The following is a 57671-nucleotide window of genomic DNA, read 5'->3' on the forward strand; positions in this document are numbered from 1 at the left end:
CACGCTGCAACCCCTCTCGGTGACGCATGCCGGGCCGACCGTGCGCCACGACGGCCGCTCAGTAATCCGGCTCGGCTTCTCGCTCGGCGGGTCGGCCCGCCGGATGGAAACGGATCTGTCCCGGTTGCGCCTGTACCTGAATGCGGATCTGCCGACGGCGTTCACGATGCATCTCGCGCTCACGCGCCAGGTCGACACGATCCAGTTGCGCATTCCGGAGATCCGCGACGGCGAGGCGATGCCGCTCGCCGGCGTCACGATCGAACCGGCCGGCTTCTCGGCCGAGGAACGACTGTGGCCGAAGGCCGATGCGGCTTTCTCCGGCTATCAGTTGCTGCTCGAATACTTCTCGTTCCGCGAGAAATTCCTGTTCGTGGATCTTTGCGGACTGGACGTCACGACGCTGCCCGAGCGTACCACCCGGTTCGAGCTGGAGATCGTACTGACGCAGGCCTATCCGTCGGACCAGCGCTTCAGTGCGGAAAACGTGCGGCTATTCTGCTCGCCCGTGATCAACCTGTTCGAGCTGGATGCCGAGCCGATCGAGATCGATCATCACGAAACCGAATATCGCGTGGTGCCGGCGGGGCATCAAGGCGAGCATGTCGAAACGTATTCCGTCGACGCGATCGAGGCGTTCGACCACGAAACGGCCGAGCGATATGAATACGTGCCCTTTGCGACGTTCCGCCATCGTGGCGGCATGCTGCGCCACGAGGCACCGGAACGATATTTCCATTCGCGCGTGCGCTCGGGCGTGGCGGGGCTGCACGAAACGTGGGTGGTGCTCGGTGGTCACGCATGGGAAACCATGGAGGTGCTGCCCGAGGAAAGCCTGTCGTTGCGCGTGACGGGCACGAACGGGTTGCTGCCGCGCAAGGGGCTGCGGGAAGCGAGTCTCGACGAACTCGCGACCAGTTCACAGAACGTCACCGGCGTGCGCAATCTCGTCTCGCCGACACTACCGCTGTATCCGCCGACGGAAGACCGGTTCCAGTGGCGGGTGCTGTCGCACCTGGCGCCGAACTTCCTGTCGATGATGAACGCGGAAGTGCTGCGCGGGGCGCTCGCGCTCTATGACTGGACGGACGACGAACTGAACCGTCGACGGCTCGCGGGCATCCTGTGGGTGTCACAGGCGCTGCTCGAGGAGGTGTCGGGCGGCGCGGTCGAGCGGGGCGTGCTGATCGAGGTCACGCTCGACAGCCATGCGTTCGCCGGGGACGGTGACGTGATGCTGTTCGGCGAACTGCTGCATCGGTTCTTCGCGCTCTACGCGGACATCAACCTGTTCACGAAGCTGGCGATCGTCAGCCTGCCGTCTCAGGCCCGGATCGAATGGCCACGCAGCAAGGCCGAGCGGGCGCCGTTATGAAACTGCACGACTTCCCGAATCTCGATCCGCTGGTCGCCTCGCTCCTGGCACGTGCACCGCGAATGAACTTCATGCAGCTTTGCCGGTTGCTCGAGGTGCGTTTTCCCGATCAGCCCGGGTTCGGTACACAGGACATGCTCGAGCATGAGCCGGTGCGCTTCCGGCCGCGGCCGCGGATGGGTTTTCCGGCGAGCGAAGTTGCATCAGTCGAATTTGACGATGGATCGGATACCTTCGGGCCGGGTTCACGGCCGACCGTGCGCACGACTTTCATGGGGCTGTACGGCGTCGATGCGGTGATGCCGTCGCACCTGATCGACGCGATCGTGCTGCGCGAGGAAGGACACGAGGCGGTCGAGGCGTTTCTCGACCAGTTCAATCACCGGTATGTCACGTTGCTGTATCGCGCGTGGCGGAAGTATCGCTATCCCGAGCATTTCAGGCCTGGCGGCATCGACGCGCATTCGCGCAACCTGTTGTGTCTGGCCGGGTTCGGCTGGGGCGACAAGCCGCAGCGCGCCGGCCTGCCCGATTCGCGGATGCTGGCACTGCTGGGGCTCCTGATTCAGCGCACGCGCACGCCGGAGGGGCTGGCAGGCGCCATTGCACTGGCTATTCCGCGCGTCGAGGTTCGGGTCGACGAATTCTGGCCGGTCGTCACGTCGACGGGGCGGCCGCGGCCGCTGACTGGAGCCGGGCGTGCTGCCGGGAAATCGGGAACCAGTCAACGTAACGGGCTGGGCGGAGGTTACGTATTGGGAAAGCGGATGGCGTATCGAAGCCGGGCGGTACGGGTGACGTTGCGCCCGGCCGATGCTCGGCAGGCGCAGGACCTCTTGCCGGGTGAGAGGCTGCATCGCGATTTGATGGCCTTCGTGCAGTTATATGTCGGTGTCAAGGCAGACGTACACCTGCGTATGGAGGTGTCATCGCGATATACGCCGGAGCCGGCGATCGGGCCGGGAAATGCCGGGCCGGTACCCCGGCTCGGCTGGACTATCGTGCTGCCCGCGGACGAGGAGCGAATCGTCAATATTGCGCTCGGCGTCTACGAAGCGTTTCCCGCGACGGCGCCGAATCCATACCTGACCGCATCGCATGCTTGATCAGGAATGACGCACGATCTTCAGATTTTCCACGTCAGCCGTTGCATCCGTTTTGATGCTATCGGCTTGCGTTTTCCGTCTGGCCGACAACGCTTGATCCCAATACGCTCATGATCCGCACCATGCATTGCCGAGGAAGACCAATGTCCATCCGTTTCGCTGTTTCAACCGTCTTGTCCGTTCTGCTGTTGTCTGCATGCGGCGCCTGGCAGTCCGTCTCGGACGCCTCGTCGAGCGCGTATCGCGCGGTGTTCTTCAAGCAGGTCAAGGTGCTCAACGTCGATCTGTCCGCCCGGGAGGCACTGAACCCCGATGACGCCGGCCGCGCGACATCGGTCGCGGTGCGTGTGTATCAGTTGAAGGACCGCAAGATGTTCGATGGTGCGTCCTACGAGGATTTGCTGAAGAATGACCGGACGGTGCTTGCACAGGACCTGCAGGCCAACCTTGCCGCGGTGTTGAATCCGGGGGCGTCGGCAAGTCTTACGCAGCCGATGCAGGTCGATACGAAGTACGTTGCGGTGGTGGCGTTCTATCGCAACCCGGGCAACGGCGACGGGTGGAAGTACGTGATCGAAAAGAAGCAGCTCGACGCGGACAAGCCGTTGAAACTCGAGCTTGTCGACCAGCTTCTATTGGGCAGCGGCGCTATTCGCAACACATCGAGGTAGTGCCTGACTGGCGGGGCTTCATGACGATCCTTGAGATGCAAAGGACGTTACCTGACCCGACCCGCGCATTCGATGAACCGAATCGCGAGGGCCGACGAACCCGTGGCCGGGAAGGCATTGCACCGAGTGTTCGAGGACGGCGTCATGCACGCGCTCAATCCCCCCGACGCCCCCGCACCCTGTTCAACACCCCATACGCCACCGACCCGATCACGATCCCCCAGAACGCCGACCCGAGCCCGAGCCACGTCATTCCCGACGCGGTCGCAAGAAACGTGATCATCGATGCTTCGCGATGGTTCTCGTCCTCGAAGATCCCGTGCACGTTCGCGCTGATCGCGCCGATCAGCGCGAGCCCCGCCAGGATCGCGACGAACGCCTTCGGCAGCGCGAAGAACACCGTGACGATCGTCCCCGCGAACAGCCCGCCGATCAGGTAGAACACACCGTTCGCGAGCCCGGCGACGTAGCGCCGGTCCGGATCCTCGTGCGCGTCCTTGCCGGTGCAGAGCGCCGCGGTGATCGCCGCGACGACGATCGTGATTCCGCCGAAGCAGGCGACCACCAGCGACATCACGCTGGTCGCGGTAATGATCGGGCGCGCCGGCGTGTGATAGCCGGACACGCGCAGGATCGTCATCCCCGGCAGGAACTGCCCGGTGAGGCTGACGACGACGAGCGGCAGCGCGAGGCTGAGCGTCGTGCCGACCGTCCATTCGGGCGCGATGAAGATCGGCCGCGCGAGGCTCGGCGACACGTTGCCGAGATGCGTCATCCCGAGCAGCGTCGCGAGCGCGGCGCCCGTCAGCAGCACGAGCACGATGCTGTAGCGCGGCAGCAGGCGCCGGAAGATCACGTACGCCGCGATCATCCCGAAACCGAGCACCGGCTGCGCGGTCGCGGCGGAGAACGCATGCATGCCGAACGGCAGCAGGATGCCGGCCATCATGCCGCAGGCGATGCCGCGTGGAATGTGGCGCACGAGGCGGTCGAAATAGCCGGACACGCCGATCGCCAGGATGATCAGCCCAGCCGTGAGGTACGCGCCGACGGCCTGGTTGAGCGTCAGTTGCGGAAACAGGCCGACGAGTAGCGCGGTGCCGGGCGCCGACCACGCGGTGACGACGGGCACCTTCAGCTTCCAGCTGGCGAACAGGCCCGAGACACCCGCGCCGATCGAGATCGCCCAGACCCACGACGACACCATGTCGTTGGACGCATGCGCGGCCTGCGAAGCCTGGAAGAAGATCGCGAGCGGGCCCGCATACGAAATCAGGACCGCGAGAAAACCTGCGGTGATCGCGGAAACGGACCAGTCGTTGCCGATCGTGCGGATCGCGCCGGGTGGGGTGTTCGGTTGCATCGTCGTCGGGGAATGCGGCGCGCGGCCGTGCGGCGGAGCCGGGGCGAATGATGATCGGAAACCCCGGAGGAGCGGCCATTCTGGGCATTGCCGACGCAATTGGCAATTCGCGGGCGACGATCGGCGTCGTCGGCTTTTCGTAAGGATCGGTGCCGAAACGCGGAAACTTCTGACGTCAGGTACTGATCTGCAACACCCTGTCGACCACCGCCACCTTGATCCCGCTGCCCGTCGACAGTGACGCCGTGCCCTCGTCGAACGGATGCACGGGCGGATCGGTCGGCGTCCACGCATGGCGCGCGAGCAGTTCGCGATATCCGCCACGGATCACGAAGCCGCCGCATTTTTGCGCATACGCGTCGCGCCGCATCCGGTATGCGTGCGGCAGGTCGTACCACGGCAGCTTCGGCAGGTCGTGATGGACGAGGTGATAGTTGTTGTTCAGGTACAGCAGCCGCATCGCGAAGCCGGCTTCGTTGATCGTGATGCGCGCCTTCGGATGCGGCGCGGCGCGATGCTCGTACAGCGAGCGGATCATCGCGAGCGACAGTGCGGGCCACGTGACGGCCAGCAGGTAGTACCACCACGGCACGCCGATCGCCCATTGCAGCCACGCGAGCAGCGCGGCCACGCTGGCAACGTGAGTCAACCACATCGGCAGATAGCGGAAGTCGCCGCGGCGGAACGCGACGAACGCATCGCGGAACGTGGCGGCGACGGCGAGCGGCGGCCCGACGACGATGCGTCCGAGGAAAGTCTTGCGCGCGACCGTCAGCGCCCGGCGCCAGCGCGGCAGCCGGGCCCAGCGTTCACGTGTCACGTAGTTCGTTTCGGGGTCGACGCCCGGCACGGTCAGGTCTTCGTCGCGGTGATGCTCGAGGTGCGTGTCGCGATACAGCGTGTACGGATACCAGACCGTCAGCGGCGGATAGCCGAGCAGCTTGTTCACGAACGCGGAACGCGTCGGATGGCCATGCAGCAGTTCATGCTGCAGCGACAGGTGCCACGCGCCGAGCAGGATCAGCGGCGGCGTCGCGGCGGCGAGGGACAGATGCCCTTCGCGCACGAGCAGCAGCACGGCGAGCCAGCCGCCGTAGATGACGACGACCAGCAGCCAGGTCGGCCACTCGGTGCGGGCGGTGAAGCGGGCGTCGAGCGCGGCAATCGCACGTGCGTGGTCGACGTCGAAGTATTCGGCCATGGCGTTGAGGCGGATGGATCGGGCAGTGCGGGGAACGAGCGATGGAACCGGGGCGCTCGGCCCGGGTACGCTGGTGTCTCGCGGATCACGGTCGGCTTGCCTGGCATCGCGCACGGTGGCGGCGCCGGCAGGCCTTCGAACGGTACCGGGGCGGGGCGGCTACGCCAACCAATCGATTCGCATTTGCTTATCGTCTGGCGGCCGATAAGCATCCGGGCGGCCGTCGATGCGTAGAATGCCCGCATGAACCCCTGGATCGCAGTCCTGCCGATGTACAACGTGACGCCGCGCCACGCCGCCCTGTGGCGCGCGCTGCTGCGTGATGCACTCGATGCGTTCGCGAACGCGGGCGGGCCGGCCGACGTCGCGCTGCCCGACGCGCCGTTCGACGATCTGCAGGCGCTGTGGCGGCGCGACGACCTGCTGCTGTCGCAGACCTGCGGCTACCCGTACCGGATGCTCGGCTTGCGCGACGTCGTGCGATTGATTGCGACCCCGATTTTCGACGCGGAGGGCTGCGACGGGGCGCGCTACAGCAGCGTGCTGGTCGTATCGGCGCGGGTGCATGCGGGCGGGGCGACGACGCTCGCCGCCTGCCGCGGGTTGCGGGCCGCCTTCAACGGCGAGGATTCGCACAGCGGGATGAACGCATTCCGGCACGCGGTCGCGCCGCATGCGCACGACGGACGGTTCTTCGGCTCGGTCACGCCGTTCGGTTCGCACCTGAACGTGCTGCGTGCGCTGGCCTCGGGAGAGGCCGATTGCGCGGCGATCGACTGCGTGACGTTCGCGTATGTGCGCGACGCGCTGCCCGACCTGCTGAAGGACATCCGCGTGATCGGCATGACGGCATCCGCGCCGGGCTTGCCGTTCGTCGCATCGCGGGCGGCGCTGGCGGATACGCAGGTCGGCGCGTTGCAGGAGGCGCTCGAGCGCGCGGCTGCCGTCGATGTGGAACGGGCGCGCGTGCTGAGGCTGAAGGGATTCGACCGCCTGTCGCCGGCCGATTACGAAACGATTGCGCGGTTCGAGCAGGCAGCCGCGGCGCACGGCTATCCCGAACTCAGGTGACGCACGGGGCGGCGCCCGGCGGTGCCGCGACCGCCCGCGCCGCGGCCCGTTTACTCCTCGTCCATCAACCGGACCTTGACCCGCTTGCCCTTGATCTTCCCCGCATTGAGCTTGCGCAGCGCGTCGCGCGCGACGCCGCGCTCGATCGCGACATAGGCCGAGAACTCGGTCACGTTGATCTTGCCGATCTGCTTGCCGTCGAATCCGGCGTCGCCGGTCAGTGCGCCGAGCACGTCGCCCGGGCGTATCTTGTCCTTGCGCCCGCCGAGGATCTGCAGCGTTTCCATCGGCGGCAGCAGCACGCTGTCGTCCGCCGGCTTCAGCTCGGCGAGCGGATGCCATTCGACCTCGCGCTTCTGCGCCTGTTCGATCGCGCCGACGCGGCCCATCTCGTCCATGCTCGCGAGGCTCAGCGCCCAGCCGTCCTGATCCGCGCGGCCGGTGCGGCCGATGCGGTGCACGTGCACTTCCGGGTCGGGCGTCACGTCGACGTTGATCACCGCCTCGAGCTGCGCGATGTCGAGCCCGCGCGCGGCGACGTCGGTCGCCACCAGCACCGAGCAGCTGCGGTTCGCGAACTGGATCAGCACCTGGTCGCGCTCGCGCTGGTCGAGCTCGCCGTGCAGCGCGAGCGCGTGGAAGCCCTGCGCGTGCAGCACGTCGAGCAGGTCGCGGCACTGCTGCTTGGTGTTGCAGAACGCGATCGTGCTCACCGGGCGGTAGTGGTTCAGCAACTGGCCGACCGCATGCAGCCGCTCGTCCTCGGTCACTTCATAGAAGCGCTGGCGGATCTTGCTGTCGTCGTGGCGTTCCGCGAGCTTGATTTCCTTCGGATTGCGCAGGAACTGCTGGCTCAGCTTCGCGATGCCGTCCGGATAGGTCGCGGAGAACAGCAGCGTCTGGCGCGTCGTCGGGCACATCCGGGCGACCTTCGCGATGTCGTCGAAGAAGCCCATGTCGAGCATCCGGTCGGCTTCGTCGAGCACCAGCGTGTTCAGCGCGTCGAGCTTCAGGTTGCCGCGATCGAGGTGATCCATGATGCGGCCCGGCGTGCCGACGACGATGTGCGCGCCGTGCTCGAGGCTCTGCGCCTGCGGACGCATCGGCGTGCCGCCGCACAGCGTCAGCACCTTCACGTTTTCCTCGGCGCGCGCGAGGCGGCGCACTTCCTGCGCGACCTGGTCGGCGAGCTCGCGCGTCGGGCACAGGATCATCGCCTGCACGTCGAAGCTGCGCGCATCGAGGCGCGCGAGCAGCGCGAGCGAAAACGCGGCGGTCTTGCCGCTGCCCGTCTTCGCCTGCGCGATCAGGTCCTGGCCGGCCAGCGCGACCGGCAGGCTCGCGGCCTGGATCGGCGTCATGTCGACATAGCCGAGCTGCGCGAGGTTCGCGAGCGTGGCGGGCGTCAGCGGCAGCGCGCTGAACGGCGTGGCGGTCGGTTGGGTCAAGACAGGTCTCCGAGGTAGGGGCGGCCTTCCATCTGTTCGTAGACGACGTTGCCTTCGTCGTCCTCGAAGCGTTCGAGATAGTTGCGGGCGCCGCACAGCGGGCAGCGGAACAGCAGCCCCTGGCCTTCGTCCTTGATGACGACGTCGGACTGTTCCCACTGCGTGCCGCAGCTCTGGTTTCGGCAGGTAAACACGGTCTTTCTCCAGCTGAATTCGGTTGATGGCGCGCCCGGGCGGGCGCGGCCACGGCGGGCGGCGCTCGCGCGGCTCGGGCGCGGGCCGCACCGGCGGTGGCTCGGGTTGGGTCGATGCGGATGATGGATCGGGCGGCGACGGCGTCGCGCGTGCCGCAATTCTAGCGGAAGCCGGTGCTTCCGCCCGGCGCGCACCAGGAAAAACGGCCGCCCCGGAGGGCGGCCGTGTCGGGCGGCATAACGGTGCCGCATGGGTGCCGCGCGGGTGTTGCGCGGCGTCGGGCGCGTTACAGCGCCATATCGGCCGACGCCTTCGCCGGGCGGGCCGGCGCGTTGCCGGTGGCCTGCGACGGCGCGCCGAGGTCGATCTTCGGCGGCGGCGACAGCTGCAGCACGTCGCTCGTGTAGGTCCATTCCTCGACGACCTTCGCCGGGCTGTCGTTCAGCTTGGTGCCGTAGCTCGGCACGATCTGGCGGATCTTCTGCTGCCACTCGGGCGTCGCGACCTTGTCCTTGAACACCTTCTTCATCAGGTTCAGCATGATCGGCGCGGCGGTCGATGCGCCCGGCGATGCGCCGAGCAGCCCCGCGATGCTGCCGTCCTGCGACGCGACGATCTCGGTGCCGAGCTTCAGCACGCCGCCCTTGACCGGATCGCGCTTGATGATCTGCACGCGCTGGCCGGCCTGCCACAGGCGCCAGTCTTCCTTCTTCGCGTTCGGGAAGTATTCCTTCAGCGCGTTGAAGCGGTCGTCGTCGGTCAGCATCAGCTGGCCGGCGAGGTACTGCACCAGCGGGAATTCGTCGACGCCCACGCGCATCATCGGCGCGACGTTGTGCAGGTTGGTGCTCTTCGCGAGGTCGAAGTACGAGCCGTTCTTCAGGAACTTGGTCGAGAACGTCGCGAACGGCCCGAACAGGATGATCTTCTTGCCGTCGATGATCCGCGTGTCGAGGTGCGGCACCGACATCGGCGGCGAGCCGACCGACGCCTTGCCGTACGCCTTCGCGAGGTGCTGCTTCACGACTTCGGGGTTGTCGGTCACGAGGAACGAGCCGCCGACCGGGAATGCGCCGTAGTCCTTCGCCTCGGGGATGCCCGACGCCTGCAGCAGGTGCAGCGCGCCGCCGCCCGCGCCGATGAACACGAACTTCGCGTCGACCGATTGCGGCGGCTCATCCGAATGCAGCTTGACCCACGACACGTGCCACGTGCCGTCGGCGTTGCGCGAGATCTCGCGCACTTCGCTCGACAGCGACAGCGTGAAGTTCGGCTGCGTCTTCAGGTAGCCGACGAACTGGCGCGTGATCTCGCCGAAGTTCACGTCGGTGCCGATCGGCGTCCACGTCGCGGCCACCTTCTGGTTGCGATCGCGGCCTTCCATCATCAGCGGCACCCACTGCTTGATCTGGTCGTAGTCTTCCGAATACTGCATCCCGCGGAACAGCGGGCTCGCCTGCAGCGCTTCGTAGCGCTTCTTCAGGAAGCGGACGTTGTCGTCGCCCCAGACGAAGCTCATGTGCGGCGTCGAGTTGATGAACGAGTGCGGGTTCTTCAGCACGCCCTGCTTGACCTGCCACGCCCAGAACTGGCGCGAGATCTGGAACGACTCGTTGATCTCGATCGCCTTCGAGATGTCGACCTTGCCGTCCGCCTTCTCCGGCGTGTAGTTCAGCTCGGCGAGCGCCGAGTGGCCGGTGCCGGCGTTGTTCCAGCCGTTCGAGCTTTCCAGCGCGACGCCGTCGAGGCGCTCGACCATCGTCATCGACCAGTCGGGCTGGAGTTCGTGCAGCCAGACGCCCAGCGTCGAGCTCATGATGCCGCCGCCCACCAGCAGGACGTCGACCTTCTTCGTGTCGGCGGCGTGCGCCGACGATGTCGCGACGCACAGCGCGAGCGCCGACAGTATTACCCGTAACGTTTTGATCACAGCAGATCCCTTTTTCAACTTGGATGCATCGGTTTGCCATGCCGCCCGGCGCGCGGTTCCGTGGCGCCGGAACACGGGTCCGGAGATCCGGACCGTGAATCCGGAATTCCGGATCGGCGTGGCGCGCCGTTGCATTTGCGCACGCGAAGCGATTCGGAAGGACACCTTCGGATCGGCTTCCCGCGGGCAGGCAAGCGCCTGCGTCGCGAGGGTGCGCCACGCGCCCGGGCCCGGGTTGCAAGCCTGAGCGGACGGCGCTTCAGGCTGCGTTGAAAGAGGCCGCGTGCGACGCGTTTTGCGGGGGCGGGGTGGCAAGGGGCGCGTAATATAACCGAACTCGGACAACGTGTCGCAGGCGGCGAATATCCCTGTTTTCGTGGGGTTTTTTGTGCGTCCGGGTTTCCGGAATGCCGGTGCGCGACGCGGGAAAATCGATGGGGATCGGCGGGGGCGAATGCGTGCGATGGCGGGCCATGCACCAGACCGGAACATCATCGGATCGCGGCGTTGCACCGCGACCCGTTCACGCGCATCACATCACTTCGCTCCGCCGTTCCGGCAGAACTGCTCGTAAGCCTGAGCCGAATTCGCGAAACCGCGCGCCTTCGCGAGTTCCCACGGACGCTCGCACTGCTGCGTCCGCTCGCACCACGCGTAGCCGGCCGAGCCGATGCAGCCGTGCGCGTCGCGATCGCCGCCGACCAGCGGCGGGGCCACTGGCGCGGCGGTGTCGGGCGGCGCCGACGCAGTGGCCGGCGCGGACGATTGCGTCGCACAGGCGCTCAACGCGAATGCGCAGGCGATCGCGGCGGCAAACGATGCGGCGGGAGAGTAACGTTTCATCGGGTAGCGCTCCATGGGATGACGATCGACGGTGGATGCCCGTGTGCGGGCGCCTGAAAGGCATGAACGGTCACGCGTCAGGCACCGGCACGCGTGACGAGAACTTCACCTCGAGCAATGCGAGGCTCGACTGAATTAACGATACGTCGGCCTACTTCCTCGGCACGCGCCCGAGGCACCCGGCGAAGGGGCTGGCCGCGATGCCGGTCACAGTCTATCGCGGCGTGATCGGCGAGACGAGCTTCACGCCGCAGGGCGACCTGAAGCACGGCGCGATCTCGGTGTTCACCTGCAAGAGCGGCAGGAAGGCGCTGCTCGACATCGTCCGGATGGATGTAACGCCGCAGCGGGGCGCGCCCCGCCCCGCGGCCTTACGAAACCCGCACACGCGCATCGGCTGCTTGGCGCTCCGCGTCGTGCACGATGTGCAGCTCCCGCGTGCGGATCGGCAGCGCGCAGTCCGCGTCGGCGAGCGTCTTGCGCACCTGGCGCGCGAGGCGCCAGCGCATCGCCCAGAACTTGTCGGTATGCGTCCACACGCGCATGTTCGCGACGGCCGTGCTGTCGTCGAAGCGCATCACCATCACGTCCGGCGCGGGGTCCTGCAGCACGTCGGGATCGGCCACGGCCAGCGCATGCAGCGCAGCGAGCGCGCGATCGATATCGTCGTGCACGGACACTTCCACTTCGAGATCGAGGCGGCGCGTCGGGTTGCGCGTGTAGTTGCGGATCGCGCTGCCCCACAGCGCGCTGTTCGGTACGTACTCGCAGATGCCGTCCGGTTTCGTGAGGCGCGTCATGAAGAGCCCGACTTCGTCGACGGTGCCCGCGACGCCCGTGCCGCCGTCGATGTAGTCGCCGACCTTGAACGGCCGCAACAGCAGAAGCATGATGCCGGCCGCGATGTTCTGCATCGTGCCCTGCAGCGCGAGCCCGATGGCGAGGCCGGCCGCGCCGAGCACCGCGACGATGCTCGCGGTTTCGATGCCGAGCTGCGACAGCGCGCCGACGATCGCGACGATGCGGATGCCCCATACCGCGACGTCGCAGAGGATCGGCCGCAGCGTGTCGTCGACGCGCTCCTTGTTCGAGAGCAGCCGGTTCAGCCAGTTGCCGATGCGTTTCGACAGCCACCAGCCGGCGACGAGCAGCGCCAGGCCGGCGGACAGCTTGAGGGAGAGGGTGGACAACGCGTTCCACAGGAACGTCCAGCGTTCCGGATGAAGATGATCGAGAAACATGACGGGATTCCGGTGTTGAAGACACAGTGCGCGGCGCGTGTCGTGCGCCGCGCAGCCCTCGACTGTACACGGCGCGGCGGGTTTCGCGCGAATGCATGGCGTCCCGGCCGCATGGTTTTAGTACGAGTATTAAGCTACATTCTTAACAAATAAGACGAGTCCTATTTAGCCGTTTCGACCACGCCGATACACTCGCTGTCGAGTAGCCGGATCGCGACGATCGTTCCTCCGCGATGTCCGGTTTTTTCCCGATTTTTCATCGAATAGCGAGTGACGACGTCATGCGGTCAGACCTGCGTTTCCGTGTCGCACGCGAGCAAGGTCAACCCGCGTCATGCGGCGTTCACCGTTTTCCGATTGGTCGCGCATTCCTGCGCGGCATCGTCGCGGCGGCCTGCGTGGCCGGCGCACAGGGCGTGGCAGCGCAGGCGTTTCACGACGCCGCGCCGGCCGCGTCCGCGGCGGCGGAAAACACCGACCTTGACGACGTGCCTTTCTTCAATTCCGCGCGCACCACGTGGGGCAGCCTGCATGCACCGTCCGTGCCGCTCGACGTCGCTTATGCGTCGCATGCGTTGAACGTGTCGGCGGGCATCGAGCGCGACGATCCGGTGGCGCGCTTCGGCGCCTGCGTCGCGTATCGCGTGCTGTGCGATACCGCGCGCGGGGCGGTCGAACGCGGCTATGCGTCGCGGTTCGATTACGGGCTGGCGTCGGCATTGCCCGCGACGGGTGCACGGCCGGCGTTTGCGCCAGGTCCGGTCGATCTGGCCTCCGCCGAGCCGTTCACGCTCGCGCAACCGGATCGCGGCACGCGCGCCGGCGCGATCGTCGGCAGCCTGCACGCGTCGTTGGCACGCGCCGATCTGCCGGCCGGCGTAGCCGCGCAGATCGTCCGCATGCTGGCCGGGCGCGTCGATCCGAAGCAGCGCGGCGCGCACGGCGATACTTTCCGCGTGGCGTTCGAGCCCGACCACGACGCAACGCGGCCGGGCCGCGTACGCGTGACGGCGCTGGACGTCCGCTTTCGCGGGCAGCAGGTCGCGGCGGTGTGGTTCGCCGCGCAGGCCGGTTCGCGTGGCGCCTATTACGACCTCGATGGCATGCCGCTCGCCGGTGCACGCTTCGCGATGCCGGTCGCCGCGACGCGCATCAGCTCGAAATTCGGCGCGCGTGTGCATCCGGTGAGCGGCGCGCGTCACGTGCATTCGGGCGTCGATCTCGCGGCGCCGGCCGGCCGCGCGGTGCATGCGTCGGAGCGCGGCGTCGTGACGTTCATCGGCACCGAGCCGCGCGGCTACGGCAAGTACGTGGTGATTCGGCATGACGGCGGCTACGCGTCGTACTACGCGCATCTGTCGGCGTTCGAGCCGACGCTGCGAACCGGCGCGCGCGTGATGCGCGGTCAACGCGTCGGCGCGGTCGGCAGCACGGGCACCGCAACCGGCCCGCATCTGCACTTCGAGGTGCGCCGGCATGCCCGCCTCGTCGATCCGATCGAACTCGTGCACGCAGCCAGAGCAGCGAAACTGAAGGGCGCGCAGCGCGTGGCGTTCAACCGCGTGGCGCGTGATGCGCGCGTGCAACTGGCGTCGGCAGCGTTCGCGCAGCCGGTGGCGCTGTCGAAGGTTGTCGGGCGGGAAGCGGGCTGATCGGCGCGGGGCTCGTCGCACAGCCGACGAAGCGCGGCGGCGTGTATGCGATCGTCAGTACCCGGCGAATCTCGGCGGCGAGTACCAGCACGCGATGACCGGCAATGCGGGTGCGGGGTGGAGGGATGACGGAGACGGCACAACGAGCGATCGGCCTTGGCGCATATCGTCGCGGCCGATCGCATCATTGCGGCGCGGGCCGGGGCTCGCAGATGACGGACGCACACTGGCCCATCGCCACGCCGCGTGGCGATGCGCGTCAGGCTGCCGCGCGTCAACCCAGCGGCCAGTTCAGGATCGCGATGCCGTCGTTGTAGTCGCCGTCGCCGCCATCTTCCGATCCGACCAGCCCGAAGTAGGTCTTCTTGAAGATGTCGACCTGGCGCGAGCCGATCTTCGACGGCTTGCCGTTCGCCGTCACGACCACCCGCACCTTCCCCTTGCCCGAGTTCACGATCTGCGTGTTCAGGTTCGCGTCCTGCGTGCCGGCGCCCTGGAACGTCGCGGCCGGTTTCGGGTTGTCGTCGACGAACACCTCGATCGTCTGCGGTGCGGACGAATTGACCAACGCGGTCACGCCGAACGCGATGTTCGGCGGCAGGTTGAAGACGCCGTCGCGTTCGCCGCCGCCGGTCGGCACGGGCGTCGGCTGCACCGGTTGCGGTGTCGCTTTCGAGAAGTAGTTGACCACCGCGCCGACGCCGAACTTCGCCGCGGCGCCGGGCAACACACCCGGCGCGCCGGCCCACGTCACCGTGCAGGCGACGACCTCGCCTGCCGCATCGGCTTTCACCTTGTTCTGCCAGCTGCCGACGTCGAAGCTGTACGGGATCGTCGCGATATCGACGAACACGTCGTATTGCGGAAGTTTCTCGACGAGCTGCGCGGTCATGAACTGGCGCATCCGGTCGAGCACGGCCTGATCGCCGTTGGCCTGCACGGCAGTGGCGTCGTTGCCCGCGAGTTGCAGCAGCGCGTACAGGTCGTCGTGGGTAAAGGGTTGTGACATGTCGTCCTCGTCTGAATGGAAGGTTCCGCATCGCATGACCGGCGAACGGATTTCACCGGACCGCGCGCGGTGTACAGCAGTGGGACTGCAAATGATTTATCGAGCGACGCGCAATGCGTGGCTGGCCCCGTCGCCATTGCGATGTTTCGTGATGGCCGTCGATCAACCCAGCGGCCAGTTCAGAAACACGATGCCGTCGTTGTAATCGTCGTCGGCGCCGTCTTCCGAGCCGACGATCCCGAAGTACGACTTCTTGAAAATGTCGACCTGTCGCGAACCGAGCCGCGACGGCTTGCCGTTCGCCATCACGATCACGCGCACGCGTCCGTTGCCGGAATCGAGCACCTTCGTGCCGAGGTTCTGGTCCTGTGCGCCGGCGCCCTTGAACGTCGCGGCCGGTTTCGGGTCGTCGTCGATGTAGATGTCGATCGTCTGGTCGTTCGCCGCGTTGGTGAGCGCGGTCACGCCGAACTTGATGTGCGGCGGGAGATTGAACGTACCGTCGCGTTCGCCGCCGATGTTGCCGGCCCCGACGCCACCGGCTTCGGCGCCCTGATTCCCGCCGCCTTGCGACGACGACGGCGCGGCCGTTTCCCCGCTCGCGGACAGGCTCGCGTACGAATCGATATGCATCGCGCTGCCGCGCACGCTTTTCCACTGGCCCTTTACGTACGTGACGCCGCTGCCGACGTCGATCGTCGCGACGAGCGTGAACGGCATGCGGCCGGTGCTTTCGGGCACCTTCGACGAATAGGTGAAGCAGCCGTCCGCGACGACGCCCTGATTCGTCGCGATCGCGAAATAGATGCCGGGGAAGTTGTTGCCGGTCGCGTAAGGCGTCGGCACGTTGAGGATGACCTGCAGTTTCCCGTCGCGAATCCCGGCCTTCGCGATGTCGATGTAGAGGCCGGGAATGTCGACGTAAGCCTCCGACGTCGCGACGGGCGCGCTGACGATCGAAGCCGAAAGGAGCGGCATGGAAGTCTCCGGTAATGAGGCGGTTCTGGATCGGGTGAGATCCCGCTGAACGCGGCGCAAACCCGCCAGCCGCCATTGAGGCGGCCGGCGGCGATTGGTGGTCGATCCGCGTCAGGTCAGCCGATCGGCCACTGGAGCACGACGATGCCGTCGTTGTAGTCGCTGTCGTGGCCGTCTTCCGACACGACGATCCCGAAGTTGACCGTGAACGGCGAGCCGTCGGACTTCTTGCCGTTGATCGGCGCGAGGCGCGCGTCGGTCGCCGACGGCTTGCCGTTCACCGACACTTCGAAACGGATCTTGCCGTTGCCGGAATTGAGCGTGGCTTCGCGCGGGCCGTCGCGCGTCGTCAGCTTGTGATACGCGGCGGGTTCCTGGCTGTCGCCGATAAACAACTTGATGTGCTGTTGCTCGGCTGCATTCGCGAAGAAAATCGCGCGGAAATCGGTATTCGGCGGAATTGAAAACTCGCCGGCGCGGTTGGATGACGTTTGAAAGTCGGCCATGCTGTTCTCCTGTGGCTTGTTAGGTAAGGCCAAGGGCCTTGTCGCGCAAACGTTTGCCGTTTGAAATGCGACATGACGAGCATGACGAAAAATAAATAAAAAAATATTCGGATGAGAATGGGTATTGTTCAGTGATTCGAAAAGCAGCGCTAATCGATTTAATGAAACATGTTTAATGAAGCGGATTTGGATATATTCAGGAAACTATATCGATGCGTGTATCGCTTTCCTGAATGATGCGCGAGCGCAACGCGAAGGTGGGGCGGGAGAGGCGGGGGCAATCGGACTTCGGAGCAGACGCTCGGCGTTCGCATATGGCAGCGTTTCGTTTCAACATCAGCATCTCTGTCGTGGCCGCGCCCACCGGCCACCGTCGAACGCCCACACCGAAGCCCGATTGCAAGGAGGGGTGTGCGGCGCCGGCGAAGAGGATGGACCGACTCACTCCGAACATGAATAGGACCTCACCGGCGCCGCACCCGTGAAGCATATCGACGGGGCAAGCCGCCGCCTATCAGACGGGACTGATTCCGCGCAAACGCGCGCATCGGGGGACGGAGCGGGATGGATGCGTATCGGGTTGACAGCCGTGGCCACCCTGTGATTTGATGCCGGTCATGCACGCCGCCCAGTTCCTCCTCTCGCTACGACTACTAGCCCGCTTCTCCGGGCTGGGTCTGCGGCTGCGCGCTTTCCATCTGCTTCTTTCCTGAAGCGCCAGATTTTCCCCGCATCACCGACCTGGCCCCGGTTGTCGACCGGCGCCTGAGTTCGTCTTTCTTCCGTCACCACTCCGCTCCGTCCCGGTCGCTCAACCGCCAAGGCCGTCGTTTGCCGTACCGCTTTGCCGTTGTGCCGCTTTTTTGCCGTTTTCACCGCTGCGCACGTAGCCGGCTCCTGACGCCGATGGCTGCCGCGCCGCGCTTCACCGACAAACAGACCGAGGACCGACATCATGATGCTGAAGAACCCCGCGACGAAATACCGACCGTTCACGCCCGTCAACCTGCCCGACCGTACGTGGCCGTCGCGCACGATCACGCAGGCGCCGATCTGGATGAGCACCGACCTGCGCGACGGCAACCAGGCACTGTTCGAACCGATGGACGCCACGCGCAAGATGCGGATGTTCAAGACGCTGGTGGCGATCGGCTTCAAGCAGATCGAGGTCGCGTTCCCGTCCGCGTCCGAAACCGATTTCAATTTCGTCCGCGAACTGATCGAGGGCGGCCACATTCCCGACGACGTGACGATCGAAGTGCTGACGCAGGCGCGCGACGACCTGATCGAGCGCACCTTCGCATCGCTGCGCGGCGCGAAGCGCGCGATCGTGCACCTGTACAACGCGACCGCGCCGGAGTTCCGCAAGATCGTGTTCAACCTCGATCGCGACGGCGTGAAGCAACTGGCGGTGAACGCGGCGCGCACGATCAAGCGGTGCGCCGATGCGGCGACGGACACGCAATTCACGCTGCAGTACAGCCCGGAAACGTTTACCGCGACCGAACTCGATTTCGCGAAGGAAGTGTGCGACGCGGTGTTCGACGTTTGGCAGCCGACGCCCGAGCGCAAGTCGATCGTGAACCTGCCGGCCACGGTGGAAATCGGCACGCCGAATTACTACGCCGACCAGATCGAATGGATGCACCGCAACCTCGCGCGCCGCGATTCGCTGATCCTGTCGGTGCACCCGCACAACGACCGCGGCACCGCGGTCGCGGCGGCCGAGCTCGCGGTGATGGCCGGCGCCGACCGGATCGAGGGCTGCCTGTTCGGCAACGGCGAACGCACCGGTAACGTCGATCTCGTGACGCTCGCGCTGAACCTGTACACGCAGGGTGTCGATCCGGGCCTCGATTTCTCGCAGATCAACGAAGTCGCGCGCACGTCCGAGGAATGCACGCAGTTGCCGGTCCACCCGCGTCATCCGTATGTCGGAGACCTCGTGTTCACCGCGTTCTCCGGCTCGCACCAGGACGCGATCAAGAAGGGCTTCGCGGTACAGCGCGCCGACACCGTATGGGAAGTGCCGTACCTGCCGATCGATCCGAACGATCTCGGCCGCACGTACGATTCGATCATTCGGGTGAACAGCCAGTCGGGCAAGGGCGGGATCGCGTACCTGCTCGAACAGGGCTACGGCGTCGCGCTGCCGCGCCGCATGCAGGTCGATTTCAGCGCGGCCGTACAGCGCCTGACCGACGAGAGCGGGCACGAGGTGACGAGCGCGCAGATCTGGGCGCTGTTCCAGCAGGAATACGTCGAAAGCGACACGCCGCTGCGCTATGTCAGCCATGAGCTGACCGAGCGCGACGGCCGCGAGTCGATCGTGCTGACCGCCGACGTGCATGGCGAGCGCCGCGTGCTGCGCGGCGAAGGCAACGGTCCGCTCGACGCGCTGATGCATGCATTGCACACGCCGCTGCGGATTCAGCATTACGAGGAACGCGCGCTGTCGCAGGGCGCCGATGCGAAAGCGATCGCGATCGCCGAGCTGGCCGGTACGGGCGTGCGCGGCAGCGCGTTCGGTGTCGGCGTCGATGCGAACCTGACGACGGCGTCGATTCGTGCGGTGATCAGCGGCGTGAACCGCGCGTATGCCCGTGCAGATGAAGTTGTGCAGGCAACCTTCTTTGCCTGGCAGCCGGCGGTGCAGGCCGTCGCATAAGCGGGTCGAAACCCGGGCGGCGGGGCCGGCCCGGGTTTTCCTTTCAGGTCACGGCGTGCGCCTGCGCGCCGTCAGGGCAGCAGCCCGAGCATCGCGGCCTTGGTGGCCGCATGCGTCTTGTTCATCGCGTCGAGCTTCACGACGGCGTTCTGCAGGTGGAACTTCACCGTTCGCTCCGCGATCCCGAAGATCATCCCGATTTCGTAGGCCGTCTTGCCGTCGGCCGTCCACGCGAGTACCTCGCGCTCGCGCAGCGTCAGCCCGGTGCCGACCGGCGCGATCGGATCGGCGAGGCGCGGCATCAGGTATGCGTGCGCCGCATGCGCGAGGCTCGCGCAGGGTGCGCGCAATCGCGAGATTTCGTCCGCGTCGAGCGGCGTCGTGTCGCGCACGAGCGTCAGCACGCCGAGATTGCCGGCCCGGTCGTAGCCGCCGTGCGACCAGCCGTAACGCATCCCGAAGCACGCCGCGTCGTGCCAGAACGCGGTGTCGCCCGGTTCGTCGAACGCGTTCCAGACGACCGGCCGCGGCTGGCTTGCGACCCGCTTGATGATCGGATCGATCGTCACGTAGCCGAATTTCACATAACGGTGTTCCCATTCGCGTGGATGATTGCCGACGATCTGCAGGTCGGGCCGGGCGAGCGGCAGCGTGCGGCGCAAGCCGTACACGCAATACCGGAACCCGAGCGCGGCCGCGGCGGCGGCGATCGGCGGGAATGCGGCTTCCGCGGTGGGCGCGCGTTGTAATGCGTCGAAACAGTCGTGCAGTATTGTCAGGTCCATCGGTGATCCTCGTCGGTGTGGGCGGGCCGTGCATTGCGGCCCGCGCGTATCCTGTTCAAAAGGACAGTTTTGAGGCGAAGCCGACGCCGGTTTAATGGCGACTGTTCGCACGACGGGCCCGCTTGTGCGGGCACCTGTCCCCCCGTCGTTTCACGTGTTGCGGTACCCCTCCGGTTTCGTATCAGGACTGATCGACCATGACCAGCGTTCAAGACGTGCCTCTCCTCGCGCGCGCCGGTGCGCGCGCGTTCGCCTTCGGCGGGATCCGCGCGATCGAACCGCCCTGCGCGTCGGCCCCCGCCCGCGCGCTTGCTCACGAGTATGCCCCGCACGCGCATCAGGCCGGGCAACTATTGTTTACGACGCGCGGCGTATTGGTACTCGACGTCGAAGGCCAGCGCTGGATCACCCCGCCGCTGCGCGCGATCTGGATTCCGGCGCGCACCGTCCATGCGATGCGCGTGGCCGACGACGTCCAGCTCTGCTCGCTCTATCTCGGCGACGCGCTCGGCGCGCGGCTGCCGGCCACGCTGTGCGCGATGACGGTATCGCCGCTGCTGCGCGAACTCGCCACGCGCGTGTCGCATCCGTTCGATTGCAGCGTCGACCACGATCCGCTCGCGCGCCTGTTCGCCGACGAACTGAGCGAACTCGCGCAGACGCCGCTCACGCTGCCGCTGCCGCGTGACCGGCGCTTGCTGAAGCTGTGCGAGCGGCTGCAGCGCGAGCCGCACTGCGAGTTGCCGCTCGACACGCTCGCACGCGACGCCGCGCTGAGCGCGCGCCATCTGGCGCGCCTGTTTCGCAGCGAGACCGGCATGAGCGTGGCCGCGTGGCGTCAGCAACTGCGGCTGTCGATGTCGCTCGCGCTGCTCGCGAGCGGCATGCCCGTCACGCAGGCCGCGCATCAGGTCGGCTATCGCAGCCCGACCACCTATGCGGCCACCTTCAAGCGCGCGTTCGGCGTCACGCCGAGCCAGTACCTCGCGGCCGCGGAAGCGGCGGCGCGCTGACCGCCGCCGCCGCGCTCAGCGGGCGGTCCAGCGCGGCACCGTTTCGAACGCGTGCTCGACCGCGTGCACGATCCGGTCGACGTCCTCGCGACCGATCACGAGCGGCGGCGCGATCGCGAGCCGGTTGCCGAGCGAGCGGATCAGCACGCCTGCATCCCGCGCCGCGTCGGCGAGCGCGGCCGCATAGCCGTCCGACGGCTCGATCGATTCGCGCGTCGCCTTGTCCTTCACGAGGTCGATGCCGACCAGCAGGCCCTTGCCGCGCACGTCGCCGACGACCGGATAGCGGTCGACGAGCGGCTGCAGCCGTTCCAGCAGGTACGCGCCTTCGCGCGCCGCGTTGCCGGCGAGATCCTCGTCGACGATGATCTGCAGGTTCGCGAGCGCGGCCGCGCAGACGATCGGGTGGCCCGAATAGGTGTAGCCGTGCATCAGCGTGCCGATGCCGCCCGGGTTGGACGCGAACGCATTCTCGATGCGGCGGTTGACGATGGTCGCGCCGAGCGGCAGATATCCCGACGACACGCCCTTCGCCAGGCACATGATGTCCGGCGCGACGCCCCAGCCGCGGCTGCCGAACGCGGCGCCGGTCCGGCCGAAGCCCGTCACCACTTCGTCGGCGATCAGCAGCACGCCGTGGCGGTCGCACACTTCGCGCACCAGCGGCCAGTAGTTCGCGGGCGGCACGATGATGCCGCCGGTCGCCTGCACCGGTTCGGCGATGAAGGCGGCCACGGTGTCGGGCCCCTGGAACAGGATCTCGCGCTCGACGAGCGACGCGCACAGCCGGCCGAGTTCCTCGGGGTCATGCGTGAACGGGTTGCGATAGATCCACGGCGTCTCGACGTGGAAGCAGCCGGCGAGCGTCGGCTCGTAGTTGCGCCGGTAGACGGTGTTGCCGGTGACGGAGCTGCCGCCGAAGTGCGAGCCGTGATAGGCCTGGCGCAGCGCGATGAACTTGGTGCGCTCGGGCTGCCCGGCCACCTTCCAGTACTGCCGCGCGATCATCAGCGCGGCCTCGACGGCGTCCGAGCCGCCGGAGCCGAAGATCACGCGGCTCATGTCTTCCGGCTGGAGCATGTCGATCAGCCGCGCCGACAGTTCCTCCGCGCGCGGATGGCTGAACCCGGCGAACACCGGGTGATATTCGAGTTCGTCGAGCTGCCGGACGATCGCTTCCTTGATCTCCCGCCGGCCGTGGCCGACATACACGTTGAACAGCGACGCGACCGCGTCGAGATACGGCCGGCCGGTGTCGTCGTACAGGTAGCAGCCTTCGCCGCGCGTAATGCGGATCGGCGAGCGCGACGCGGCGAGCGGATGTTGCCGGGGATGCCAGAAGCGCGATTCCGAATAGGACATGACAGGACTCCGTAGTGATTCGGTTGGATGGGGCAACACGGTGACGCAGGCGATTTTCAGCCGGCGAGCGCCGCCGGTTGAAAGTCGAGCCGGCTTTCGAGGGCGCCGAGCGTCGCGAACGGTTCGTCGAGCGCCACGCGCATGAATGTCAGGAACTGGCCGACGTGGGCGTTCAGCGCGTTGCGGCTGTAGTACTGCGGGCTCGCGTCGAAGTCGAAGCGCAGCGGTTCGCCGTTGCGGCGGTCGGTCAGGTTCGCCATCAGGTCGTCGGTGGTGCCGACCGACAGGTTGTGCGACGTCGTCACGCAGTCGCCGAACCGCAGGTCGTAGTCGAACGCCATGATGTTGATCTCGGGGCCGAACACGCCCTGGCCGTTGTCGAGCGACGTCAGTTCGCGGTGGAGGTCGCCCATCCGGTAGCGCTGGTGCTGGCGCAGCGCGGTCATCTCGCGGTTTGCCTGGCGGCACAGGTCGTCGAGCGTGTGGCCCGGCTCGACGTGCAGGCGCAGCGGCAGCATGTTCGCGCACTGCGTCGGCGTGCGGCGCTCCCGTGCCGACGTGCGCGCCATCGCGGCGACCGACAGCACGATGTCGTGCGCGCCGGTGTTCAGGTACAGGTAGGCGGCGGTCAGCGCGGTGACGAGCCGCGGCACCGTCGACGTGAACAGCCCCTTGGCGACCGCCTCGATGCGCGCGCTCTCGTTCGCGCTCGCGATGCGCGTCTCGCGCAGGTCGGGCCCGTCGTCGCGCTGGGGAAAGCGCGCGGGGCCGGCGAGCGTGACCGTGCGCGGCTGGTCCGCGAAGCGTTCGAGCCAGTAGCGGCGATCGTGCGCGAACTGTTCGGACGCGCGGTACGCGTCTTCGTCGAGTTGCAGCTCGGCGAGCGACGCGAAGCGCGCGGGCGGCGCCTTGACGCCTGCCGCGAACGCGCTGTACAGCTCGGCGGCGCGGGTGGCGATCAGGCTGCCCGAATAGCCGTCGACCAGGATGTGCGCGTAGCCGTGATACCAGTAGTAGTGATCCGGTGCGATGCGATACAGCGTGTGACGGAAGAACGGCCCGCGCGCCAGATCGATCGCGCCCGTGCAGTGCGCGCGCATGCCGGCGAGCGCGACGGCGTGTGCGTCTTTCGTGCCGGCGAGGTCCACGCGTTCGAGCGCCCAGTCGTCGGCGAGCGTGGCGTCGAGCACGCGCACGGGCGTGTCGCCATCCAGCACGATCCGCGTCGTATGCAGCGTCTGCGCCTCGCGAATCACCTGCCGCAGCGCGCGTTCGAATGCGTCGGTGTCGAGTGCGCCGCGAATCTCGAAATACTCGGCCGCGTAGATATGCGTCGACGGGACGGGATACGCGAGGGCCGCCTCCCAGAAATCCCGCTGCGGCGCGGACAGCGGCAATTGAAGCGTCGAATCGATCACGTCGTTTCTCCTGGAAAACTTATTCCGGTGGATGAATTAAATGCGTGTATTTGTTTAATGAAAAATGCATATTCGCATCGTGTATTTCATTTTTTGATGAATCGCAATTCTTATCCTAGACAGTCCAATTTGCAGCTGTCAATTCCGTGCGGTTTTGTTGGTAATTCGTAAAGTCCTTGCCAGTAAAGGCTTTGAGGGGTGAGTGAATAGTCTGGTCCGGAAAGAATATGAGAATGTCCGTTTTGAATAGGCGGCAAATTGGCAGCTTATTTAGCATCGACGCCTGAAATTGCTGCGCAAGCCGAAAACGGCCTGCGGGCAATTCGCCGGAAACGGTTTCCGGCGCCGGAAGCCGGCGCAGTGGGCTGGCGCGAGCGGACATTACTAGGAGAGTCCCGTGAATCAACTGGAAGGGCTGGAGCGAAAAATCGGCGAGCAGCACGAGCGGCTCGCGCATCATCCGGTGTTCGGATCGATCCGTACCATCGACGAGCTGCGCGTGTTCATGGAATGGCACGTATTCGCCGTGTGGGATTTCATGTCGCTCGTGAAGCGGCTGCAGCAGGACCTGACGACCGTCGCGGTGCCGTGGGTCGCGCCGCGCAACGCGAACGCGTCGCGCCTCATCAACGAGATCGTGCTCGGCGAGGAATCGGACGAAACGCCGAACGGCCACATGAGCCACTACGACCTGTACCTGCACGCGATGCGCGATGTCGGCGCGTCGACCTCGCGCATCGAGGAAATGGTGTCGCTGGTGCGCTCGGGCTTCTCGGTGTCGGCCGCGCTGAAGGCCGTCGATGCGCCGGAGCCGGTGATCCGCTTCGTCGAGGCGACGATGGCCGCGTGCACGTCGGGCGCGACGCACCAGGTGCTCGGCAACTTCTTCTACGGCCGCGAGAACGTGATTCCCGACATGTTCCGCACGCTGCTCGACGAATGGAAGATCGAGCGCTCGTCGATCCCGCTGCTCGTGTATTACCTCGACCGCCACATCGAAGTGGATTCGGGCGAGCACGGGCCGGCGGCGCGCGCGATGATCCGCGAGGCGGCCGACGGCGACGCGGCGAAGCTCGAGGAAGCGCTGCAGGCCGGGCTCGATGCGATCGACGAGCGCATGCGCCTGTGGGACGGGCTGCTCGCGCATCTCGGCCAGACCCGCAACGTGGTGCCGGCATGAACGCGCGCGGGCTGTCGGAGCGCATCGTCGATTTCGCGGCGCTCGAGTGGGAGCACCCGGCGGCGTTCGACGACGGCATCGACCAGGTGGTGCTCGTCGACACGCTGGACGAGCACGCGAAGCGCGGCATCCGGACCCGGATCGTGCGGTTCGATCCCGGCGCGGGCACGAGCGTGCCGTTCCTGCACGACTACCACGAGGAAGTGCACCTGATCGACGGCGACCAGAGCCTGGTCGACGTCGCGACGCGCGAGTATCGCGCGACGTATCGGGAAGGCAGCTACTTCGTGCGCCCGGCCGGCACGCCGCATGGCCCGTTCCGCAGCGACGCGGGCTGCCTGCTGCTTGAAATCCATTACTACGGTTCCCCGGAGGACACGCGATGACGACCGCCGTCACCTACGTGAGCCACGTCGATCGCTGGGAGGCGCGCGCGACCGTGCGATCGCGCCCGCGGCGGATCGTCGAGGACGACGAACTGCGCTATTACCCGCTCGAACGCCAGCCGCTGTGCGCGCACCCGGCGATCGTCGATGCGGGCGATGCGGTGCGCGATTTCGTCTTGCTGCAGAGCTTCTACAAGTACATCCAGGACGTGATCATCTTCGAGACGGAGATCGTCAACGCCACCGCGCTGCGGATCGCGCGCGGCCGCTTCGCGCATCCGTTTCCGTTCGCGTGCCGGCAGGATGCGATGACGGTCGTGATCGACGAGGACTACCACGCGTACGTCGCGATGGACTACCTGCGGCAGGTAGAGGAGGCCACCGGCATCGCGCCGCTGCCGCCGAACAGCGAGATCGAGCTGTCGCGGGCGATTCCGCGCGCGGTCGAGCGGGTCGGCGCGCAGTACCGCGACGGCATGGAGCTGCTGTGCGTCGCGATCTCGGAGAACACGGTCACGGCGGAAGTCGCGGCGTTCTCGCGCGACGCGACGCTCAAGCGCTCGGTGAAGGGCGTGATGGCCGATCACCTCGCTGACGAAGGCCGTCACTCGGCGTTCTGGATCAATCTCGTGAAGCTGTACTGGTCGGAGATCGACGAACCCGCGCGGCTCGCGCTCGGCGAGGGGCTGCCGTGCTTCCTGCGCGAATACCTGAGTGCCGACCTGCAACTGCAGTTCGATCGCCGCCTGATCGATGCGCTCGACCTGCCGGCCGCCGAGCGCGCGCGGATCGCGGACGACATGGTCGGTGCCTATCCGATCACGAGCCAGCATCCGATGATCGTCAACATCCGGCAGTTCTTCCGGATGAGCGGCCTGCTCGATCACGCGCCGACCCGCGCGGCCTTGTCCGACTACCTGTGAGTCACGTCGATGAAAGCGATCATCATTGCGATCGGCGGGCAGACCCGTCTCGCCGCACGGCTGGCGGCTGAACTCGAGGCGACCGGTCATACCGTCTGTATCGCCGACGGACGCGACGGCCCGCTGCGCGACGCGGCCGATGCGCTGCTGTTGCCGGCGCCGGCGCCCGAACCGTTGCGCAACGCGGCCGAGTGGTCGATCGTCTGCGGGGCGCCGGACCCTGCCGTGCACTGCGCGCACGCACGGCCGCTGCATTGCGAGATCGTCGCCGATGCGTTTCCGCCGCGCGAGGTGCGCGTCGCGTGGCTCACGGACGCGGCGCCGGGCGACACGCGCGTGCTGGCCGACGCGACGCTCGCGTTCGGCGCGACGCTCAACGGCGCCGACCTCGCGGACGAGATCGCCGCATGCGCGGTCGATCTGATGCACGAAGTCGCGAGCGGGATCGCGCGCGAGCTGAGCGATCCGAACGACGCGCCGCGCGCCACGCCGCCGGGGCCGGCCGATATCGTGCTCGATCTCGAACGGCTGGCCGGCTGGCATGCGTCGAACGACACCGCCGCCGCGTGGCCGTGCGAGCCGTCGCTGCCGGAGCTCGTGTCGCGTGCGGCGGCCGCTGCGCCGGATGCGTGCGCGCTCGTCGCGGCCGACGGCCAACTGACCTATCGCGAGCTGGTCGCGCGGGCCCGCCAGGTTGCCGCGCGTATTGCCGCTCGGCCGGCCGCGCCGCGGGTGGTCGCGGTGCGGCTCGACAAGGGCGTCGCGCTGTACCCGGCGATCGTCGGCGTGCTGGGCGCCGGCGCGACCTGCGTGCCGCTCGATCCGGCGTTTCCGCCCGAGCGGGCCCGGACGATCCTGCGTGAATCGGGGGCGCAGGCGCTCGTCGTCGGCGGTGCGGTCGAGCCGGCGCTGCTCGACGGATTCGACCTTGACGTGATCGACTGCGGCGCGCACGCGGAAGCGGACGCGCACGCCTCGCCCGATGCACTGGCCGGCCAGTGGCCGCTCGAACGGGATGCGGACCGCGCTGCGCGCTGCGCGGTCGCGATCTACACGTCGGGTTCGACCGGCGTGCCGAAGGGTGTGATGCTGTCGCACCGGAACATCGTGCAGTTCTGCCACTGGTATCGCGCGCACGTGTCGCTCGATGCGTCGTCGCGCGTGCTGCAGTTCTCGACGGTCGCGTTCGATGCGTCGCTGCTCGACATGTTCCCGACCTGGCTCGCCGGCGCGACGCTGGTCGCGCCGAGCGAAGCGCAGCGCCGCGAACTCGACGCGCTCGCGGCGCTCGTCGCCGACGCGCGCATCACGCACGCATTCCTGCCGCCCGCGCTGCTCGCGGCGCTGCCGGATTGCGACTGGCCCGCGCTCGCGCATCTCGTCACGGGCGGCGACGTGTGCGACCCCGACACGATCGCGCGCTGGAGCGCGAACCGGCGGCTGCACAACATCTACGGGCCGACCGAATGCACGGTGCTCGCGACGACGGGCGAATTGCGCGCCGGCGACAGCAACCGGCGCATTGGCCGGCCGATCGCGAACGCGCGCTGCCATGTGCTCGCGGCCGGCGGCCGTCCGGCGCTCACCGGCGAGGAGGGCGAGCTGTGCATCGCCGGCGCGGGCGTCGGGCTCGGCTATCTCGGCCGGCCCGACCTGAGCGCCGAGCGTTTCGTCGCTGACCCGTACGGCACGCCGGGCGCGACGATGTACCGGACCGGCGACATCGCGAGCTGGGAGCCGGACGGCACGCTGCGCTACGTGGGTCGCCGCGACACGCAACTGAAGATTCGCGGTTTCCGCGTCGAGCCGGGCGAGATCGAGACGGCCGCGCTGGCGGCGGGGCTGTACCGCCAGTGCGCGGTGGTGCCCGACGAGCGCAAGCGCATCCGCCTGTTCGCCGCGAAGCCGGTCGATGCGGCGGCGACGCCCGACGCGCTGCGCGCCGTGCTGGCCGCCACGCTGCCCGACTACATGGTGCCGTACGACATCACGACGCTCGACGTGCTGCCCGCGACGCCGAACGGCAAGATCGACCGCGCCGCACTCGCGCGCCTGCCGGTGTCGCGTGCGGGAAGCGACACGCGCGACGCACCGCGCGGCGCGCTGGAGATGCGTCTCGCCGAGATGTGGGCCACGCTGCTCGAACTCGCGCCGGACGAGATCGGCCGCGATGCGTCGTTCTTCGAACTGGGCGGCCATTCGTTGCTGGTGTCGCGGCTGATGCTGGCGGTGAAGCGTGAGCTGGGCGGCAATGCGGCGCTCGCGCGTTTCATGGAGCGGCCGACCATCGCCGCGCTCGCGGCGCTGCTGACCGACGAGTCGGGCGAACGCGGCGCGAACGTGCCGGCGCGCGTGCACGACGATCGCCGCCTGCCCGACGACGTGCGATTGCCGGCCGACCAGCCGGCGGGCGACGGCCCCGGCGCGGTGCTGTTGACCGGCGCGAACGGCTTCCTGGGCAGCTTCATCCTCAGCGAACTGATCAGCCGCACCAACCAGATCGTCTACTGCGTCGTGCGCGGCGACGACGATGCGAGCGCGCGCCGGCGGCTCGACGAAGCGGCGTTCGTCAACGGGCTCGGCCATCTGTGCGGGCATCCGCGCGTGAGGGTGCTGCGCGGCGATCTCGGCGCGCCGCGCCTCGGGCTGTCGGATGCGGTGTGGCAGACGCTCGCGGACGAGGTCGGCGCGATTCATCACAACGGCGCACACGTGAACCACGTGTACGACTACCCGTATCTGCACGCGGAGAACGTCGGCTCGACGCTCGAACTGCTCCGCCTGTGCTGCAGCGGCCGCCGCAAGGCGCTGCATTTCGTATCGACGCTATCCGCGGCGAGCGCGACGGGCCCGACGGGCCGCCTGATCGAGGCGGCCCCGTCGGAGGCCGGCCCTGCCTTCGTCAACAACGGCTACAACCTGACGAAGTGGGTGTCCGAGCATCTCGTTGCCGAAGCGGCTGCGCGCGGGATCGACACGACGATCCTGCGGCCCGGCAACATCACGGGCCATTCGCGCACGGGGCTGTGCCAGCCGGGACGCAACCGCATCCTGCTGCTGCTCAAGGGCGCGGTGCAGTTGGGTTGCGCCCCGCTCGCGAGCGAGGGCGGGCTGTTCGACCTGAGCCCGGTCGACTATCTGGCGCGAGCGATCGTCGCGTGCACGCTCGACGGTGCGCGCACCGAGCGCGTGTTCCATCTGCACAACCCGCGCCCGCTCGACTGGGCCGGCTATCTGCGCGCACTCGCGCGGCGCGGCTATCCGCTGCGTTTCGAGGCGCCCGAGGTCTGGCGCGAGCGGTTGTTGTCGATCGACGAATCGAATGCGCTGTTCGACGTCGTCGCGTTCTATCTCGACGACCGGCAGGACGATATCGGCGACATGGCCGTGATCGACCACGCGCGCACCGAGGCGACGCTGCGCCGGCTCGGCGTCACGTATCCGGACAAGGACGACGCGCTGCTCGATGCGCATTTCGGCTATCTCGCCGAATGCGGCTTCATGCCGCCGCCGCCCGAGCCGGCGCCGCGCGCGAACGACGCCCGCCGCGACGCCGAACCCGAACCCGCGTGGTGAAGACGTACCCCGTTTGATCAATCGCTGTCATCGCATCATTCATCAAGGAGGCATCATGCTGCAACGTACTGCAACGCAACCCCGTCCGTCCACGCTCGTCTATGCGCCGCAAACGCCGATCCTGTCCGGCTCGGCCGATCTCGACGTGCCGGCGCGCGATGCGTGGCGCGTGGTCGGCGATTTCGCCGGCTTCTCGCGCTTCATCACGGGGCTCGACCATACCGACATGATCGGTGAAGGCGTGCGCTCGCTGCGCATCAAGCATTTCGCGGACGGCAACGTCGTCGTCGAACAGCTCAACAGCCACGACGACGAAGCGATGGTGATGACGTGGAGCCTGATCCACACGTCGTTCGACATCGGCAACCTGTGGGCGCTGATGCGCGTCGAGCCGCGCGGCGATCAGGCCTGCACGGTGACGTGGGACATCGCCGGCGAACCGTCGCACGGCGGCGCCGCGCGCCAGCCGGAATTCGACGCGTTCGTCACCGGCTTCCTCGACATGGCGATGACGAACCTGCGCGCGCTGTTCAAGCCGCAGTAACCGTGCATCGCCCGCCGGCGCCGTGCGGCTACGCGGCCGCGCCGGCCCACGCGCCGGCCTTGCCCGGCGCGTGGCTTTTTTTCCCGGCCGGTGGTGTGCACGCGTCGTCGCGCGCTTGCGCGAACGCATCGCGCAGCGCGGCCTTCATGAAGTCGACCCAGGCGCGCGTCTTCGCGTCGAGATGCTGGCGCGACGCGTACACCAGGAACACGCCGATTTCCTCCGCCTGGTAGTCGGGCAGTACACGCACGAGCGCGCCCGAGCGCAGGTCGGCCGCGGCGACGAAGTCCGGCAGCAAGCCGATTCCCGCGCCTTCGCGCACCGCGATCGCGAGCGACGCGGCGACGTCGGCCGTCATCGACGGATCGACGTCCACCGTTTGTGCTTCCGCACCGTTCCACAGCGTCCAGATGCGCTCGTGATACGCGGGCGCGACCAGTTGCACGCAGCGATGGTGAACCAGCGCGCCCGGCGAATCGGGCATGCTGTGCGCATCGAGATACGCGGGCGACGCGCACAGCACGCTGCGGATGCGGCCGACGTCGATCGCGACTTGCTCGGAACTCGGCAGGCTCGGCATCGCGATCACCGCGACGTCGTAGCTGTCGCGCACCAGTTTCGGCAGGTGCGGCGCGAGCGTCAGGTCGACGCTGACGTCCGGGTAGCGCGCCTGGAATTGCCCGATCAGCGGAATCACGAAATGGTTCGCGATGCTGGCGCTGCAATGCGCGCGCAGCCGGCCATGCGGATGCACGCGCGCGTCGCGCGCCTCGCGCTCGCTCGCATCGACGGCCAGCGTGATGTCGCGGGCGCGTGCCAGATAGCGTTCGCCCGCTTCGGTCAGGCACATCGAGCGCGTCGTGCGGTTCAGCAACCGGATGCCGAGACGATGCTCGAGCGACGCGACGAGCCGGCTGACGTGCGCGGTCGTGATGCCGAGCCGTTTGCCGGTCTCGGTGAAGGTGCCCGCGTCCGCGAGCGTGACGAACGCCTGCATGCTTTGAATCAGATCCATCGGGATAACGAAACCTCCGGCTGGCCGTATGGCAATGCCGCTACTGTAGCGACGGCCACCGCACGCCGCGCGCGCGCATCAGCGATCGATCGTCGCAAAACGGACAATCGACGCGGGGGTCAGCGCCGCCGGAAGTATTCGCTCGGCGCGACGCCGAGCGCCTTGCGGAACATCGCCGCGAATGCGCTGGGGCTGTCGTAGCCGTGTTCGAGCGCGAGTTCGAGGATCGGCGTGCCGGCGGCGAGGCGCGGCAGGCTCAGCAGCAGCCGCGCGTGGCGGCACCATGCGCCGTGCGTCATGCCCGTCTCGCGCTTGAATGCGCGGGCGAGCGTGCGCTCGTTCATGTGCGCGTCGCGCGCCCACGCCTGCAGCGTGACGGCCGACGACGGGTCGTTGATGAGCCGCGTGCACAGCGCGACGAGCGCGGGATGGCGCGGCATCGGCACGTGCAGCGACAGCGACGGCGCGATCTCGATCTCGTCGAGGATCAGCGCGAGCACGCGGCCGGCGCGGTGCGACAGGTCGTAGTCGGCGGGCAGGTCGCAGGCCGTCACGATCAGTTCACGCAGCAGCGTGCCGACCTCGATCACCCGGCATTCGGTCGGCAGGCTCGGCCGCACTTCGGGGCCGACGAACACGGTGCGCATCTGCACGTCGCCGGCCGAGCGGATCTCGTGCTGCGTGCCGCCCGGCACCCACACCGCGCGGCCCGTCGGCACGACCCAACTGCCCGCGTCCGCGTGCACGATCATCACGCCCGAAATCGCGTGGATCAGCTGGCCCTGGCGGTGCGAATGCGGCGGGTACGCCATGCCCGCCGGCGAGTCGGAGGCGACGACGGCGATCTGTTTGTCGCGCGCCTGGCGCTCGAGTGCGATGAAGAAATTTTCCAATTGATCGGGATTGTCCTTTTCTCGACGACGAATGCGCTTTACGCGCGAGATCGACCGCATAGGTCGAAATTACCATAAGCCCATCGTTTGTTCGACCTCCTTGCCACCCGATGCGCGTTCCGTCCCTTCCGTCCGCTTCGCCCGTTTCTCCCGCCGTCGATGCCCGCGCGCGGCGCGTTCGGCGCGCCACCTGTGCGGCCGTGCTGCTGGCTTCGGCCGCGCTGGCCGCGTGTTCGGTCGGCGAGCCGTACCGGCCGCCGGTGTCCGACGCAACGCGCACCGGCCCGTTCGACGCGGTGGCCGACGTGCCGGCCGCGGCGGCCGGCGAACCGCCGCAACGCTGGTGGCGCCTCTACGACGATCCCGTGCTCGATGGTCTCGTGCGCGATGCGCTCGCGCAGAACCGCGATCTCGCGGCGGCCGTCGCACGGGTCGAGCGTGCGCGCGCCGTGTTCGACGAGGCCGGCGCCGCGCGGCTGCCCGACACGACGGCCGGCTTCGGCGTCGACTACGGCAAGCACGCGCCCGACCAGATCGTCGCGGCGGCCAAGGGCACCGATGCGCGCACGCGCTGGGGTTTCGCACCGTCGTTCTCGCTGTCGTGGGAAGTCGATCTGTGGGGCCGCGTGCGCCATCTGGTCGATGCCGCGCGGGCCGACGCCGACGCGGTGCAGGCCGCGTCCGATGCGATGCGCGTCGCGGTGGCCGCCGAGACGACGGCCGCGTATGCGCAGGTGTGCGCATACGGCGAGCGGATCGACGTGGCCGAGCAGTCGGTCGGCATCGCGGACCGGCTGGCCGCGCTGACGGCGAAGCAGCGCGCGCACGGGCTCGTGTCCGACCTCGAAGTGGCGCGTTCGCGCGCGTTCGCCGACGACACGCGCGCCGATTTGCCGGCGCTCGTCGGCTCGCGGCGCGCGGCGCTGTACGAACTCGCGGTGCTGACCGGGCGCGCGCCCGGCGCGCTGCCCGACGCCGCCGCGCATTGCCGCACCGCGCCCGTGCTGGCACGGCCGTTCCCGGTCGGCGACGGCGCGTCGCTGCTGCGCCGCCGCCCCGACCTGCGCGAGAGCGAGCGCCAGCTGGCCGCCGCGAATGCGCGGATCGGCGTGGCGACGGCCGAGCTGTATCCGTCGATTTCGCTCGGCGGCTCGGTGAACTGGCTGTCGACCGGCGGCGATCCGTCGACGCTCGGCGACAAGTACGCGATCGCCTGGGGCGTCGGCCCGCTGATCACGTGGCGCTTTCCGAACATGGCGGCGAGCCGCGCGCGGCTCGCGCAGGCCCGCGCCGACGACACGCTCGCCCGTGCGCAATTCGATGCGCAGGTGCTGCGCGCGCTGAAGGAAACCGAGCAGGCGCTGGCCCGCTACGGCGCCGCGTGGCGCCGCCGCGCCGCGCTCGAAACCGCACGCGCCGAGCATGCGCGCGCCTATCGCCTCGCCGAGCTGAACTACGAAGCCGGCGCACTCGATTTCCTCGGCGTGCTCGACGCGCAGCGCAGCCTCGTCGCGGTCGATTCAGCGCTGGCCGAGTCGACGCAGCAGGTCTCGCTCGACCAGGTCGCCGTGTTCAAGGCGCTCGGAGGCGGCTGGCAACCGTAGCCGGCCGCGTTCGCAGCGTCCCTGTCCGTTCTCTTGCACGCCCACTCATCATTCCGATCATGAGCACGACTGCCGTACCCGAAAAAGCCAAAACCGCCCGGTTCTCCCGGCGCCAACTGATCGCCGCGGGCGTCGTGCTCGCCGTCATCGCGCTCGCCGTGTTCGGCTGGCATTGGTGGACCGTCGGCCGTTTCATCGAAAGCACCGACGACGCGTATGTCCGCGCCGACGTCGTGACCGTCAGCTCCCGCGTGTCGGGTTACGTCACGCAAGTCGCCGTCGACGACAACCAGCCGGTGAAGCGCGGCGACGTGCTCGTGCGGCTCGACGACCGCGACTATCGGGCGAAGGTCGACGATGCGCAGGCCGCCGTCGCGGCGGCCGACGCGACGCTGCAGGCCGAGCAGGCAGCGGCCGCGACGCTCGACGCGCAGATCGGCCAGCAGCGCAGCCAGATCGCGCAGGCCGACGCCGATGCGGCCGCCGCGCGCGCCGAAGCCGCGCGGCGCGACGCCGATGCGACGCGCTACAAGCAACTGCTGGCCGAATCCGCCGCGAGCGGGCAGCGCTGGGAGCAGGCCCACGCGGACGCGTTGAAGGCGCGCGCCGAACTGACCCGCGCCGGCGCGGCCGTGCGGGTGCAGACCGACCAGCAGACCGTGCTGCAGCGTCGCCGTGAACAGAGCACCGCGGCGATCGCGCAGGCGCGTGCCCGGCTTGCAGCGGCCCAGGCGAAGCTGGCGCTCGCGCAGCTCGATCTCGACCACACCGTGATTCGCGCGACGCGCGACGGCAGCGTCGGCCAGCGCGCGGTGCGGGCGGGCCAGTACGTCGAAGTCGGGATGCCGCTGCTCGCGGTGGTGCCGCTGAGCGACGTGTACGTGGTGGCGAACTTCAAGGAAACGCAGTTGGGCGCGATGCACGACGGTCAGCCCGTCCAGATCGACGTCGACACCTATTCGGGCCATACGCTGCACGGCCGCGTGATCGGCCTGGCGCCGGGTTCCGGCGCGCAGTTCGCGCTGCTGCCGCCCGACAACGCGACCGGCAACTTCACGAAGATCGTGCAGCGCATCCCGGTGAAGATCCGCGTCGATGCGCCGCCGGCCGGCGTCGTGCTGCGGCCCGGGATGTCCGTGATCGCGCGCGTCGACACGCGCGGCACGCAGGGGGCCGGCACGTGAGCACGACGACCGCGCAGGCTGCGCACGAAGACACCGTTTCGCTGCGCGCGTGGGTCGCCGTGCTCGGCGGCGTGTTCGGCTGCTTCATGGCCGGCATGAACGTGCACGTGACCAATGCGTCGCTGCCCGACATCCGAGGCTCGCTCGGCGCGAGCTTCGAGGAAGGCTCGTGGATCACCACCGCGTACCTGGTCGCGGAGATCGTCGTGATTCCGCTCACCGGCTGGCTCGTGCAGGTGTTTTCCGCGCGGCGCGTGCTGCTGGTCGGCGCGACCGGCTTTCTCGCGTTTTCGCTCGCGTGCTCGGTCGCGCCGAGCATCTCGACGATGATCATCGCGCGGGCATTGCAGGGCGCGTTCGGCGGCGTGCTGATCCCGCTGTCGTTCCAGTTGATCGTCACCGAATTGCCGCCGTCGAAACACCCGCTCGGGATGGCGCTGTTCGCGATCGCGAACAACGTCGCGCAGGCGGCGGGGCCGTCGGTCGGCGGCTGGCTGACCGACATGTATTCGTGGCGCTGGATCTTCTATCTGCAGATTCCGCCGGCCATTGCGCTGGTCGCGGCGATCGGCTGGGCGATCCGGCCCCTGCCGGTACAGCTCGGGATGCTCAGACGGGCCGACTGGTTCGGCATCGCGACGATGGCGGTGGGCCTGAGCGCGCTGCAGATCGTGCTGGAGGAGGGCGGGCGCAAGGACTGGTTCGCGTCGGACCTGATCGTCGAGCTGTCGATCGTCGCGGCGCTCGGGCTGGCCGCGTTCGTCGCGATCGAGCTGCGGCGCAAGGAGCCGTTCATCAACCTGCGGCTGCTCGGCCAGTACAACTTCGGGATCGCGAGCCTGATGCAGTTCCTGTTCGGTGCGGTGGTGTTCGGCGTGGTGTTCCTCGTGCCGAACTACTTTGCCGAGCTGCACGGCTACAGCGCGCGCGACATCGGCCTCGCGATGATTCCGTACGGGCTCGTGCAGTTCGCGATGTCGTTCCTGACGCCGCCGCTGATGCGCCGCACCAGCCCGCGCACGACGATCGTGCTCGGCTTCGTGCTGGTCGCGGCCGGCTGCCTGATGAACATCCACCTCGACGCCGACGCCGCGTCGAACGTGATCGTCCCGTCGCTGATCGTGCGCGGGATCGGGCAGTCGTTCGTCGTGATCGCACTGGCCGTGATGGCCGTCGACGGGATCGAGAAGGCGCAGCTCGGCTCCGCGTCGGGCGTATTCAACATGGTCCGCAACGTCGGCGGCGCGATCGGCATCGCGGTGATGAGCCAGATCGTCGTCGAGCGGCAGAAGCTGCACGCGATGCGCATCGGCGAGGCGGTCACGCCATTCTCCGAAGCGTTCCAGGAGCGCATGGCGATGCTTGCGCGGCTGCTTTCCCGCGTGCATGCGCCGCGCGCGGACGTGCTGCCCGGCGGATCGATCTCCGGCGTGCAGGAGCTGGCGCTCGGGCTCGTGAACCAGCGCGTGATGCGCGAGGCGCTGCTGATGGCGTACAGCGATACGTTCCTGATCGCCGGAATCGCGATGATCGGGTGTACGGCGGCGGCGTTCGTGTTGCGGGGGAAGAAGAAGGCGTGACGGCGGAGGGTTTGCAGCCGGTCGCCGCGTCGCCATGCCGATAGCGGCATGACGACAGCCGCGGCGCGCGCGATGCCCTCCGGTCAGCGGACGAGATCGCGCAGATCGGCGGTGGCTTCGTCCAGCACGGACTGCCAGTCGGCGAACGTCTTCTGCCGGTATAGCGACACGCTCGGATAGAACGCGCTGTCGCGGCGATCGTGCTGCCAGACCCAGTGCGGGTTCGCATCGAGCAGCACCCACGTGAACTGGCCCAGCGCGCCGCTCAGGTGGGCGGCCGACGTGCAGACGGTGATCACGAGATCGAGCGCGCCGATGAAGGCGGCGGTGTCGTCGAGCGTTTTCCATTCGCGGGTGGTGTCGGTCACGACGAAGCCGTTCGAGCGGGCGGCTTCGATGTCGTGCTGCGCGCCGGGCTGCAGCGAGTAGAACGCGACGTCCTGCTGCAAGCCGCCGAATGCTTCCGCGAATCGTTCCAGGCCCACACGGCGGAAGCGATTGCGCGGGTGCGTGAGGTTGCCCGTCCACGCGAGCCCGACCTTCAGCCGCTTCTCGCCGGCGAGCGCGGTGCGCCACGCGTCGGTGGCTGCCGGGTCGGCATGGAGATAAGGCACCGTCGTGGCGATCGTGTTGCCGTCGAGGCCGAGCATGCCCGGAACGCTCATCAGCGGCAGTTCGAAATCGAATGCGGGCAGATCCTCGATCCGCGTACTGGTGTCGAACACGTCGACATGCCGCGCGACGCTGCGCTCGAGCAGCGCGCCCATCACCGGAAACGCATTCCACACGATCCGGCCGCCTTCGCGATGCACGCGCTCCGCGAGCGGCGGCACGTAGCGACAGAACTGCAGCGCGTCGCCGAGCCCCTGTTCACCCCATACGAGCAACGTCTTGCCTTTCAGCGATTCGCCGCGCCAGCGCGGGCCGGAAAACGCCGGCAGGCTGCCGCGCAATTCGGCCGACCCTTCCCAGCGCGATTCGTAGTTGACCCACCCCGAGGCGTAATCGCCGCGTGCGAGTTCGAGCAGCGACAGGTTGTGGCGGTACGTCGCGCTGTGCGGCGCGCGTTCGACCGCGAGCGCGGCGTATTGCTCGGCCTCGTCGCGGCGTCGCGCTTCCTTCAGCGCGAGGGACGTGTTGTTCAGCGCCAGCGCATTGTCCGGTGCGAGCGTGGCCGCTCGGGTGGCGGCGCGCAACGCGCCGTCGAGATCGAAGCGGTCGAGGCGCGTGACGACGGCGTTGGTCCATGCACGCGGATCGTCGGGGTTGTCGTCGAGCGCACCTTCGATCAGCGCGAATTCCACTTCGGGATCGCCGCCGGTGAGGCGGATCGCCAACGCGAGGTTGTTCTTGAGCGACGGCCACGACGGGGCGAGTTCGAGCGTGCGGCGATACGGTGCGAGGGCGTCCGCGTGGCGGCCTGCCATCTGCATCGCGTAGCCGCAGTTGAATGCGGCCGTGGGCGAGTCGGGACGCAGGTCCCAATGCGCGGCGGCCAGTGCGGCCGCGCGTCCGACTTCACCGCGATCGATCAGCGTTTGCGTGGCGGTCGCGACGGCGTCGTCGTTCACGTCGAGCGTCGTGTCGTCGATGCCGTGTACCTGCCAAGCGGTGTCGTCGAAAGCAGGTGTGTCATGGGCCGGGTGGGTCTGCATGGGATGGGCTCTCCGGAAATCCGCACGCATGTCGATGCGGCGGGCGATTGCGTGGTCTATGTCGGGGGCACTGGTGGCTTGCGCTTTCGGGCACAAGCGGCGCGGCGCCGTCTTGATTGCCACTTTATGGACCGGCATCCGGCAACTGAATAAGACCAGTCCGATTTGGCGATTTCGTACTCAATCACTGGAGCACGCCGACTTCATCTGCCGTCACGTTTGTAGTCCCAGTCCGATTTTTGCGTTCGCGGTGTGCCAATAAGACCTGTCCGATAGAGATCGCGGCCGACGATCTTTTTAATACGCGGTATTTCGGCTGACGTCGTTCGGCCAGCTCAGACAGGGAGTACTGATTGATGCGTACGGCAGATTTTCCGGTGAATGGCACTGTGTTCGGGAGCGGCGCGCGCGAGGCTGGGCTTCCGCCACGCGCCGTGACGATGAATGCGCACCCGACATTGACGATTCAACGGTGATGTCGTGCGGAATAGGACTCGGCTGATTGTGCGGACGTCGTATGCGCTTCGACAATGCGAAGGTCGGGCGGCTGCATGGTACGCGCCCGATACCTCGTATCCGAAGCTCCGCTTCGTTGGACGCGCTGCCCGGTTACCGGGCAGCGTATTTTTCTCCGCGCGCGGCCGAAGCGAACGATGTCCTCGGCATCGGCCAAACCGGACGGACACACATGAATGCCTTGCGGCGACCGGTGGGCTCGGTCGCGTCTGCACCATTTGGGTCGCAGGTTGGGAGAACGCTGCCTCATGCGAGCGCAGGGCATTCATCTCTGTCTTTCCGTCCGTCGATCGTCGCCGTGTGACCGGCGACGACGACGCTGCAAAGCCCTGCGCAACCGGCCCGACCGGTTCGCACGTCAGGCCTGGCCGTGATGCGATCGCTCGCGCGCGGCCTGTCAGGCACCGACCCGGTCGGTTGTCCGCGGCGAAGCTGCCGCACCTCCTCCCGGCCGCCATCGCGTGCGGCACCTCCCTCCATCGATGAAGGAATCGTCATGAAGAAGCATCACATTTCCATTGTTTCCACGCTGATCGCACTCGCGTGCGCCTGCGGCGCCCCTGTCGCACGCGCCGCAGGCACGAAAACCGAAACGCCGCTGCCGTCGGGCGTCGAAGCGGTCGTCAACGACACACCCATCGCGCGCAGCGATGTGGACGTCCTGATCCATCAATGGGGTCAGGCCGATACGCCGGCGCTGCGCGAGCAGGCCAGGCGCGAGCTGATCGCCCAGCAACTGGTCGAGCAGGCGGCGGAAAAAGCCAACTACGGCAGCCGCCCCGAAGTGAACCGCGTCGTGATGCGTGCACGCACGGTCGCGGCGACGGATCTCTACCTGCGTGACAACCTGCACCCGCAAGCGGTGACCGATGCGCAGGTGAAGGCGCGTTACGACGACGTCGTCGCGAATGGCGGGCAGTTCGAATATCGCGCGGACGTGATTGCCGTGGCCGATCCGGCCGAAGTGAACGCGCTGGTCGCGGAGCTGAAGCAGGGCGCGGCGTTCGATGCGGTGGCGAAGAAGTACAACACGACGCCGAACGGTGGTGTCGCGCAGTGGGTCGAGTTGCGTACGCCGGTGGCGGAAGGGAAGACGGGTGGTTTGCCGCTGCCGCTCGCGCAGGCGATTACGTCGCTGCAGCCGGGTGCTGTCGCAGGCCCGATCCGCGTCGGCAATGCATTCGCGATCGTGAAACTCGACGAGAAGCGTGCGACGGTCGTGCCGACCTTCGAGGCGGCGAAGAACGTATTGCGTCAGCAGCTCGAAGCGCAGGCGCAGCAGCGTGCGATGACGGCGCTGGTGGACAAGCTGGCCGGGCAGGCGACGATTCAGCAGTAAGTGGGTGTATCGGGAAGACGGTGGATCGGGTGATTCACCGGGGTAGCCGCTGCCGTGGACTACGGCAGCGGCTTTTTTCTTTGTGCTTAGCACGTACGGCCGCTATTGTTTGAGCTTCATTCGCACAGCATTGCGGGTATCGTCCGCGGGTAATCGAAGGAGGAAATCAACTATGACAGATTCTTACGCAGACGAAGATCGGTATGTTCCGGTGCCGCATACCGCGGCCGACATGGCGCGCCTGCTTGCCGATCCGGCCATCAAGGCGGCATACGATGAGATGGCGGATGAATTCGCTGCGCTCCGCGCACGACTTGAACAGAATCAGCCTGGTCCGATTGGTTGTAACGGTTGTTCACGTTAAATTGAACGAGTGTGGCGCCGGAACCGCTTCGGCGGCGGCCGTTGGGCCCGGCCGTCGTCATGCTATGTGTTTGATAGCACCTACTCCTAACGCTGCCTCATGCGAGCGCCGAGGTGCTTCCGACCGCTACACATCTATTTCCGTTGATACGGCCACCCGTCAACTCGTGGCCGTTTCCGTTACAGCGTGCCGATCAGTACATCGGCGGGAATATGCAGCCCTTCGTGCAGCTTGCGGATCATGGTGAGGCTCAATGCTCGCCGACCGGCCAGCACCTCATATACGCGGTTACTGTTCCCGATATAGGGCTGCATGTCGGCGACCGTCAGGCTGGCCTGTTCCATTCGAAACTTGATTGCGTCGATCGGATTCGGCGCCACCATAGGGAAGTGCTCGGCCTCATAACGTTCGACGAGAATCGCCAGGATCTCCAGTTCGTCACCCTGCGGCGTGCCCGGCGCCGGATCCAGATCGACGAGCGCGGATACAGCCTTCAGGGCGGCTTCGTAATCGGCTTCGGTTCGAATCGGGTGAATGTTCATCTTGTTACTCCATTTCCACGGTTGCCGCATCGACCTTGTCATATTCCGCGTGCGTGCCAACAAACTTCACGTACACCACACCGATCTGGTGTTCTCTCAGCCCGGGTAGGCCGAGCTGGACGACACGGACCCGTCCCCGTGCCGTCAGCGCGTCGTGTTCGCTAATAGTGCGAATCGACGTCAGACAATTGCGTTACTGCCGGCCATCAGATCGAAACCGTGATCCCCGCCGGCCCGAATTCCCCCGCCGGCTTCACCACGATCTCCACATGCTGGCCGAACGACGCCAGCGTCAGCATCAGTTGATCCAGCGTCACGTTCCGGAGCCGCTCCCGCTGCTCGGGGGTGACTACCGGCCGCGCCATTTCGGTGAGCGCCGCAGCCTCTTCTTCGGTCAGGCCGCGCGACGCCATCAATGCGTTGAGTTTTAGTACGAGTACGGACTTGGCCGTCAGTTCACCGACGTCGTAGTAGTCGAAATCGTCCGGCACGTCGTCGGTGTAGGGATTCGAGGCATCGTGGTTCATTACGCTTCCTCCGTCGTTACCGAAAGTCGCTGCTGCTGTCGCATCGTCGCAGGATCGATATCGGGGAATCCTTCTTGCGCACCATGATCGCAATCCGCATCGTCGATCGGCGTGATCACCAGACGCTGGTGGGACACCTCGATTCGCAGGCGCTGCTCGGGATCAAAGCCTGCTGCCTCGATCCACCGGCCGGACAATTTCATCCACAGATGCATGACAGGCGGCGCCATGTCGGCGAGCCGGATGTGCGGAACGATACGGCGGGATTGAAGAGACGATCGAGGGGAGACAAAACGATCGCGGAAATACATCGGTGCGTTATGATTCGCGCCAGCCATGGTCAACTCCTTGCGTTGAGTTGGTTGTGGTCAGCGGCCCGCAGGTGCTGTTTCACCTGCGGGCCGCGCTCGTTTACGCAGCGGATTTCGATCGTCTCTCCATCACATGCTTGGCATGTCGAAATGACGTGAAAGTCTTCGCGAAAACGTGCAACCACTGTAGCCGAGAACATCCGGCGTCAGGGACCAGTCATGTACGAATTCATCGGCATTGGCCATTCGGCCAATGCGTCGAATGCTTGCTGCATAAAGGTTCCGGGGCATTCGCACTGGCCGGACGCATCATCGTTTCAATGTCGATATGTCAGAAATCGTTTCAATCGACGGTTTCGATCAGCCTGCCGCACGCCGCATGAGGATCTCGTTCGCGCTCTGCCGATAGCGCTCGAACTCCCGCGCGAACGCCGCGGCATCCCCCGCCAACGCCAGCGCTTCCATCGACGCACAGAGCCCCGAAATCTCCCGCTCGCCGATCATCGCAAACGCGCCGCGCATGCTATGAATCTCCGACCGCGCGACCTTCAGGTCGCCGTCCTGCAACGCCCGCGCGATGGTCGCGCTCGAGCGCCGCGTCGCATCGACGAGCACCGTGTGCAGGTCTTTCGGCAACGGGCCCGGCGCGCGCGGCGGTGCGGGCGGATACGTCGGGCGCCGCCACGTCCCCGCGTACTTCGCGATCGCCTGTTCGAGCGATTTCAGCGACGTCGGCTTCGTGACGATCTCGTCGATACCCGCTTCCCATGCCAGCCGCAACTCGTCCGGTTCGGCATGCGCGGTCACTGCCAGGATCGGCTGCACGCGGCCGCGTTCGCGCAGCACACGGGCGAACGCGTAGCCGTCGAGGCCCGGCATGTTCAGATCGGTGAGCACGACCGCGTAGTCGTGACGATCCACCAGGTCGAGCGCTTCCGCGACATTCGATGCGATATCGGCCTGATAGCCGAGTACGTCCAGCTGATCGTGGACGAGCGAACGGTTGACCGGATTGTCGTCGACGAACAGCACGCGTACGTTCGGCGCATCCTCGCCCGAAAGCGCCTGCGCGGCGCCCGGCTGGCGGTCGAGCGGCAGCGGTAACGTGACAACGAAGGTCGACCCGACGCCCGGCACGCTGTTCGCCTCGATGCGCCCGCCCATCGACTCCGCGAGCTTGTAGCTCAGCGCAAGGCCGATGCCCGTGCCGCCGAAGCGGCGCGCGATCGATTCGTCGGCCTGCGCGAACGGCTCGAACACGTGCGCCAACTGATCGGCCGTCATGCCGATGCCCGAATCGCTGACGCGGATCGTCACGGGCGTCGCGTCGCCGCCCGATGCCGACACCGACAACGCCACCGCCCCGCGATCGGTGAACTTGATCGCGTTGCTGACGAGGTTCACGACGATCTGCCGCACGCGCATCGGGTCGCCGAGATACGTATGCGTGACCGCCGGATCGACGTCGATCCTCAGCGCGATGCCCTTCGCGCCGGCCACCGGCTCGAACAGGTCAGCGACGTCGCGCATCAGCTCGTCGATCCGGAAGCCGGTCGCTTCGAGCGTCATCCGGTCGGCCTCGATCTTCGTCATGTCGAGCACGTTGTTCAGCATGTCGAGCAGCATCCGTGCGGCCGACGTGACCGCATGCAGCCGCGGCTTCTGACGGCTCGGGTCGGGCGCCTTGTCGAGCAGTTCGAGATTGCCGAGCATCGCGTTCAACGGCGTGCGGATCTCGTGGCTGATCGTTGCGAGGAACGTCGATTTCGCGCGGTTCGCGCTGTCGAGCGCGCGCTCCGCATCGGCCCGCGTCGTGATGTCGGAGAAACTGCACAGCAGCGCGTCCTTGCCCTTGTAGCGCACGCGTACGAAATTGACGAGCAGGTCGCGTGCGCGGCCGTCGTCGAGCGTCACCGGCAGTTCGACGTCGAGCTGGACCGGCGACGCATCCGCGTGCTCGCGGTAGCGCGCCAGCAGCCGCTCGTGCAGCGGCGGGTCGCCGGCCTCGCGCTCGTACAGCTCGAGCATCCGGTTGCGCAGCAGCACCTGGTGCGTGTCGGGCGCGACGAGGCCGATGCCGAACGGCGCGGTCGCGACGATCGTGCGGCTCATCCGCTCGCTTTCGAACACGCGGCGCGAGCGGCGGAACAGCGGCGCGAACACCCGCAGGTCGAACGCGATCACGAGCGTCCACAGCACGATCAGGATGGTCGCGGTCGTGCCGAATTCGCGCAGCATCGTCGACCAGATCGCATAGGCGATCGTGTGCCACGAATACGCATAGACGATCGCGTAACCGGTGTCCGAGATTCGGTCGGTGATCGTGAACACGCCGTGCCGGTAGCTTTCGTCGAAATTCACGAGGCCACGGCGCCACGTACCTTCGGCGAGCGCGTGTTTCATCAGCGCGGCGCCGTCTTCCGCGTCGCCGGTGCGATCGACGTGCAGCAGCACGCGGCCGTTCTCGTCGATCAGCATCGCGACCGCATCGTCGGGCGCGTGCTTCATCCGGTCGGCGATCACGTCGACGTCGAAGTCGCTGACGAACGTCATGAAATGCTTCTGCCCGTCGAACGCGGGTTCGACCAGGCGGAACACCGTCTTGCCGGTCAACGGATCGATCGCCGGCGCCTGCCACGCGATCCGGCGCGACAGGCGCCAGTAGCGCGCGATCGCCGGATCGGACCAGTCGGCCACGTCGAACGCGAGGTGCTGGATCAGCGCGTGCGTGTCCGGCACGCCGATGCGCGCGAGCACGTCGTGATACGGCATCGACGGCGGCGGCGTGATCGCGATCACGTTGCGGTCTGGACTGTACGCGTAGCCGCGCACCGCGCGCCCGGTCTGACGTTCCGCGGCCGCGACGGAAATCGTCTGGCGCTCCATCAGTTGCACGTAGCGATCCGTTTCGTTGTCGGCCAGCGCGGCGGGCGACGCGGCCAGGAAGATCTCGCTCACGCCGCGCATCGGCGCGAGCAACACGTGGCCGTCCTTGCGCAGCGCGTCGGACGCTTCCCACGCATGCGGCGGGTGACCGTTCCACAACAGCTCGGCGTTGATCACCGCGCGGCGCATCGACGCCTGCTTCGCGTCCATTTCGAGCTGCACGAGCGCCTTGTGCGTGATGAACAGGTCGCGCCGCTCCGCGATGTAGTCGCGCACCGAGCCGACCAGCAGGATGCCGGCGGTGATCAGGATCACGAGCGACAGCACGACCGCGCCGCCGTACAGCGTGAAACGCTGATACCGGTTCAGCAGGCTCAGATCGCGCGCGTCGTCGTCGATCGACGCGAACGGCGCGCTGGCGTCCGTGTGGGACGCGAAGAGATGGCGGATGGGCATGAGACGAAGACCGGTGAATCAATGCGCAAATCGGGAGACACGCACGGCGCGCGCGGCAAGAGCCGCGGCGAGGCCGGGACGCGGACGATATCCGCGAGCCATGCTGATGGCAGCGCAATGCGTTGCCGGCTCGGGGAACGGGAAAATTATCGGGATAGCGGACAGGCCTGTATGTAGGGCAGTCCGAAACACTCGCGCGCGATGGATAGGACCAGTCCTATTCATGCAATCGGTTGCGCGCTGCGTATATAAGGCCTGACGCGCGGATGTGTCAAACGGAATCGATCAAGCGAACGGTGCGTCGGGCGTGTTTTGCATGACCGATTGTCAAGCAACGTCATGTTAGGACTGGGCCTACAAAATAAGTCATCACACGTCCAGCCGTCTGATTATCGAAATGACAGGCGATCAATACATTGGCAACTGTGGACGAGGTACGTCCTTCCCACTTCTCTTCTACAGGGGCTATCAACGTGAACAAGTCATATCGGACCGTCTGGAACGCGACGACGGGCACATGGGCGGCGGCGCCCGAAACGGCGCGGATGCGCACCAAATCGAAAGCGAACTCGACGATGCGCTCGTCGGTGACGGCGGCTGTCGCGGTGATGGCCGGGGTGGGGGGCGGGACGATGGCGGCGGATGCGAATGCGCAAGCAGCATCGAACGGAAATGGATCACTGGTCTTGTGTTCACCGTCGGGGTCATCGAGACCTGGTACGGCTTTTGGTGGCGGCAATAGCTCCGGCACCGGGTTGACGGGCGGATGCGGGGCGAACCCCATATTCAACAACAGAAGCACTTCGTTCATGTTGTACAACAACGCCACCGCGAATGGCACATCGACGGGTGCGCGCGGGAGCGCCGCAACGGAGGCGGGGATTCAGGGGAGTCAAGACGGTCACCTCACTCTGCTTGGCGGGTCGGGGGTTCACATCATGGGCCCCGCCGATTTCAACAACAACGTCAACATGACGAACCACCGCATCACGGGACTGGCCGCGGGTACGGCCGGGACCGATGCGGTCAACCTCAATCAGTTGAATTCGGCGATTGCTTCCGCTGCGACGGCAAGCAACCCGTACGTGGCGATCAGCACTGGAACGTACGCTGCGGCGACGGCTGCGCGGGCAGGCGGCAGCGCGACTGCGATCGGTGCAAACGCCAACGCAACTGGCACATCCGCCGTGGCACTCGGTGGCAACACTGTGGCGAGCGCTCAGAACGCTACCGCCATCGGTACGTTGTCGCGAGCGACCGGGGCGGAAAGCGCTGCGGTCGGTACGAGCGCAAATGCTGCGGGTGCCAACGCGTCCGCCTTCGGGCAGGCCGCTGGCGCTCAGGCTGTCAATACGACCGCCATGGGTTCCCGTTCCGCTGCCACCGCGGATGGCGCGACTGCGCTTGGCTATTCGGCGAGCGCTGTCGGCGCGAATGCCATTGCAGTCGGCCGTCAGGCGAGCACCAGCGGCACGTATGGCACGGCGATCGGTTATCAAGCGAAGGGCGCGACCAACGCGGTCGGCGTGGGCGTGCTCGCGGATGCGAGCGGGAACGCGAGCGTCGCGCTGGGCAATCGCGCCACGTCGACGGGCGCCAATGGCATCGCGATCGGTAGCTCGGCAACGGCTGGCAACACGAATACCGTAGCGATCGGTGCGGTTGCGAGGGCGGCCGGTGAGGCCGGTACGGCAGTTGGCATCGGCGCAGCCGCGGCCGGCTATCACTCGGCGGCCTTCGGCGCTAACGCAAACGCGGGCCATAGTGAATCGGTGGCGATCGGTGTCAATTCGGCTACCGATAGAGCCAATAGTGTGTCGGTTGGCTCCGCGTCTCTGCAACGACAGATCACGAATCTGGCAGCGGGTACGGCGAACACGGACGCAGTGAACGTCGGGCAGTTGAATACGGCGATCGCGAACGCGGCCAATCCTTACGTCGCGGTACGCGGCACGACCGCCGCGAATGCGACGGGCGCGAGTTCGATCGCAATCGGCGATGGCGCAATCGCGCGCAACACGGCTACCGCCGCAGGGCAGACCAATATTGCGATCGGCGCTCGGGCCAATACGTCGGGCGGTTTCGGACAACTGGCGTTGGGCGAAGGCGCGTCGACTCAGAATTCGGCGTCGGGTGGCGCGATTGCCATCGGGCGCGGCGCAACCACCACGCAGCGCGGCGTCGCGCTGGGCGACGGCGCTTCGGTGACCGCCCAGTTCGGCGTCGCATTGGGCGACGGGTCGGTGGCCGACCAACAGAACACCGTTTCGGTGGGTAACGCCACGACGCAGCGGCGCATCGTGAACCTGGCCGCAGGCACGGGCGCGACCGACGCGGTCAACGTGAGCCAACTGACGGGCGTGACGAAGGCGCTCGGCGGCGGCGCGGCTGTCGGGGCGAACGGCAGCATCACGAGTCCGACCTACAACGTCGGCGGAACCGACTATCACAACGTCGGCGACGCGCTCGATGCGCTTGCGTCGAGTGGTATCGGCAATCCCAATGCGGTCATTTACGACGATGCGACCAAGAGCACCGTGACGCTGGGTGGCACGGCTGCGACGGCGCCCGTCGCGCTGAAGAACGTCGCGGACGCGAAGGACGATCACGATGCGCTGAACCTCGGCCAGTTGAAGAACGCGGGCCTGGTCGGTGACGACGGCGCGGGCAACCTGACGTCGATGGCGGTGACGTATGACGACGCGACGAAGGACACGGCCACGCTGGCCGGCGCCAGCGGCACGACGCTGTCGAACGTGAAGGCTGGTGTGGCCGACATGGACGCGGTGAACGTGTCGCAGCTGAAGGGTTCGGGCCTGATCGGTGATGACGGCAAGTCGATCGCCGCGGTCACGTACGACCGTAACGCGGACGGCACTCCGAACTACGGCACGGTGACGCTCGGCAACGGCGCAGGTCCGACGCAAGTCAAGAACGTCGCGGACGCGACGGATGATCACGACGCACTGAACCTCGGCCAGTTGAAGGACACGGGTCTGGTTGGCGACGACGGCGCAGGCAACCTCACGTCGCTCGCAGTGACGTACGACGGTGCAGCGAAGGACAGCGTGACGCTGGGCGGCGTGGGTGCGACCGCACCGGTCGCCATCCGCAACGTCGCGGCTGGCGTGCTTGCCGCGGACAGCAAGGACGCGGTGAACGGCTCGCAGTTGTTCGCAACGAACACGCGTGTCGGCGACCTCGAAGATTCGCTCGGGAAGGGCGGCGTCATCGACCCGGTGACGGGCGAATCGCTGGCGGTGGTGTACGACAGCAACACGAAGGACACGGTTACGCTGGCTGGCGCCAGCGGCACGACGCTGTCGAACGTGAAGGCGGGTGTCGCCGACATGGACGCGGTGAACGTTTCGCAACTGAAGGGAGCGGGACTGATCGGGGACGACGGCAAGTCGATTGCCGCGGTCACGTACGACCTTAACCCGGACGGCACGCCGAACTACGGTTCGGTGACGCTGGGCAACGGCGCAGGCCCGACGCAAGTCAAGAACGTCGCGGACGCGACGGATGATCACGATGCACTGAATCTCGGCCAGCTGAAGGACGCAGGTCTGGTGGGCGACGACGGCGCAGGCAACCTGACGTCGATGGCGGTGACGTACGACGGTTCGGCACGCGACAAGGTCACGCTGGCCGGTGCGGGTGGCACGACGCTGTCGAACGTGAAGGCCGGTGTGGCCGACATGGATGCGGTGAACGTCTCGCAATTGAAGGGTTCGGGACTGATCGGAGACGACGGTAAGTCGATCGCCGCGGTCACGTACGACCGTAACCCGGACGGCACGCCGAACTACGGTTCGGTGACGCTCGGTAATGGCGCAGGCCCGACGCAAGTCAAGAACGTCGCGGACGCGACGGACGACCACGACGCGCTGAACCTCGGCCAGCTGAAGGACACGGGTTTGGTCGGCGACGACGGTTCGGGCAACCTCACGTCGCTCGCAGTGACATATGACGGTGCAGCGAAGGACAGCGTGACGCTGGGCGGCGTGGGCGCGACCGCACCGGTGGCGCTGCACAACGTGGCGGACGGGGTTCTTTCGGCGACGAGCAAGGACGCGGTGAACGGTTCGCAACTGTTCGCAACGAACACGCGCGTGGGTGATCTCGAAGATTCGCTCGGGAAGGGCGGCGTCATCGACCCGGTCACCGGCGAATCGCTGGCCGTGGTGTACGACAGCAATGTAAAGGACACCGTGACGCTGGCCGGCACGAACGGCACGACGCTGTCGAACGTGAAGGCCGGCGTGGCCGACATGGACGCGGTGAACGTCTCGCAGCTGAAGGATTCGGGCCTGATCGATCCGTCGACGGGCAAGTCGATTGCCGCGGTCACGTACGACCGTAACCCGGACGGCACGCCGAACTACGGCACGGTGACGCTCGGCAACGGCGCAGGCCCGACGCAGATCAAGAACGTCGCGACGGGTGTCGACGACCTCGACGCGGTCAACGTCAAGCAATTGAACACGGGCCTGTCGGACCTCGAAGACCGGATGTCCGGCGGCAACCTGCGCTTCGTCAAGGTCAATGCCGACCCGCTCACGGGCACGCCTGCGGTCGCAAGCGGCGCGCTGGCCGTCGCGATCGGCTCCGACGCCCGTGCCACCAGCGCGAACTCGCTGGCGCTCGGCAGCGGCGCGCGCGTGACCGGCAACGGTTCGGTCGCGATCGGCTACAACTCGGTCGCGAACCAGAACAACGTCGTGTCGGTTGGCGACGTGGGCCGCGAACGCAAGATCGTCAACGTGGCGGACGGCGACGTCGCATTCCAGAGCACGGACGCCGTCAACGGCGGCCAGCTGTACGCGGCCCTGAACACCCTGTCGACCTCGGTGACGTCGAAGACGCAGCAGGCCATCGACACCTTCTCGTCGGAAATCGACAAGAAGACGAAGGCCGCGATCGACGAGGTGAGCGCGCGCTCGATGCAGCCGATGGACGTCAGCGACCCGCTGGTCGCGATCGAAGGCCTGCAGGGCAACAACGTCGCTTCGCTGAACGGCGCGGACCCGACCAAGGCCACGGCGGCCGCGATCGGCTCGTCGACGGCGGCAAGCGGCGCCAACGCGGTGTCGGTGGGCCTCCAGAGCGGCGCGGGTTCGAACAACTCGGTCGCGATCGGCAGCTTCGCGCAGACCGGCGCCGGCCAGGACTACTCGGTCGCCGTGGGTTCGAACGTCCAGACGAACGGCACGCAAGCCGTCGCGCTGGGGGCGAACGCGCAGGCGAACGGCGAATACGCGCTGGCAGTGGGTAACAACGGCGCGCAGGCGATCGGCGACGGCTCGATCGCGGTCGGTAACGCCGCGAACGTGCGGGCCGGTGCGACCAACGCGGTTGCTATCGGTACGGGTGCGAACGTCGCGCGCAGCGTCGAAGGCGCGATGGCGCTCGGCGCGAACGCAACCGCAGGCGCGGCCAACAGCATCGCGCTCGGCGCGAACGCGTTCTCGGATCGTGCGAACGCGCTGTCGGTCGGCCGTGCGGGCGCGGAACGCCAGATCGTCAACGTCGCGGCAGGCACGCAAACGACTGATGCGGTGAACGTCGGCCAGTTGAAGGGCGTGACGGATTCGCTCGGCGGCGGCTCGGCGGTGGGCGCGGACGGCAAGGTGACGAACCCGACGTACTCGCTGGCCGATCCGGCGGATGCGTCGAAGTCGGTCGCGTACGACAACGTGGGCGACGCGTTGTCGAACCTCGACGGCCGCACGGCGACGAACACGCAAAACATCACCGTGATCAACAAGCAGCTCGCCGATTCGGGTCTGGTCGATCCGGTGACGGGTCAGTCGATCGCCGCTGTGACGTACGACCGTAATACGGACGGCACGCCGAACATGGGTTCGGTGACGCTGGGCGGCGCGGGTGCGACGGCTCCGGTGGCGCTGAAGAACGTCGCCGACGGCACGGACCGTCACGACGCGATCAACCTCGGCCAGCTGCAGGACGCGGGCCTGGTGGCGCCGGTCGATCCGTCCAACCCGGGTGCGGGCCTGACGTCGCTGGCCGTCGCATACGACGGCGTGGCGAAGGACGTGGTCACGCTGGCTGGCGCGGGTGGCACGACGCTGTCGAACGTGAAGGCCGGTGTGGCCGACATGGACGCGGTGAACGTCTCGCAGCTGAAGGATTCGGGCCTGATCGATCCGTCGACGGGCAAGTCGATCGCGGCGGTGACGTACGACCGTAACCCGGACGGCACGCCGAACTACGGCTCGGTGACGCTCGGTAACGGCACGGGTCCGACGCAGTTGAAGAACGTCGCAGATGCGAAGGATGACGGCGATGCACTGAACCTCGGCCAGCTGAAGGATGCGGGCCTGGTCGGCGACGACGGCTCGGGCAACCTGACGTCGATGGCGGTGACGTACGACGGCACGGCGAAGGACAGCGTGACGCTGGGTGGCGCAGGCGCCGCCACGCCGGTCGCCCTGCACAACGTGGCCGACGGCGTGCTCGCCGCAGACAGCAAGGACGCGGTGAACGGCTCGCAGCTGTTCGCGACGAACCAGAACCTCGGCGACCTGAAGGATTCGCTGGAGAAGGGCGGCGTGATCGACCCGACGACAGGCGAATCGCTGGCGGTGGTGTACGACAGCGCGGCGAAGAACAGCGTGACGCTGGGCAACGCCGGCGTGCCGGTCGCGATCCACAACGTCGCAGCCGGTGCGGTGAACGCGACGAGCCACGACGCAGTCAACGGCTCGCAGCTGTTCACGGTGTCGCAGAGCGTCGCGGACAAGATCGGCGGCGGCGCGGGCGTCGGCGCGGATGGTTCGATCACCGACCCGACGTACTCGGTCGGCGGCCAGGATTACCACAACGTGGGCGACGCCCTCGGTGCGCTCGACAAGAACAGCGGCGGCAATCCGCTGGCCGTGGCGTACGACAGCGCGGCGAAGGACACCGTGACGCTGGGCGGCGCGGGCGCGACCACGCCGGTCGCACTGAAGAACGTCGCGGACGCGAAGGACGACGGCGACGCGCTGAACCTCGGCCAGTTGAAGAACGCCGGTCTGGTGGGCGACGACGGCGCGGGCAACCTGATGTCGATGGCCGTGACGTACGACGGCGCGGCACGCGACAAGGTGACGCTGGCCGGCGTGGACGGCACGACGCTGTCGAACGTGAAGGCCGGCGTGGCCGACATGGACGCGGTGAACGTCTCGCAACTGAAGGACGCGGGCCTGATCGATCCGTCGACGGGCAAGCCGATTGCGGCAGTGACGTACGACAGCGCGGCAAAGGACAGCGTGACGCTGGGCGGCGCGGGCGCAACCACGCCTGTGGCGCTGAAGAACGTCGCGGATGCTAAGGACGACGGCGATGCGCTGAACCTCGGCCAGTTGAAGAACGCCGGTCTGGTGGGCGACGACGGCGCGGGCAACCTGACGTCGATGGCCGTCACGTACGACGGTGCAGCGAAGGACACGGTCACGTTGGGCGGTACGGGCGCGACGGCTCCGGTCGCACTGAAGAACGTTGCCGACGGTACGGACCGTCACGATGCGATCAACGTCGGCCAGTTGCAGGACGCGGGCCTCGTTGCGCCGGTCGATCCGTCCAACCCGGGTGCGGGCCTGACGTCGCTGGCCGTCGCGTACGACGGCGTGGCGAAGGATGTCGTCACGCTGAAGGGTACGGATGGCACGACGCTGTCGAACGTGAAGGCCGGTGTGGCCGACATGGACGCGGTGAACGTTTCGCAGCTGAAGGATTCGGGCCTGATCGATCCGTCGACGGGCAAGTCGATTGCCGCGGTGACGTACGACCGTAACACGGACGGCACGCCGAACTACGGCTCGGTGACGCTCGGCAACGGCACGGGCCCGACGCAGCTGAAGAACGTCGCGGATGCGACGGACGACGGCGATGCGCTGAACCTCGGCCAGTTGAAGAACGCCGGCCTGGTGGGCGAAGACGGCTCGGGCAAGCTGACGTCGATGGCGGTGACGTACGACAGCGCGGCGAAGGATGCCGTGACGCTGGGCGGTGCGGGCGCCACGACGCCGGTCGCACTGAAGAACGTCGCCGACGGCACGGACCGCAACGACGCGATCAACCTCGGCCAGTTGCAGGACGCGGGCCTCGTTGCGCCGGTCGATCCGACGAATCCGGGCAAGGGGCTGACGTCGCTCGCCGTGGCATACGACAGCGCGACGCAGGACGTGGTCACGCTGAAGGGCACGGACGGCACGACGCTGACGAACGTGAAGGCGGGCGCGGTCACGGCCACCAGCACGGATGCGATCAACGGTGCGCAGCTGCACGGCACCGCGCAGAGCGTGGCTGATTCGCTGGGCGGCGGCTCGACGGTGGGCGCGGACGGCAAGGTGACGAACCCGACGTACTCGCTGGCCGATCCGGCGGATGCATCGAAGTCGGTCGCGTACAACAACGTGGGCGATGCGCTGTCGAACCTCGACGGCCGCACGGTGACGAACACGCAAAACATCACCGTGATCAACAAGCAGCTTGCCGATTCGGGTCTGGTCGATCCGGTCACGGGTCAGTCGATCGCTGCTGTGACGTACGACCGTAATACGGACGGCACGCCGAACATGGGTTCGGTGACGCTGGGCGGCGCGGGCGCGACGGCTCCGGTGGCACTGAAGAACGTCGCCGACGGTACGGACCGTCACGACGCGATCAACCTCGGCCAGCTGCAGGACGCAGGCCTGGTGGCGCCGGTCGATCCGACCAACCCGGGTGCGGGTCTGGCTTCGCTCGCGGTGACGTACGGCAAGCATGCCGACGGCTCGGCGAACTTCGACCAGGTCACGCTGGCCGGCGCGAACGGCACGACGATCACGAACGTGAAGGCGGGCGCGGTATCGGCCACCAGCACGGACGCGATCAACGGCGCGCAGCTGCACGGCGTGTCGCAGAGCGTCGCGAAGTCGCTCGGCGGCGGCGCGAGTGTCGACGCGGACGGCAACGTGACGAACCCGTCGTACAAGGTCAGCGACAAGACGTTCGACAACGTCGGCGATGCGATCGAGAACATCTCGAACAGCCTCGTCCACGGTTCGATCGGCCTGGTTCAGCAGGACGATACGACGCGCGACATCACGGTCGCGAAGGACACGGACGGCACGACCGTGAACTTCGCGGGCACGGCGGGCAACCGCGTGCTGACCGGCGTGGCGGCGGGCGCGGTGAGCGCGACGAGCGTCGATGCGATCAACGGTTCGCAACTGCACGGCACCGCGCAGAGCGTGGCGGACGTGATCGGCGGCGGGACGGCGGTCGATGCCGACGGCAAGCTCGCGGATACGGCGATCGACGTGAACGGTACGAAGTACAAGACGGTGGCCGAAGCAGTCCAGGCCGCGGCCGCGTACGGCGCGACCGATTCGCTCGCGGTGCGTTACGACCTGAACCGCGACGGCACGCCGAACTACGGTTCGGTGACGCTGGGCGGCACGGGCGCGGCGCCGGTGCGACTGACGAACGTGGCGGACGGTACGACTCAGTACGACGCGGTGAACTTCGGCCAGTTGAGCGAGCTGAGCGACCGTATCGGTGGCCTCGACGGCCGTGTCGGCGCCCTGGAGCAGAACCCGGGTACGGGTAATCCGGGCGATGGCGGTTCGGGTAGCCAGTACTTCGCGGGCACCGATGTCGGCGCCGGCAGCACGACGCCGGCCAACGCAGGCGCGGGTACGGGCAACACGGCCGCCGGTTCGGGCGCGACGATCGGCACGGGCGCGAACAACGCCACGGTGATCGGTTCGAACGCGGGCGCGTCGCAGAGCAACGGTGTCGCGATCGGTTCCGGCGCGAAGAGCGCGGCCGAAGGCGCCACGTCGATCGGCAGCGGCTCGAACGCATCGGGCAACCAGTCGGTCGCGATCGGCTCGGGCGCGAACGCGTCGGGTTCGAACTCGGTCGCGCTGGGTGCCGGTTCGACCGCGTACGGCGACGACACCGTGTCGGTCGGCTCGATCGACCGGACCCGCACGATCTCGAACGTGTCGGACGGCGTGAACGCGACCGACGTCGCGACGAAGGGTCAGCTCGACCGGGCCATGGGCGGCATGCAGGGCCAGGTCAACGACCTGTCGCGCAACGCGTACTCGGGTATCGCCGCGGCCACCGCGCTGACGATGATTCCGGGCGTCGATCCGGGCAAGACGATTTCGTTCGGTATCGGCGGCGCGACCTACAAGGGCTATCAGGCGGTGGCGTTCGGCGGCGAAGCCCGCATCACGCAGAACCTGAAGATGAAGGCCGGCGTGGGTATGTCGAGCGGCGGCAATACGGTCGGCGTGGGCGCTTCGTATCAGTGGTAACGCGCCGGGCGGGGCAGCAGCTTGCCCCGCCCGCCCCGACTTCCCTCATTCAACTTTTTTACGCGCCCGCCTTCGTGGCGGGCGTTTCATCATGACCATGAAAACCTTGTTGTTGCGCGCCGCGTCGATCGGCGCGATCGCGATGGCGCTCGGTGCGTGCACGACGCAATCGGGCGTCACTTACGACATCCGCGCGGTGTCGATCCCCGGCAAGCCGGACAACGTGTTCCGCGTGAGCTGCGACGGACTGTTGGGCAGTGCGAACGCGTGTGCCCGCGCGGCGGAAGAGTTCTGCCAGGGGCAAGGCTTCACACCGCTCGAGATGATCGATCGCGTGTACAGCCGTGCGCCGAAGAAGGACCCGCGCGAAATCACGTTCATGTGCGGCAAGCCGCAGCCGGCCCCGGTGGCGGCGCCGGTCGCGCAACCGCAACCGCGGCCCGCGCCGGTCCCGCAGCGCCAGGTGCTGCTGCAGGGCGACGCGAACTTCGCGCTCGACAGCGCGGTGCTCACGCCCGAGGCGCGCAGCAATCTCGACCGGTTCATCGACGTCAATCGCGGCGTCGAATTCCGTCGCGTGACCGTCACAGGCTTCACCGATTCGACGGGCAGCGCGACGCACAACCTCGCGCTGTCGGCTTCGCGCGCGCGTAACGCGATGAACTACCTGAGCGCCAACGGCCTGAAGGCGCAGTCGTTCGTGTCGCAGGGCCAGGGTGCCGCCGAGCCGGTCGCGTCCAACGCGACGGCCGAAGGCCGCGCGCAGAACCGCCGCGTCGAGGTCCGGATCGACGCGCAGTAAGGCTGGGGCGGCATGACCGGCTGATGCCGGCCTGCTTTCCCCGGAAGAAGTTCGAAGCCGCCGGCGCTCGATGCGCCGGCGGCTTTTTTCGTGCCGGCGCCCGGCCCGGGCTGCGGCCCGCCGCCCGATCCATGGTTGCCGCCCCGGTTTCATGCGAAGATAGCGCCCAATTACGATCCACGACGCCGCGATGCGCGCCGTCGCCGCCCGCCAGGCGGCGAGCCGGCCGCGACGATTGCCGCGCACATCTGGACGACTATGGGAAGCTATCTGATACGCGTGGTACTGGCCGACGACCACCCGGCGATGCTGGTCGGCGTCGAGCACGGCCTGTCGTCGGTGCCGACGATCCAGTTGACCGGCAAGGCCGTCAATTCGACCGAGCTGATCCGGCTCGTCGAGGCCGGCGTGTGCGACGTCGTGGTGTCCGACTATGCGATGCCCGGCAGCGCGCACGGCGACGGCATCACGCTGTTCTCCTATCTCCAGCGCAATCACCCGGCCGTGAAGCTGGTCGTGCTGACCATGCTCGACAACCCGGCCGTGATCGGCGCGCTGACGCGGCTCGGCATCGAATGCATCGTCAGCAAATCCGACACGATCGATCACCTGATTCCCGCGATTCACGCGGCCGCGACGGGCGGCACGTATTTCTCGCCGTCGGTCGAGAAGGTCGTGCGCACGCTCACGTCGCATTCGAGCGCCCGGGCGGCCGACCAGAAGCGCGACCTCAGCGACCGCGAGCTCGAAGTCGTGCGGCTCTATGCGTCGGGCCTCACGGTCAACGAGATCGCGGACAAACTCAGCCGCAGCAAGAAGACGATCAGCACGCAGAAGGCGCGCGCGATGGAAAAGCTCGGGATCGAGAAGGACATCGACCTGCTGCGTTACGCGATCGAGCACGGGATCGTCGCCGCGTCGGCCAGCGAAGGGCGGGGTGGTGACACGAAAGAGGAAGGCAGCGTCGATCCGGCCTGACGGCACGCGCGACGATGCCGGCCGCGCGGGATGGCGGCCATCAAGATGAATGCGCCGGATCGTACCGGCGCACCGAAACCCCGGCGCCTCGCGGCTGCCGGGGTTTTTCGTTTCAGGTCACGGCGGCGGTTTCAGCCGCCTGCTTCATCGCCGCGCGCGGGCGGTGCGTAGCCGTAGTCGGTGACGAGCCCGCACGCGATCGCATAGCGCACCAGGTCGACGTCGCGCTCGATGCCGAGCTTCTGCATCGCCGAGC

At 67.3% G+C, this 57671-nt stretch carries 41 protein-coding genes and 4 pseudogenes (2 of these 45 cut by a window edge); 22 read left to right on the forward strand and 23 right to left on the reverse strand.

Annotated elements, in window-relative coordinates; translation table 11 throughout:
* The 3 genes from tssF to tssJ form a co-directional block, all read left to right on the forward strand.
* Positions 1-1375, forward strand: partial view of a type VI secretion system baseplate subunit TssF gene (tssF, locus tag HWX07_RS14555; protein WP_175876686.1) — the 3' portion only. The gene continues 440 nt to the left of window position 1, outside the view; only the last 1375 of its 1815 coding nucleotides appear in the window; its start codon lies beyond the left edge, outside the window; it ends in the stop codon at positions 1373-1375.
* Positions 1372-2481, forward strand: a complete 1110-nt coding sequence (gene tssG, locus HWX07_RS14560) for a type VI secretion system baseplate subunit TssG (protein WP_244129987.1) — start codon at positions 1372-1374, stop codon at positions 2479-2481. The genes tssF and tssG overlap by 4 nt, the downstream gene beginning before the upstream one ends.
* Positions 2482-2624: 143 nt before the next feature.
* Complete coding sequence (gene tssJ, locus HWX07_RS14565) at positions 2625-3152, forward strand: type VI secretion system lipoprotein TssJ (RefSeq protein ID WP_175876688.1); 528 nt, start codon at positions 2625-2627, stop codon at positions 3150-3152.
* 154 nt (positions 3153-3306) lie between these two features.
* Here the strand turns inward: tssJ and HWX07_RS14570 are convergent, their stop codons facing one another.
* Both HWX07_RS14570 and HWX07_RS14575 read right to left on the reverse strand, forming a co-directional pair.
* Positions 3307-4515 (reverse strand): benzoate/H(+) symporter BenE family transporter, encoded by a 1209-nt coding sequence (locus HWX07_RS14570; RefSeq protein ID WP_175876689.1) that lies wholly within the window; start codon positions 4513-4515, stop codon positions 3307-3309.
* 175 nt (positions 4516-4690) lie between these two features.
* The gene (locus HWX07_RS14575; RefSeq protein WP_175876690.1) at positions 4691-5716 is read right to left on the reverse strand and encodes a fatty acid desaturase; all 1026 of its coding nucleotides are present in this window, start codon (positions 5714-5716) and stop codon (positions 4691-4693) included.
* Between the two features lie 243 nt (positions 5717-5959).
* Between HWX07_RS14575 and HWX07_RS14580 the strand changes: the two genes are divergently transcribed.
* Positions 5960-6787: a PhnD/SsuA/transferrin family substrate-binding protein gene (locus HWX07_RS14580; RefSeq protein WP_175876691.1), complete on the forward strand. Its 828-nt coding sequence runs from the start codon at positions 5960-5962 to the stop codon at positions 6785-6787.
* Positions 6788-6837: 50 nt separating this feature from the next.
* Here the strand turns inward: HWX07_RS14580 and dbpA are convergent, their stop codons facing one another.
* The 5 genes and pseudogenes from dbpA to HWX07_RS37255 form a co-directional block, all read right to left on the reverse strand.
* Positions 6838-8235 carry an ATP-dependent RNA helicase DbpA gene (gene dbpA / locus HWX07_RS14585; RefSeq protein ID WP_175876692.1) on the reverse strand — a complete coding sequence of 466 codons (1398 nt, stop codon included), beginning with the start codon at positions 8233-8235 and terminating at the stop codon, positions 6838-6840.
* Positions 8232-8429 (reverse strand): hypothetical protein, encoded by a 198-nt coding sequence (locus HWX07_RS14590; RefSeq protein WP_006483193.1) that lies wholly within the window; start codon positions 8427-8429, stop codon positions 8232-8234. Before HWX07_RS14590 ends, dbpA begins: the two co-directional genes overlap by 4 nt.
* 287 nt (positions 8430-8716) lie before the next feature.
* Entirely contained in the window at positions 8717-10378 is a 1662-nt protein-coding gene (mqo, locus tag HWX07_RS14595; RefSeq protein ID WP_175876693.1) for a malate dehydrogenase (quinone), read from the reverse strand.
* Positions 10379-10897: 519 nt separating this feature from the next.
* Positions 10898-11203, reverse strand: a complete 306-nt coding sequence (locus HWX07_RS14600; protein WP_175876694.1) for a hypothetical protein — start codon at positions 11201-11203, stop codon at positions 10898-10900.
* 70 nt (positions 11204-11273) lie between these two features.
* Positions 11274-11390, reverse strand: a pseudogene (locus tag HWX07_RS37255) (Lrp/AsnC family transcriptional regulator); the annotation flags it as partial.
* Here HWX07_RS37255 and HWX07_RS36960 point away from each other — a divergent pair.
* Positions 11383-11535 (forward strand): annotated as a pseudogene (locus HWX07_RS36960) (branched-chain amino acid ABC transporter substrate-binding protein); the annotation flags it as partial. The pseudogenes HWX07_RS37255 and HWX07_RS36960 overlap by 8 nt on opposite strands.
* Positions 11536-11574: 39 nt before the next feature.
* Here the strand turns inward: HWX07_RS36960 and HWX07_RS14605 are convergent.
* The gene (locus HWX07_RS14605) at positions 11575-12444 is read right to left on the reverse strand and encodes a mechanosensitive ion channel family protein (RefSeq protein ID WP_175876695.1); all 870 of its coding nucleotides are present in this window, start codon (positions 12442-12444) and stop codon (positions 11575-11577) included.
* 281 nt (positions 12445-12725) lie between these two features.
* Here HWX07_RS14605 and HWX07_RS14610 point away from each other — a divergent pair, with 281 nt between their 5' ends.
* Positions 12726-14096, forward strand: a complete 1371-nt coding sequence (locus HWX07_RS14610; protein WP_175876696.1) for a M23 family metallopeptidase — start codon at positions 12726-12728, stop codon at positions 14094-14096.
* A 274-nt stretch (positions 14097-14370) separates the two neighbouring features.
* On the opposite strand, the gene HWX07_RS14615 is transcribed toward HWX07_RS14610, so the two are convergent.
* The 3 genes from HWX07_RS14615 to HWX07_RS14625 form a co-directional block, all read right to left on the reverse strand.
* Complete coding sequence (locus HWX07_RS14615) at positions 14371-15105, reverse strand: fucose-binding lectin II (protein ID WP_175876697.1); 735 nt, start codon at positions 15103-15105, stop codon at positions 14371-14373.
* A gap of 162 nt (positions 15106-15267) precedes the next feature.
* On the reverse strand, positions 15268-16083 hold the full coding sequence (locus HWX07_RS14620; protein ID WP_175876698.1) for a fucose-binding lectin II: 816 nt from the start codon (positions 16081-16083) through the stop codon (positions 15268-15270).
* 116 nt (positions 16084-16199) lie between these two features.
* Positions 16200-16589 (reverse strand): fucose-binding lectin II, encoded by a 390-nt coding sequence (locus HWX07_RS14625; RefSeq protein ID WP_175876699.1) that lies wholly within the window; start codon positions 16587-16589, stop codon positions 16200-16202.
* Positions 16590-17547: 958 nt separating this feature from the next.
* Here HWX07_RS14625 and leuA point away from each other — a divergent pair.
* Positions 17548-19257, forward strand: a complete 1710-nt coding sequence (leuA, locus tag HWX07_RS14630) for a 2-isopropylmalate synthase (RefSeq protein ID WP_175877102.1) — start codon at positions 17548-17550, stop codon at positions 19255-19257.
* 71 nt (positions 19258-19328) lie between these two features.
* On the opposite strand, the gene HWX07_RS14635 is transcribed toward leuA, so the two are convergent.
* Positions 19329-20042 (reverse strand): autoinducer binding domain-containing protein, encoded by a 714-nt coding sequence (locus tag HWX07_RS14635; protein ID WP_011548593.1) that lies wholly within the window; start codon positions 20040-20042, stop codon positions 19329-19331.
* A 197-nt stretch (positions 20043-20239) separates the two neighbouring features.
* Here HWX07_RS14635 and HWX07_RS14640 point away from each other — a divergent pair, with 197 nt between their 5' ends.
* Positions 20240-21055, forward strand: a complete 816-nt coding sequence (locus tag HWX07_RS14640) for a helix-turn-helix transcriptional regulator (protein ID WP_006490827.1) — start codon at positions 20240-20242, stop codon at positions 21053-21055.
* Positions 21056-21070: 15 nt separating this feature from the next.
* Here the strand turns inward: HWX07_RS14640 and HWX07_RS14645 are convergent, their stop codons facing one another.
* Together HWX07_RS14645 and HWX07_RS14650 are read right to left on the reverse strand one after the other, a co-directional pair.
* Positions 21071-22417, reverse strand: coding sequence for an aspartate aminotransferase family protein (locus HWX07_RS14645; RefSeq protein ID WP_175876700.1), 1347 nt, complete (start codon positions 22415-22417; stop codon positions 21071-21073).
* Positions 22418-22473: 56 nt separating this feature from the next.
* Positions 22474-23835 (reverse strand): condensation domain-containing protein, encoded by a 1362-nt coding sequence (locus tag HWX07_RS14650; protein WP_175876701.1) that lies wholly within the window; start codon positions 23833-23835, stop codon positions 22474-22476.
* Between the two features lie 397 nt (positions 23836-24232).
* Between HWX07_RS14650 and HWX07_RS14655 the strand changes: the two genes are divergently transcribed.
* Genes HWX07_RS14655 through HWX07_RS14675 form a run of 5 tightly spaced genes read left to right on the forward strand, consistent with a single transcriptional unit; the run spans position 24233 to position 30444 of the window.
* Positions 24233-25015: a DUF3050 domain-containing protein gene (locus HWX07_RS14655; RefSeq protein ID WP_006479991.1), complete on the forward strand. Its 783-nt coding sequence runs from the start codon at positions 24233-24235 to the stop codon at positions 25013-25015.
* On the forward strand, positions 25012-25401 hold the full coding sequence (locus HWX07_RS14660) for a hypothetical protein (RefSeq protein ID WP_006479990.1): 390 nt from the start codon (positions 25012-25014) through the stop codon (positions 25399-25401). Before HWX07_RS14655 ends, HWX07_RS14660 begins: the two co-directional genes overlap by 4 nt.
* Positions 25398-26324, forward strand: a complete 927-nt coding sequence (locus HWX07_RS14665) for a diiron oxygenase (RefSeq protein ID WP_006479989.1) — start codon at positions 25398-25400, stop codon at positions 26322-26324. The genes HWX07_RS14660 and HWX07_RS14665 overlap by 4 nt, the downstream gene beginning before the upstream one ends.
* A gap of 9 nt (positions 26325-26333) precedes the next feature.
* The gene (locus tag HWX07_RS14670) at positions 26334-29900 is read left to right on the forward strand and encodes an amino acid adenylation domain-containing protein (protein ID WP_175876702.1); all 3567 of its coding nucleotides are present in this window, start codon (positions 26334-26336) and stop codon (positions 29898-29900) included.
* Between the two features lie 55 nt (positions 29901-29955).
* Positions 29956-30444 carry an SRPBCC family protein gene (locus tag HWX07_RS14675; protein ID WP_006479988.1) on the forward strand — a complete coding sequence of 163 codons (489 nt, stop codon included), beginning with the start codon at positions 29956-29958 and terminating at the stop codon, positions 30442-30444.
* A 28-nt stretch (positions 30445-30472) separates the two neighbouring features.
* On the opposite strand, the gene HWX07_RS14680 is transcribed toward HWX07_RS14675, so the two are convergent.
* Together HWX07_RS14680 and HWX07_RS14685 are read right to left on the reverse strand one after the other, a co-directional pair.
* A complete protein-coding gene (locus tag HWX07_RS14680; RefSeq protein ID WP_175876703.1) occupies positions 30473-31459 on the reverse strand; it encodes a LysR family transcriptional regulator in 987 nt (328 codons plus the stop codon).
* 119 nt (positions 31460-31578) lie between these two features.
* Entirely contained in the window at positions 31579-32352 is a 774-nt protein-coding gene (locus HWX07_RS14685) for a helix-turn-helix transcriptional regulator (RefSeq protein ID WP_006494477.1), read from the reverse strand.
* A 200-nt stretch (positions 32353-32552) separates the two neighbouring features.
* On the opposite strand from HWX07_RS14685, the gene HWX07_RS14690 reads away from it, so the two are divergent.
* From HWX07_RS14690 to HWX07_RS14700, 3 genes are read left to right on the forward strand one after another with little or no spacing between them, the layout of a single operon-like run.
* Complete coding sequence (locus HWX07_RS14690; protein WP_244129988.1) at positions 32553-33956, forward strand: TolC family protein; 1404 nt, start codon at positions 32553-32555, stop codon at positions 33954-33956.
* A gap of 59 nt (positions 33957-34015) precedes the next feature.
* Positions 34016-35140: an HlyD family secretion protein gene (locus HWX07_RS14695; RefSeq protein WP_012338921.1), complete on the forward strand. Its 1125-nt coding sequence runs from the start codon at positions 34016-34018 to the stop codon at positions 35138-35140.
* On the forward strand, positions 35137-36720 hold the full coding sequence (locus HWX07_RS14700; RefSeq protein ID WP_175876705.1) for a DHA2 family efflux MFS transporter permease subunit: 1584 nt from the start codon (positions 35137-35139) through the stop codon (positions 36718-36720). Before HWX07_RS14695 ends, HWX07_RS14700 begins: the two co-directional genes overlap by 4 nt.
* 83 nt (positions 36721-36803) lie before the next feature.
* Here HWX07_RS14700 and HWX07_RS14705 read toward each other — a convergent pair whose 3' ends face one another.
* Positions 36804-38375, reverse strand: coding sequence for a tetratricopeptide repeat-containing glycosyltransferase family protein (locus HWX07_RS14705; protein WP_175876706.1), 1572 nt, complete (start codon positions 38373-38375; stop codon positions 36804-36806).
* Between the two features lie 1012 nt (positions 38376-39387).
* On the opposite strand from HWX07_RS14705, the gene HWX07_RS14710 reads away from it, so the two are divergent.
* Both HWX07_RS14710 and HWX07_RS14715 read left to right on the forward strand, forming a co-directional pair.
* Positions 39388-40230: a peptidyl-prolyl cis-trans isomerase gene (locus tag HWX07_RS14710; protein WP_053526735.1), complete on the forward strand. Its 843-nt coding sequence runs from the start codon at positions 39388-39390 to the stop codon at positions 40228-40230.
* 172 nt (positions 40231-40402) lie between these two features.
* Positions 40403-40594 (forward strand): hypothetical protein, encoded by a 192-nt coding sequence (locus tag HWX07_RS14715; RefSeq protein ID WP_164728197.1) that lies wholly within the window; start codon positions 40403-40405, stop codon positions 40592-40594.
* A gap of 179 nt (positions 40595-40773) precedes the next feature.
* Here the strand turns inward: HWX07_RS14715 and HWX07_RS14720 are convergent, their stop codons facing one another.
* The 5 genes and pseudogenes from HWX07_RS14720 to HWX07_RS14740 all read right to left on the reverse strand — a co-directional run bounded on the left by HWX07_RS14720 (position 40774) and on the right by HWX07_RS14740 (position 45316).
* Positions 40774-41136 (reverse strand): transcriptional regulator, encoded by a 363-nt coding sequence (locus HWX07_RS14720; RefSeq protein ID WP_027806874.1) that lies wholly within the window; start codon positions 41134-41136, stop codon positions 40774-40776.
* A gap of 4 nt (positions 41137-41140) precedes the next feature.
* Positions 41141-41224 (reverse strand): annotated as a pseudogene (locus HWX07_RS14725) (type II toxin-antitoxin system HigB family toxin); the annotation flags it as partial.
* Between the two features lie 118 nt (positions 41225-41342).
* Entirely contained in the window at positions 41343-41663 is a 321-nt protein-coding gene (locus HWX07_RS14730; RefSeq protein ID WP_175876707.1) for an XRE family transcriptional regulator, read from the reverse strand.
* Positions 41663-42001 (reverse strand): SymE family type I addiction module toxin, encoded by a 339-nt coding sequence (locus tag HWX07_RS36965; RefSeq protein WP_226133003.1) that lies wholly within the window; start codon positions 41999-42001, stop codon positions 41663-41665. Before HWX07_RS36965 ends, HWX07_RS14730 begins: the two co-directional genes overlap by 1 nt.
* Before the next feature lie 333 nt (positions 42002-42334).
* Complete coding sequence (locus tag HWX07_RS14740) at positions 42335-45316, reverse strand: ATP-binding protein (RefSeq protein WP_175876708.1); 2982 nt, start codon at positions 45314-45316, stop codon at positions 42335-42337.
* Between the two features lie 473 nt (positions 45317-45789).
* On the opposite strand from HWX07_RS14740, the pseudogene HWX07_RS36970 reads away from it, so the two are divergent.
* From HWX07_RS36970 to HWX07_RS14755, 4 genes and pseudogenes are all read left to right on the forward strand, one after another.
* A pseudogene (locus tag HWX07_RS36970) lies at positions 45790-46527 on the forward strand (ESPR domain-containing protein); the annotation flags it as partial.
* A 150-nt stretch (positions 46528-46677) separates the two neighbouring features.
* Entirely contained in the window at positions 46678-55635 is an 8958-nt protein-coding gene (locus tag HWX07_RS14745; protein WP_244130007.1) for a YadA-like family protein, read from the forward strand.
* Positions 55636-55726: 91 nt separating this feature from the next.
* Entirely contained in the window at positions 55727-56437 is a 711-nt protein-coding gene (locus HWX07_RS14750; protein ID WP_077219799.1) for an OmpA family protein, read from the forward strand.
* A 258-nt stretch (positions 56438-56695) separates the two neighbouring features.
* A complete protein-coding gene (locus HWX07_RS14755; RefSeq protein ID WP_074804593.1) occupies positions 56696-57415 on the forward strand; it encodes a response regulator transcription factor in 720 nt (239 codons plus the stop codon).
* Between the two features lie 131 nt (positions 57416-57546).
* Here HWX07_RS14755 and HWX07_RS14760 read toward each other — a convergent pair whose 3' ends face one another.
* Positions 57547-57671, reverse strand: the 3' end of a protein-coding gene (locus HWX07_RS14760; protein ID WP_027809340.1) for a response regulator. The gene runs 568 nt beyond the window's last position; only the last 125 of its 693 coding nucleotides appear in the window; its start codon lies beyond the right edge, outside the window — the gene reads right to left on this strand; it ends in the stop codon at positions 57547-57549.

This window comes from Burkholderia sp. BCC0097 (assembly GCF_902832985.1).
In the GTDB taxonomy this organism is placed as follows: domain Bacteria; phylum Pseudomonadota; class Gammaproteobacteria; order Burkholderiales; family Burkholderiaceae; genus Burkholderia; species Burkholderia orbicola.

What these genes read in the sequence shown, in the direction of transcription:
- HWX07_RS14640 (WP_006490827.1), top strand. Translation starts at nt 20,240, where the DNA reads ATGACCAGCGTTCAAGACGTGCCTCTCCTCGCGCGCGCCGGTGCGCGC.
- HWX07_RS14715 (WP_164728197.1), top strand. Translation starts at nt 40,403, where the DNA reads ATGACAGATTCTTACGCAGACGAAGATCGGTATGTTCCGGTGCCGCAT.
- HWX07_RS14625 (WP_175876699.1), bottom strand. Translation starts at nt 16,589, where the DNA reads ATGGCCGACTTTCAAACGTCATCCAACCGCGCCGGCGAGTTTTCAATT.
- HWX07_RS14605 (WP_175876695.1), bottom strand. Translation starts at nt 12,444, where the DNA reads ATGTTTCTCGATCATCTTCATCCGGAACGCTGGACGTTCCTGTGGAAC.
- HWX07_RS14600 (WP_175876694.1), bottom strand. Translation starts at nt 11,203, where the DNA reads ATGAAACGTTACTCTCCCGCCGCATCGTTTGCCGCCGCGATCGCCTGC.
- HWX07_RS14670 (WP_175876702.1), top strand. Translation starts at nt 26,334, where the DNA reads ATGAAAGCGATCATCATTGCGATCGGCGGGCAGACCCGTCTCGCCGCA.
- HWX07_RS14610 (WP_175876696.1), top strand. Translation starts at nt 12,726, where the DNA reads ATGCGGTCAGACCTGCGTTTCCGTGTCGCACGCGAGCAAGGTCAACCC.
- HWX07_RS14660 (WP_006479990.1), top strand. Translation starts at nt 25,012, where the DNA reads ATGAACGCGCGCGGGCTGTCGGAGCGCATCGTCGATTTCGCGGCGCTC.
- HWX07_RS14645 (WP_175876700.1), bottom strand. Translation starts at nt 22,417, where the DNA reads ATGTCCTATTCGGAATCGCGCTTCTGGCATCCCCGGCAACATCCGCTC.
- tssG (WP_244129987.1), top strand. Translation starts at nt 1,372, where the DNA reads ATGAAACTGCACGACTTCCCGAATCTCGATCCGCTGGTCGCCTCGCTC.
- HWX07_RS14710 (WP_053526735.1), top strand. Translation starts at nt 39,388, where the DNA reads ATGAAGAAGCATCACATTTCCATTGTTTCCACGCTGATCGCACTCGCG.
- HWX07_RS14635 (WP_011548593.1), bottom strand. Translation starts at nt 20,042, where the DNA reads ATGGACCTGACAATACTGCACGACTGTTTCGACGCATTACAACGCGCG.
- leuA (WP_175877102.1), top strand. Translation starts at nt 17,548, where the DNA reads ATGCTGAAGAACCCCGCGACGAAATACCGACCGTTCACGCCCGTCAAC.
- HWX07_RS14570 (WP_175876689.1), bottom strand. Translation starts at nt 4,515, where the DNA reads ATGCAACCGAACACCCCACCCGGCGCGATCCGCACGATCGGCAACGAC.
- HWX07_RS14705 (WP_175876706.1), bottom strand. Translation starts at nt 38,375, where the DNA reads ATGCAGACCCACCCGGCCCATGACACACCTGCTTTCGACGACACCGCT.
- HWX07_RS14695 (WP_012338921.1), top strand. Translation starts at nt 34,016, where the DNA reads ATGAGCACGACTGCCGTACCCGAAAAAGCCAAAACCGCCCGGTTCTCC.
- HWX07_RS14675 (WP_006479988.1), top strand. Translation starts at nt 29,956, where the DNA reads ATGCTGCAACGTACTGCAACGCAACCCCGTCCGTCCACGCTCGTCTAT.
- HWX07_RS14580 (WP_175876691.1), top strand. Translation starts at nt 5,960, where the DNA reads ATGAACCCCTGGATCGCAGTCCTGCCGATGTACAACGTGACGCCGCGC.
- HWX07_RS14720 (WP_027806874.1), bottom strand. Translation starts at nt 41,136, where the DNA reads ATGAACATTCACCCGATTCGAACCGAAGCCGATTACGAAGCCGCCCTG.
- HWX07_RS14745 (WP_244130007.1), top strand. Translation starts at nt 46,678, where the DNA reads ATGGGTTCCCGTTCCGCTGCCACCGCGGATGGCGCGACTGCGCTTGGC.
- HWX07_RS14755 (WP_074804593.1), top strand. Translation starts at nt 56,696, where the DNA reads ATGGGAAGCTATCTGATACGCGTGGTACTGGCCGACGACCACCCGGCG.
- HWX07_RS14575 (WP_175876690.1), bottom strand. Translation starts at nt 5,716, where the DNA reads ATGGCCGAATACTTCGACGTCGACCACGCACGTGCGATTGCCGCGCTC.
- HWX07_RS14665 (WP_006479989.1), top strand. Translation starts at nt 25,398, where the DNA reads ATGACGACCGCCGTCACCTACGTGAGCCACGTCGATCGCTGGGAGGCG.
- HWX07_RS14615 (WP_175876697.1), bottom strand. Translation starts at nt 15,105, where the DNA reads ATGTCACAACCCTTTACCCACGACGACCTGTACGCGCTGCTGCAACTC.
- HWX07_RS14620 (WP_175876698.1), bottom strand. Translation starts at nt 16,083, where the DNA reads ATGCCGCTCCTTTCGGCTTCGATCGTCAGCGCGCCCGTCGCGACGTCG.
- HWX07_RS14680 (WP_175876703.1), bottom strand. Translation starts at nt 31,459, where the DNA reads ATGGATCTGATTCAAAGCATGCAGGCGTTCGTCACGCTCGCGGACGCG.
- HWX07_RS14730 (WP_175876707.1), bottom strand. Translation starts at nt 41,663, where the DNA reads ATGAACCACGATGCCTCGAATCCCTACACCGACGACGTGCCGGACGAT.
- HWX07_RS14740 (WP_175876708.1), bottom strand. Translation starts at nt 45,316, where the DNA reads ATGCCCATCCGCCATCTCTTCGCGTCCCACACGGACGCCAGCGCGCCG.
- HWX07_RS36965 (WP_226133003.1), bottom strand. Translation starts at nt 42,001, where the DNA reads ATGGCTGGCGCGAATCATAACGCACCGATGTATTTCCGCGATCGTTTT.
- HWX07_RS14750 (WP_077219799.1), top strand. Translation starts at nt 55,727, where the DNA reads ATGACCATGAAAACCTTGTTGTTGCGCGCCGCGTCGATCGGCGCGATC.
- tssJ (WP_175876688.1), top strand. Translation starts at nt 2,625, where the DNA reads ATGTCCATCCGTTTCGCTGTTTCAACCGTCTTGTCCGTTCTGCTGTTG.